Raw genomic sequence first — 55622 nt, 5'->3', positions numbered from 1 at the left:
GTGAGCTGTCCGGGCACGGAATCCGCGAGTTCTGCAACATCACCACGGTTTGGCAGGGTGCGTGAGCACTGCGCGGCTACCATCCCCTTTTGTGAACCGCGAAGTGACCCTGCCTCTGATCGTCGACGACCGCGGTACCTTGCAGGTGGCTGCGGCCGACGTGAGTAAGTTGCTGCGGACCGTGGGCGGGCGGTGGCTGCGGCTTGTCGAGGCCGGGGAGCAGGGGTTGGACGAGGACACGGTCGCTGCCCTGACCATTGAGCTGGCCAAGTTGGCCGATCGCATCGACGTGGCTTGTATCGCGCACAGCAGTGGGGCGCCCTAGTCCGACTGTCCCACCGTTTCCCAGAACATGCGCTCGTACCTCTGGAGCAGGGTTCCGTACGTGTGTGCGCTGTCCGGGTCCAAGGTGCCCGTGTCCAGGCCCGCCTGGACCGCTTCCGTCGCCTGCCGGTCCAGTTCCGGAGCCGGTGCGGCGAAGAAGTCGAAGAAGGCGCAGGACTCGTCCGTGAAACCGTAGTGCGTGCGCAGGCCCGCCGCGATGCGGGCGCAGTAGCCGCCCCAGGCCGAGAAGTTCGCCACGAGGGCCAGCCAGGAGACGTAGGCGGGGTACGCCTGGCAGCCCGCCAGGGGGACGTACGTCCGTGCGCGCTCGCCGGTGACGCCGCAGCCCCGGGCGAAGGCGGTCAGGTGCCGTGCCGCCAGTTCCTCGCCCGTCGCGAGCGTGGTGAAGAAGGCCGCCGGGGCGGGGTCGGCGCGCCGGGCCAGGTGCTCGAAGGAACGGCGGTCGGCGGGGATCACCCACCGCTGTTCCAGGGCGAGGCGGGCGAGAGCCCGCGGGGATGCCTCGCCGCTTTCCACGAGCGGCACGAAGGCGTTGGCCTCCGGGTCCGGGGCCAGGGCTCCGGTGGTCGTCCGCAGCAGGTCGCCGGCCGATGCGGTCATGGTGTGCTCCCTCGCGCGTCACGTGCGGCTTCTCGTCCGACCGTGACACGGGATCCCCGATCTGGAGTAGTTCGGCGCGAGATCGTCGCCGGACCGGGTGATCGTGGGTGGACCACCTCCTGAGGTGAACGACCATCTGACCGGCGGGCGCAGGCCTTCCGGAAGGCTGAAAGCAGGCACGGTTCATGGCGACTTTGTGCAGACCCTCGGTGTCGGTTCCGGAACACGTGATCACGATGGAGGAGACGCTGGAGCTGGCGCGCTCCCGCCACGCGGACCACCCCCAACTCCCGCTCGCGCTGCGACTGATCGAGAACACGGGTGTCAAGACCCGGCACATAGTGCAGCCCATCGAGGAGACCCTCAAGCACCCCGGCTTCGAGGAGCGCAACAAGCTCTACGAGGCCGAGGCCAAGGCTCGGGTCCCCGCGGTGATCCAGCGGGCGCTCGACGACGCCGAACTCCTGACCACCGACATCGACGTGATCATCTACGTCTCGTGCACGGGCTTCATGATGCCCTCGCTCACGGCGTGGCTGATCAACGAGATGGACTTCGACCCCACCACCCGACAGCTCCCGATAGCCCAGCTGGGCTGCGCGGCCGGCGGTGCGGCGATCAACCGCGCGCACGACTTCTGCTCGGCCTACCCCAACGCCAACGCGCTGATCGTGGCCTGCGAGTTCTGCTCGCTGTGCTACCAGCCCACCGACCTCGGCGTCGGATCGCTGCTCTCCAACGGACTGTTCGGTGACGGCATAGCCGCCGCCGTGGTCCGTGGCACGGGCGGCACCGGCATCGAGCTCGAACGCAACGGCTCGTACCTGATCCCCAAGACCGAAGAGTGGATCATGTACGACGTCCGCGCGACCGGCTTCCACTTCCTGCTCGACAAGCGGGTGCCGGCCACCATGGAGCCGCTGGCCCCGGCCCTGCAGGACCTCGCGGGCATGCATGGCTGGGACGCGTCCGACCTGGACTTCTACATCGTCCATGCCGGCGGCCCCCGCATCCTCGACGACCTGAGCAAGTTCCTCCAGGTCGACCCGCACGCGTTCCGGTTCAGCCGGGCGACCCTCACCGAGTACGGCAACATCGCCTCCGGCGTCGTGCTGGACGCGCTGCGCCGCATGTTCGACGAGGGCGGCGCCCACGACCGGGCGCGCGGGCTCCTCGCCGGGTTCGGACCCGGCATCACCGCGGAAATGGCGCTGGGCCGCTGGCGCGGCTCCGACCGAGAGACGGCATGAGTGCGGCATGACCGAAGAAACGCTCACCGAGACCCTGCCCCCGATCCGGCACTGGCCGGCGCTCGACCTGACCGGGACGGACTTCGACCCGGTGCTGGCCGAGCTGATGCGCGAAGGACCGGTCACCCGTATCCAGCTGCCCAACGGCGAGGGCTGGGCCTGGCTGGTGACCCGGATGGACGACGTGCGGATGGTGACCAACGATCCGCGATTCAGCCGCGAGGCGGTCATGGAGCAGCCGGTCACCCGGCTGGCCCCGCACTTCATCCCCGACCCGGGCGCGGTCGGCTTCCTCGACCCGCCCGACCACACCCGGCTGCGCCGCTCGGTGGCGGCCGCGTTCACCGCGAAGGGTGTGGAGCGGGTGCGGGAGAAGGCGCGCGCCATGCTCGACGAACTGGTCGACGAACTCCTCCAGGACGGCCCGCCCGCGGATCTGACGGCCACGATCCTCAGCCCGTTCCCGATCGCGGTGATCTGCGAGATGATGGGCGTCCCGGCCGCCGACCGGCACACCATGCACACCTGGACCCAGCTCATCCTGTCCTCCTCGAACGGCAAGGAGATCAGCGAGAAGGCCAAGCGGGAGATGGCCGCCTACTTCTCCGACCTCATCGGGCTGCGCGAGAACAGCACGGCCGAGGACGTGACCTCCCTGCTCGGCGCCGCGGTGGGCCGGGGCGAGGTGACCCTCGGGGAGGCCGTCGGGCTCGCCGGTCTGCTGCAGATCGGCGGCGAGGCGGTCACGAACAACAGCGGGCAGATGTTCTACCTGCTGCTGACCCGCCCCGACCTGGTGGCGCGGCTGCGCGCGGAGCCGGAGATCCGCCCCAGGGCGATCGACGAGCTGCTGCGCTACATCCCGCACCGCAACGCGGTCGGCCTGTCCAGGATCGCCCTGGAGGACGTGGAGATCAGAGGCTTCCACATCCGCGCGGGCGACCCGGTCTACGTCTCCTACCTGGCCGCCAACCGCGACCCGGACGTCTTCCCCGACCCGGAGACGATCGACTTCACCCGCAATCCGAACCCGCACGTCTCCTTCGGTTTCGGCCCGCACTACTGCCCCGGCGGCCAGCTCGCCCGGCTGGAGCAGGAGCTGCTGGTGGACACCCTGCTGGACCGGATTCCGGGCCTGAAGCTGGCCGTGGCGCCGGAGCGGGTGCCGTTCAAGAAGGGCGCGCTGATCCGGGGCCCCGAGTCCCTGCCGGTGGCCTGGTGAGCGGGCCATGACCTGGACCGAGGGACTGTACGTACCGCCGGGCCACGGCCGTGTCGTCGAGACACCGGCCCAGCGGGTGACGTTCAAGGTCACCGGCGTGCACTCGCGGATGGCCTCCACCTTCGAGGTGGAGGTCCCGCCGGGCTTCGACGTGGGTGCCCATGTGCACACGCGCAGCGAGGAGTTGTTCTACGTCCTGGAGGGCGAACTGGACGTCCTCGCCTTCGAGCCGCGCATCCGCACCCCCGACAACTGGAAGGGGTGGGAGTCCAGTTCGGGCAGCCGAGTGGTGCGGGCGACGCCGGGAACGGTCATCGTCGTACCGCCGGGGTGCCCGCACGCCTTCGCGAACCCGACGGACTCGCCGGCGAAGATGTTCTTCCAGGCGAGTCCGCCACCGGACCACGAACGCTATTTCGAGGAGCTGCTGGAGATCCTCGGGAACGGGGGCCCACCGGACCAGGAGGCGATCGAGGCCCTGCGGGCCAAGTACGACATCGAGCAACTCACACCTTTGAGACACCGTTGAGCGTCCCGATCCGAAGGGGCGCGGGGAACTGCGCGACCAGCCACGCACCGCCGTGTGACCGGATCGCGCAGCACCCCCGCGGCGCTACCGAATCGGCATCCCCGCCAGCGTGCGCGCGATGACGAGCCGCTGGATCTCGCTCGTGCCCTCGAAGATCGTGTAGATCGCGCTGTCCCGGTGCATCCGCTCGACCGGGTACTCACGGGTGTACCCGTTGCCGCCGAGGATCTGAATGGCCTGAGCGGTCACCTTCTTCGCGGTCTCACTGGCGAACAGCTTGGACATCGATCCCTCGGCCGCCGTGAACGGCTTGCCGTTGACCGCCATCCAGGAGGCGCGCCAGACCAGCAGGCGGGCGGCGTCGATCTGGGTGCGCATGTCCGCGAGCTGGAAGGCCACGCCCTGGTTGTCGATGATCGGCCGCCCGAACTGCTCCCGGGTCGTGGCGTAGTCGAGGGCCACCTCGTACGCGGCCCGCGCGGTGCCGACGGCCATCGCGCCCACGGCCGGCCGCGACGCCTCGAAGGTCGCCATCGCGGCGTTCTTCACGCGCTCGCCGCCCGCCTTCGCCTTCTCCCGGGCCCGGGCGAGCCGCTCGTCCAGCTTCTCCTTGCCGCCGAGCAGGCAGGAGCCGGGGACGCGGACGTCGTCGAGGACGACCTCGGCGGTGTGCGAGGCGCGGATGCCGTGCTTCTTGAACTTCTGGCCCTGGGCGAGGCCCGGCGTGCCCGGCGGGACGATGAAGGAGGCGTGGCCCTTGGAGCCCAGCTCCGGGTCGACGCTCGCGACGACGACGTGGACGCCCGCGATGCCGCCGTTGGTCGCCCACGTCTTCGTGCCGTTGATCACCCACTCGTCCCTGGCCTCGTCGTACACGGCACGCGTGCGCAGGGAGGCGACGTCGGAGCCGGCGTCGGGCTCGGAGGAGCAGAACGCGGCGACCTTGACGTCGTTCTGGTCGCCGTACATCTGCGGGATCCAGGTGCCGATCTGTTCCTCGGTTCCGTTGGCGAGCACGCCCACGGCGGCGAGACCGGTGCCCACGATGGACAGGGCGATGCCGGCGTCGCCCCAGAACAGCTCCTCCATCGCCATCGGGATGCCGAGTCCGGTGGGGTCGAAGTACTGCTGCGCGTAGAAGTCGAGGGAGTAGATGCCGACCTTCGCGGCCTCCTGGATGACCGGCCAGGGAGTCTCCTCGCGCTCGTCCCACTCGGCCGCCGCGGGGCGCATCACGTCGGCGGCGAAGCCATGGAGCCAGTCCCGGACTTCCTTCTGTTCGTCGTTCAGCTCCATGGTGAACTCGGCCATGTCCCCTCCAGCGGCGGCAGTACGGTGTTACTAGCGGTAACAAGAGTCTGTTACCGACGGGTAGGAAAAGTCAACCGCTGATGACGGCTCGGCATCCCGTTCGATGTCAGGGGCACAGTCAGTGTTAGTTTGCGCAGGCGTCACCGAATCAGCACGGGTGGGGAGAGCACATGGACACCACACAGCGGACCGACCAGCAGCGGTCCGCCGACCGCCGACGGCGCGAGCTGCTGGAGGCCGCCGACCGGGTGGTGCTCCGCGACGGCCCTCAGGCGTCGATGAACGCGATCGCGGCGGAGGCGGGCATCACGAAGCCGATCCTCTACCGCCACTTCGGCGACAAGGGCGGCCTTTACGCGGCTTTGGCCAAGCGGCACACGGATGCGCTGCTCGATTCGTTGCGGGCGGCGCTGGACGCTCCGGCCGACCGGCGGGAGCGGGTCGAGTCGACGCTGGACACGTATCTCGCCGCGATCGAGGCACGGCCTCAGGTGTACCGGTTCCTGATGCATCCGGCCGATGGGAGCCAGGGCGGCGACCAAGGGTTCGACGTCGGCAAGCACAGCGCGCCGTTGCTCCGCAGGATGGGCGAGGAGCTGGCCCAGGTGATCGAGGAGCGAGTGGACCTCGGGCCGGACAGTCAGCAGCTCGCCCGCGTGTGGGGGCACGGGATCGTCGGCATGATGCATGCCGCCGGGGACTGGTGGCTGGGTGAACGCCCCTGCTCACGCGCCGAGTTGGTCCGTTCACTCGCCGATTTGCTGTGGGGTCGCCTCGCGGCGGCCGGGGACAGGATGGGCGGGCCGGGGTTCTGACGGCCGTTTCGCATGCACGAGTGCGTGGGGGCCGAGCTCCCGGTTCCCCGCGCCCCAACAGGTCCGCACACTTCACCGACGCCATGAGGCTCTCGAGATCTGCCTGAACAGTCTCCGCTTGCGCCACCCCGTGAGGTGATCGGCGTACACCCGACCCGCCAAGTGGTCGCACTCGTGCTGCAGGCACCGCGCGAAGAAACCCGTGCCGTGGATGGTGACCGGCTCCCCCGTCGCCGTGAAGCCCTCGACCACCGCGTGGTCGTGGCGCTCCGTCCCCGCCTCCAGGCCCGGCAGGGACAGGCAGCCCTCGGGTCCCCGGACCACCACCCCGTCGGCCGTCACCAGCCGCGGGTTCACCACGTGCCCCAGATGCCGCATATCGTCGTCATCCGGACAGTCGTAGACGAAAACACTCAGCGGCACCCCGATCTGATTCGCCGCCAGCCCCACCCCCTGCGCCGCGTACATGGTCGCGAACAAGTCCTCAACGAGGTCGGCGACTTCGGGACCGAAGTCGGTGACCTCGCCGCAGGGCTCGTGCAAAGCGCGGTGTCCGAGCAGGGAAAGAGGCCGGACGCGCCCGCGGGCGCCCGGGATCGTGCCGTGTCGCATAGCGGCAAGGGTACGGTTCCTTCAGCTCATGCCCGCCGCACAGGCGTGGGCCGGGATTCGGGTGTGCGAATGGATCTCGATAGGCTGAGGACCACACCACGCTGCCGGATGGCCCCAGGCGCGGCGCGTACGCAAGGAGGATCGAGAACTGATGGCAGGCAACTCGGACCCGCTCACGCCGCGGGCCAAGCTGGCCGTGACCGCGGGCAAGGCGGTCGCTGCGGCATCGCGCGCCGCGGGGCGCGGCAGCGGGTCGGTGATCGGTGGCCGGGTCGCACTGAGACTCGACCCCGACCTGCTCGCCCGGCTCGCGCAGAACCTGGACGTCGTCCTGGTGTCGGCGACCAACGGCAAGACGACGACCACCCGGCTGATCGCCGAGGCGCTGCGCGCCGCGGGCCCGGTCGTGTCGAACGCGCTCGGTGCCAACATGCCGGCCGGTATCACCTCCGCGCTCGCGGGCGGCTCGGACGCGAAGTTCGGCGTCATCGAGGTCGACGAGAAGTACCTGGCCGGTGTGGCCCGGGACACCGACCCCAAGTGCATCGCCCTGCTCAACCTCTCCCGCGACCAGCTCGACCGCGCCGCCGAGACCAGGATGCTCGCCGAGAACTGGCGCGAGGGTCTCGCCGGCTCCAAGGCCGTCGTGGTCGCCAACTGCGACGACCCGCTGGTGGTGTGGGCCGCCTCCTCGTCGCCGAACGTGATCTGGGTCGCGGCCGGGCAGATGTGGAAGGACGACGCCTGGTCCTGCCCGTCGTGCGGTGGTGTCATGCAGCGCCCCGGCGACGACTGGTTCTGCGGCGAGTGCGGGTTCCGGCGGCCGACGCCGACCTGGGCGCTGTCCGGGGACCACGTCCTCGACCCGCACGGGTCCGCCTGGCCGATCCACCTGCAGCTGCCGGGCCGCGCCAACAAGGCGAACGCCGCCTCCTCCGCCGCCGTCGCCGCCGTCTTCGGGGTGCCGCCGCAGGTCGCCCTGGAGCGGATGTACCAGGTGCAGGCCGTGGCCGGCCGGTACGACGTCGTGCAGTTCCAGAACCGCGATCTGCGGCTGCTGCTGGCCAAGAACCCGGCCGGCTGGCTGGAGACGTTCTCCCTGATCGACCCGCCGCCCGCCCCGGTGATCCTGTCCGTGAACGCCCGCGGCGCCGACGGCACCGACACCTCCTGGCTGTGGGACGTCGACTACACCCGGCTGACCGGCCACCCGATCTTCGTCATCGGCGACCGGAAGCTGGACCTCGCCGTCCGTCTGGAGGTCGCGAACCAGCACTTCCAGGTCTGCGAGAACCTCGACCAGGCCGTGCAGATGTGCCCGCCGGGCCGTATCGAGGTCATCGCGAACTACACCGCGTTCCAGGACCTGCGCCGCCGCGTCGGCAACTGATCTTCGAAGGGCGATCACCTCATGAGCGACAACCAACTGCGGCTGGTGTGGATCTATCCGGACCTGCTCAGCACCTACGGCGACCAGGGCAACGCCCTCGTCGTGGAGCGGCGGGCCCGGCAGCGCGGCCTGGACGTGGCCCGGCTCGACGTGCGCAGCGACCAGCCGATCCCGACCTCCGGCGACATCTATCTGATCGGCGGCGGCGAGGACCGTCCGCAGCGCCTCGCGGCCGAGCGGCTGCGCCGTGACGGGCATCTGCAGCGGGCGGTGCAGAACGGCGCGATCGTGTTCTCCGTCTGCGCCGGCTACCAGATCCTCGGCCACGAGTTCATCAACGACCTGGGCCAGCGCGAGCCGGGCCTCGGCCTGCTCGACGTGGTCTCGGTGCGCGGCGAGGGCGAGCGGTGCGTCGGCGACGTGCTCGCCGACATCGACCCGCAGCTCGGGCTGCCCCAGCTGACCGGCTTCGAGAACCACCAGGGCGTCACCCACCTCGGTCCGACCGCCCGCCCGTTCGCCCGGGTGAAGATCGGCAAGGGCAACGGCACCGGGGACGGCACGGAGGGCGCGTACAACGGCACCGTGTTCGGCACCTACATGCACGGCCCGGTTCTCGCCCGCAACCCGCAGATCGCCGACCTTCTGCTGAAGCTGGCGCTCGACGTCAACGCGCTGCCGCCGGTCGACGACCGCTGGTACGAGGCGCTCCGCAACGAGCGCATCGCGGCCGCGGAACAGCCCGCCTGAGCGCCGCTCCAGCGGTGTACCAGCGGGTTCCGGCAGGTCTCGTGGCGGGCCCGCCTGACACGTCGTCCGCTCACATGTGCGGGCGCGTCCAGCAGGCGGACGCCCGCTACGGCGCCACCCCCTGACGCCGGTAGGGTGGCCGGGAATCCGCCGGACAACGTGGTCCGGTCTACCCGGCCCACGTTGAGAAGGTATTTCGGGCTATGCGCATTGGTGTCCTCACGTCCGGCGGCGACTGCCCCGGCCTGAACGCCGTCATCCGGTCCGTCGTGCACCGTGCCGTCGCCGACCACGGCGACGAGGTCATCGGCTTCCGGGACGGCTGGAAGGGCCTCCTGGAGTGCGACTATCTCAAGCTCGACCTCGACGCCGTGGGCGGGATCCTGGCGCGCGGCGGCACCATCCTCGGCTCCTCCCGGGTCCGCCCGGAGCATCTGCGGGACGGTGTCGAGCGGGCCAGGGGCCATGTCGCGGAACTCGGCCTGGACGCGATCATCCCGATCGGCGGTGAGGGCACGCTGAAGGCGGCCCGCCTGCTGTCGGACAACGGGCTGCCGATCGTCGGCGTGCCCAAGACCATCGACAACGACATCGCTGTCACGGACGTCACCTTCGGCTTCGACACGGCCGTCACCGTGGCGACGGAGGCGCTGGACCGGCTGAAGACCACCGCCGAGTCGCACCAGCGAGTGCTGATCGTGGAGGTCATGGGCCGGCACACCGGCTGGATCGCGCTGCACTCCGGCATGGCGGCCGGCGCCCACGCCATCGTCGTCCCGGAACGCCCCTTCGACATCGAGGAGTTGACGACGAGGGTCGGCGCGCGGTTCGAGGCGGGCAAGCGGTTCGCCATCGTGGTCGCGGCGGAGGGCGCCAAGCCCAAGGCCGGCACGATGGACTTCGACGAGGGCGGCAAGGACGTCTACGGCCATGAGCGCTTCGCCGGGATCGCCCGGCAGCTGTCGATCGAGCTGGAGCAGCGGCTCGGCAAGGAGGCGCGGCCGGTGATCCTCGGGCACGTGCAGCGGGGCGGCACGCCGACGGCCTACGACCGGGTGCTCGCCACGCGGTTCGGGTGGCACGCGGTGGAGGCCGTGCACCGCGGTGAGTTCGGGAGGATGACGGCGCTGCGCGGGACGGACATCGTCATGGTGTCGCTGGCCGAGGCGGTCGAGACCCTGAAGACCGTGCCGGTGCAGCGGTACGACGAGGCCGAGTGCGTCCTGTAGCCCGGTAGTTCGGGTGAGAACAAACCGCCCCCGGTCACAGCCGTGGCCCGGGGCGGTTCTACTCTTGGTGCGGACACAGACAGCTGTGGACAGAAACCGCACAACCCCCACGTATCAGGAGCCGCCGGATGGATCACAGCGGACACGGCATGATGATGGATCTGCCGCCGTTCACGCTGGCGCGGGGGCTGGCGTGGTCGGCGGATCCGTTCTTCCTGGTGGCCTGCGTGGCCGGGCTCGCCCTGTACGGCTGGGGTGTCGTACGGCTGCGGCGGCGCGGGGACGCGTGGTCCGCCGGACGTACGGTGTCGTACGTCGCCGGGGTGCTGACCGTCGTCCTGGTGATGTGCACCAGGCTGAACGACTACGGCATGGTCATGTTCAGCGTGCACATGGTGCAGCACATGGTCATCAGCATGCTGTCACCGATCCTGATCCTGCTGGGTGCGCCGGTCACGCTGGCGCTGCGGGCGCTGCCGGCCGCCGGCCGGGGCCGCACGGGTCCGCGCGAGCTGCTGCTGGCGCTGCTGCACAGCCGGTACATGCGCATCATCACGCACCCGGCGTTCACCATCCCGCTGTTCATCGCGAGCCTGTACGCGCTGTACTTCTCCCCCCTCTTCGACTTCCTCATGGGGTCCAAGGCCGGGCACATCGCGATGATGGTGCACTTCCTCGCGGTCGGCGTGGTGTTCTTCTGGCCGATCATCGGCGTCGACCCGGGCCCGCACCGGCCGGGGCACCTGATGCGGATGCTGGAGCTCTTCGCGGGCATGCCGTTCCACGCGTTCTTCGGCATCGCGCTGATGATGGCCTCGACGCCGATGGTGGAGACCTTCAGGGATCCGCCGGCCTCCCTCGGCATCGACGCACTGGCCGACCAGAACGCGGCCGGCGGCATCGCCTGGGCGTTCAGCGAGATCCCGTCCGTGCTGGTGCTGATCGCGCTGCTGTTCCAGTGGTACGGCTCCGAGCAGCGGCAGGCCAAGCGCGAGGACCGGGCCGCCGACCGGGACGGCGACAAGGAGCTGGAGGCGTACAACGCCTATCTGGCCTCGCTCAACGCCCGCGAGGGCTGAGGGCACGCCGGACCGGCCGGGCACCGGGGCTGGACGGATCCGTCCCCTCCGGGCGGGAATCGGGGCACCATGGTCATGGACGGACCAAGAGGAGGGTGTCGCGATGCCCGGTACCACGAACGGTTCCACCAAGGCGATGGGGGCTCTCACGGTCGGCGGGCTCGTCGTCGTGACCGCCTACACGGTCGCGCTCGGCAGCAACGGCTGGCTGTGGTTCGGATGGGTCGTACTGGGACTGCTGACGCTCGCCATGGTCGTCACGCAGTCGTGAGGTCTGCCGTTCCGCGGGGCTGACTACAGTGCCCGCATGAACAGCAGGACACCCTCGTTCGACGAGCTCGACCGCAAGATCGTCACTGCCCTGATGGCGAACGCCCGCACCAGCTTCGCCGAGATCGGCACCGGCATCGGGTTGTCCGCGACGGCGGTGAAGCGGCGCGTGGACCGGCTGCGGGAGACCGGGGTGATCACCGGGTTCACGGCGACGGTGAGACCCTCGGCGCTCGGCTGGCGCACGGAGGCGTACGTCGAGGTGTACTGCGAGGGCGCGGCCCCGCCCCGGCGGCTGGCGGAGGTCGTCCGCAACCATCCGGAGATCGCGGCGGCCATGACGGTGACCGGCGGCGCCGACGCGCTGCTGCATGTGCGGGCCCGGGACGTGGAGCACTTCGAGGAGGTGCTGGAGCGGATCCGCGTCGAGCCGTTCATCCGGAAGACGATCAGCGTGATGGTGCTGTCCCACCTCCTCCCGGAAAGCCCGGAAGCGGGAGCGACCCACGCTGCGCCCGAATGACGCGGGCCATGCGCAGCAGTGGTGCGTGTACCGGTCGAAGAACGCAGCGATGCTGCGCCCTTGAGCAGCTTTCGTTTCTTGTCGGCCGTCTGCCTCCCTTTCTACCGTGGTGCCACCCCCAAGTGACACACAGCAAAGCGGAGGAAACCCTCTGTGTCCCCAACCCGTGTACAGCGCCCTCGGCGCTTTCTCGTCTGTGAACCCAGACATTTCGCCGTGCAGTACGCGATCAATCCGTGGATGCATCCCGACCGGCCGGTCGACGTGGACCTCGCCCAGGAGCAGTGGCAGACGCTGATCCGCTCCTACCGCGCCCACGGGCACACCGTCGAGTCGCTCGAGCCGGTCGCCGGTCTGCCCGACATGGTCTTCGCCGCCAACGCGGCGTGCGTGGTCGGCGGCCGCGTCTTCGGTTCCCTCTTCCACGCACCGGAGCGGCGCCCGGAGTCACTGCACTACGACACCTGGTTCAAGGCCGCCGGCTATGACGTGTACCGCCCCGAGTCGGTGACCGAGGGCGAGGGCGACCTGGTGTGGACGGGCCGGTACGTGCTCGCCGGCACCGGCTTCCGCACCACCCGGGAGGCGCACCGGGAGGCGCAGGAGTTCCTCGGCCATCCCGTGATCGGCCTGACCCTGGTGGACCCGTACTTCTACCACCTGGACACGGCGCTGTTCGTCCTCGACGACGACAACGTCTGCTACTACCCGGAGGCGTTCTCGGCGGGCAGCCGGGAGGTGCTGCGCCGGCTGTACCCGGACGCGGTGCTCGCCACCCGCGAGGACGCGATGGCGTTCGGCCTGAACTCGGTGTCCGACGGCCGCAACGTCTTCATCGCGCCCCACGCCGAGGCGCTCGCCGAACGTCTCGCCGGCCACGGCTATGTCCCCGTCCCCGTCGACCTCTCCGAGTTCCACAAGGCCGGCGGCGGCATCAAGTGCTGCACCCAGGAGATCCGCTGATGACCGCACCCGCGCGCACCCGCACGTCCGACGACCTGATCCGTGCCGAGGAGCCCGTCCTCGCGCACAACTACCACCCGCTGCCGGTGGTGGTCGCCCGCGCCGAGGGCACCTGGGTGGAGGACGTCGAGGGCCGCCGCTACCTCGACATGCTCGCCGGTTACTCCGCGCTGAACTTCGGCCACCGGCACCCGGCGCTGATCGAGGCCGCGCACCGTCAGCTCGACCAGCTGACGCTGACCTCCCGCGCCTTCCACAACGACCGCCTCGCCGGCTTCGCCGAACGGCTGGCGGAGCTGACCGGCCTGGACATGGTGCTGCCGATGAACACCGGCGCCGAGGCGGTGGAGAGCGGCATCAAGGTGGCCCGCAAGTGGGCGTACGACGTGAAGGGCGTCCCCGCCGACCGGGCGACGATCGTGGTCGCTGCGGAGAACTTCCACGGCCGTACGACGACCATCGTCAGCTTCTCCACGGACGAGACGGCCCGGGCCGGCTTCGGCCCCTTCACGCCCGGCTTCAAGGTCGTGCCGTACGACGACCTGACCGCGCTGGAGGAGGCCGTCGACGACACCACGGCGGCCGTGCTGATCGAGCCCGTCCAGGGCGAGGCGGGTGTGATCATCCCGCACGACGGCTATCTCGCCGGGGTGCGGGAGCTGACCCGCCGCAAGGGCTGTCTGTTCATCGCGGACGAGATCCAGTCGGGCCTCGGCCGCACCGGCCGTACCTTGGCCGTCGAGCACGAGGACGTCGTGCCGGACGTGCTGCTGCTCGGCAAGGCGCTGGGCGGCGGGATCGTGCCGGTGTCGGCGGTGGTGGCCCGGCGCGAGGTGCTGGGCGTGCTGCACCCGGGCGAGCACGGCTCCACGTTCGGCGGCAACCCGCTCGCGGCGGCGGTCGGCACGGCCGTGGTGGAGCTGCTTCAGACCGGTGAGTTCCAGCGGCGGGCCGCCGAACTGGGCGCGGTCCTGCGGGACGGGCTGACCGAGCTGGCCGGCAAGGGCGTGGTCGGCTTCCGCTCCCGTGGCCTGTGGGCGGGCGTCGACATCGACCCGGCGATCGGCACCGGCCGGGAGATCAGCGAGCGGCTGATGCGGGAAGGGGTCCTGGTGAAGGACACCCATGGTTCCACGATCCGCCTCGCGCCCCCGCTGACCATCACGGCGGAGGAACTGCGCTCGGCGCTGGGGGCACTGGAGAAGGTGCTGGGTTCGTGACGAGCGGATGGGGGGTGACCGGCCGGCCTCCCCCCATCCGCTCGTTTGCGCGCCTCCACCCGATGCCCAAGGGTGAAGATTGAGCCAAGAGGGGGTAGACCACTCTCAGCTACAGAGAGGTCGGCCGTGAGCACTCACGAGGAGCAGGACGCACGGCAGCGGTTCGACGTGGCCGACGCCGCGCCCCTGCTGCTCGACGCGCAGGGCGTGGTGACGAGCTGGACGCACGGCGCCCAGCGCCTGCTGGCGTACACGGCCGCCGAGGTGGTGGGCACCAAGGCGACCGCCCTGCTGTCCCCCGAGGACGCCTCGCGGGTGCCCGAGCTGGCCGAGCGATGCCGCAGGGACGGCGGCTGGGCGGGGTTGCTGACCGCACGGTGCAAGGGCGGCCGGCCGGTCCGGGTGATGGTGCGGATCACCCCGGCGGTGGAACCCGGCGGCGCACCGCACTGGCTGGTTCTGCTCTCCGACGTGGCGGGGGCGCGCGGCTGGGACATGACCCGCGAGGTGCTCGAGCAGATGGTCACCGACTCCCCCGTCGGCATCGCGATCGTGGACGCCGATCTGCGCTGCGTCTGGTCGAACGAGGCCCTGGAGAGGTACGGCGGCGGCTCCCCGGGGGAGCGGCTCGGGCGACGGCTGGCGGAGATCCAGCCGGGCCTCGACTCCGAGGGCATCGAGACACAGATGCGGCGCGTGCTGGAGACCGGCCGGCCGGTGGTCGGGTACGAGCACGTGGGCCAGATCAGGTCCGCGCCGCACCGGGAGACGGCGCACATGATGTCGTTCACCCGCCTCGACGACGACCAGGGCCACCCCATGGGCGTGTACTACACCGTCGTCGACATCACCGAGCGGCACCGCGCCCGGCAGCGGCTGGCCCTGCTCGACCGGGCCGGCGAGCAGATCGGCCGCAGCCTGGACATCATGCGGACCGCGCAGGAACTGGCCGACGTGGCCGTGCAGGACTTCGCCGACTTCGTCAGCGTGGATCTGCTGGAGTCCGTGCTGCGGGGCGCCGAGCCCGAGCCGCTGAGCGACACGGACCAGGTGCCGCTGCGGCGCGCCGGGCACCGGTCGGTGGAGCCGGGGACGCCGGAGGCCGTCGTCGAGATCGGCGCGGCGGCCACCTACCTCGCCGGATCACCTCCGATCCGCTGTCTGACCACGGCCCGGTCCTGGCGCGAGGAACGCCTCGACCCGCTGGCCAAGGAGTGGGCCACGGACATCCCGGACGGCAGGGCGGCGACCTTCCTCGAGCTGGGCCTGCACAGCGTGATGATCGTGCCCATCCAGGCGCGCGGCGTCACGATGGGCGTCACCACCTTCTTCCGGCGCCACCATCAGGACCCGTTCGACGAGGACGACCTCAGCCTCGCCGAGGACCTGGTGTCCCGGGCGGCCGTCTGCGTGGACAACGCCCGCCGCTACACCCGCGAGCGGGATTCGGCCCTGGTCCTGCAGCGCAGCCTGCTGCCGCAGCGGCTGCCCGAGCAGGACGCGGTGGAGGTGGCCGCCTGCTACCGGCCGGCCGACGAGCTGACCGGCCTCGGCGGCGACTGGTACGACCTCATTCCGCTGTCCGGTGCACGCGTGGCCCTGGTCGTGGGCGAGGTGCCGGGGCATGGGATCGACGCCGCGGCGGCCATGGGCCGGGTCCGCACCGCCGTCCGCACCCTCGCGGCACTCGATCTGCCGCCCGAGGAGGTCCTCGCACACCTCGACGACCTGGTGGCACGGATGGCCCGCGAGGAGGGCGAGGGCCCCCCGGCCGCGGAGGTCTCCGACGAACAGGCGATGGGCTCCGGGTGCGTGTACGTCGTCTACGACCCCGTCGACGGGCAGTGCACGATGGCCGCCGCCGGCCACCCCGCGCCCGCCGTCGTCCGCCCCGACGGCACCGTCCGCTTCGTCGACCTTCCGCAGGGACCGCCGCTCGGGGCGGGCGGTCCGCCCTTCGAGGCGGTCGAACTGAGCCTGGCCGAGGGCAGCACGCTCGCCCTGCACACCGACGGGCTGCTGGCCCACGCGCATGACGGCGGGGCACTCGCCGCGGACCGCGACCGGCTGCGCCAGGCCCTGGAACGGCGCGCCTCCTCGCTCGACGCGCGCTGCCGGGCCGTGGTCGACGCCCTGGTCCCGGCGCGGCCGTACGACGACGTGGCCCTGCTGATGGCCCACACCAGGCTGCTCGGCGCCGACCGGGTCGCCGACTGGGACCTGGCCGCCGACCCGGCCGTGGTCGCCGACACCCGCAAGGAGGCCGCCCGGCAGCTGACCGAGTGGAATCTGGAGGAGCTGGCCTTCACCACCGAACTGGTCGTGAGCGAGCTGGTCACCAACGCCATCCGCCATGCGGAGGGCCCCGTCCGGCTCCGGCTGATCAGGGGGCGTGCGCTGATCTGCGAGGTCTACGACGGCAGCGCGACCGCACCCCATCTGCGCCACCCGAGGGCCACGGACGAAGGCGGCCGCGGACTGCTGCTGGTCTCCCAGTTCACCGAGCGGTGGGGCACCCGCTTCGCGCCCGGCGGGAAGGTCATCTGGGCCGAGCAGGCCCTGACGGATCCGCCGGCCTGACCTGCCCGGCCGTCCTACGAGCACGCGCACATATCACTTGACGTGGGAAGATGACGTGACTGTGGCGGACGGGCGGTAGCCATGAACGATGCGGCCATCGACTACGCGGGGGTGTTCCAGGCGCTGCCGGGCACAGTGGCGCTGCTGACCCCCGACCTGGTCTTCGCGGACGTCAACAGGGAGTTCCTGCTGGCGGCCGGGCGCACCCGCGAGCAGGTGGTGGGCCGCTGTCTCTTCGACGTCTTCCCGGACAACCCGAACGACGACACCGCGTCGGGCATGCGCAATCTGGCGGCCTCGCTGGCACGGGTCGCGACCACGGGGGAGCGCGACGCCATGGCCCTGCAGCGCTACGACGTCGAGGACCCCGAGCGGCCCGGGGAGTGGGAGGAGCGCTACTGGAGCCCGGTCAACGCGCCGGTGTTCGGTCCGGACGGCGACGTGGTGCTGCTGGTGCACCGGGTCGAGGAGGTCACCGAGCTGATCCGGGCCCCCGGCGGCCCCACCGGCTGCCGGGCCCGGGTCCTCGAGGCCGAGCTGTACACGCGCGCCCGCGAACTGCAGGAGCTCAACGAACGGCTGCGCCGGGCCCACGCCCGCGAGCGCGAGGTGGCCCTGGCCCTGCAGAAGGCGATGCTGTCCGCCCGGCGGCAGGTCGGCCACCATGACGCCGCGGTGCGCTACCGGCCCGCGGTCGGCGCACTGAACGTGTGCGGGGACTGGTACGACCTCGTCGACCTGGTGGGCGGCCACCGTATCGCCGTGGCCGTGGGCGACGTGGTCGGACACGGACTGGAGGCCGCCGGGGTGATGGGTCAGCTGCGCAGCGCTGAGCGCCGCCTCCCGGGTCGCCGCGGGGCCGGCCGAGGCCCTGAACGTCCTGGGGAGGTACGCGGGCGTCGTCGAGGGCGCCGAATCGGCCACCGTCGTCACGACGTTCATCGACTTCGACGAGCACACGATCACCTACAGCAGCGCCGGGCATCCGCCGCCCGTCCTCGTCCATCACGACGGCCGTCTGGAGTTCCTCGACCGGGCCACCGACCCACCGCTCGACGCCCGACCCGACCCGGTCCCCCGGCCCCAGGCCCGCAAGGCCTACGACGAGGGCGCCACCCTCGTCCTCTACACCGACGGCCTGGTCGAGCGCCGCGGCGAGGACATCGACACCGGTCTGGCCCGGCTCGCCGAGTCGCTCGAACGCCATCGTGCGGAGGACCCCGAGAGCCTCGCGGACGCCGTGCTGCTGGAACTGCTGCCCTCCGGGGGCGCCACCGACGACACGGCGCTGTTATCGTGCGGCTGTGACCCGTCGCCGGGCGGTGTGCGCCGCACATGGCGACCGTGGTCCCGGTCACGGCCCGGCACGCCGGGAACGGCGCAGAAGCCCTCGTTCCGCGCCGGCCAGGGCTTGGCCGGCGTCGCCGTACCGTGGCCGCCGGCGCGTGGCCCGAACCCCGGACCCCGGGCGGCAGACTGCCCGGCACCGGGCCCCCTCGCCTCACCAGGACCGGCCCAAGGCACTGGTGGCCGTGCCGGTGACGGTCGCCGACAGCGACGAGGGGGCCTGGCGGGCCGCGGCCCTGTATCCGCTCGTCGACCGGCGGCCGGGACAGGCGCGGGAGAAGCCCGCCCGGTCCGTGGCCGGCACAGGGCGCCGGCGAGGCGCCCGCGCCGACCGCCGTACCGGCCCAGAGGTGCGGCCCCGCCGTAGTGGAGCCGGACGCGGGCCAGTGGCCCCTGCCGCCGCAGCCGGTGTCCGGGGACCGGACGAAGGGGTTCTGTACGCCCGGTCAGCATGGCGTCGGTCCGAAGAGGTTACTGGCCCCCCGCTCGGCGCCGGTGTCGCGGTGTGCGGGGCAGGGCACGGGGCGCCAGACGGGCGCGGAGCCGGCCGGGCGGACGGTGGCGTCCGACCGGGCAGGACCACCTCGTCGAGCTCGTACAGGTGTTTGCCCACAGGTGGTGGGGCTACTCGCGCGTGGAAGCCTGCGTCGCAAGGGACAGGCGCCGACAAGACCGCGCAAGTGGCAGATGGCAAGGGGTTGGTCGCGATGACCGTGGCGACGCAGCAGGGTGGCGGAGGCGGTTCCAGTGGCCTCTACGACGTTCTGGAACTCATTCTCGACCGCGGGCTGGTGATCGACGCGTACATACGGGTCTCCCTTGTCGGTATCGAGATACTGAAGATCGACGTACGCATCGTGGTCGCCAGCGTCGACACGTACCTTCGCTTTGCCGAGGCGTGCAATCGCCTCGATCTGGAAGCGGGGCCGCGCAAGCCGGCCGGGCTTACCGAGCTCACGGGGCAGCTCACGCAGTCCGGTGCCCGCGGCAAGGCCAAGGGAGCCCTGTCCGGCGCCGCGGAGGCGATCTCTGACTCCTTCCAGCAGGCACGTGGCGAGGGCCGGGAGCGTCCGGGCGACCGGGCCTCGCGCAGGAGAGGGGAGTGAGAGATGGCGATCTGCCTGACGGGGCCTGATCGATGCCGGTGGCGATCCGGGGCGTGAGTTACGCGCAGGGTGGCGGGTTGACCGCTGCGGAGAGGGCCCGGCCTCGCCTGGACGGCCCGAGCTCAGTGCGGCCGGCCGGGACGCGGGAGTGGGCCGCCGCGAACGTGCACTGACCCACCGTCAGATCCGGTACCGCCGGGACATAGTCGACAGCTGCCTGGCCGGCACCGGCCCTGCCATCCGCGGGTAACGAATCCCACGACACCCTCCCCCCGTCGACTGCGGCGACGACCTGGGAACGCATCGGCCGCCCGCACTGCCGTGCCTCCACCGACACGGCTTCGCCACGGAAGTCTCGCGACCGCCGTCCTGGCCTCATTGCGTGGGACTCGGGCGCACCTTCGCCCTGCACGGCAAGGTCACATCGTCTGTTCCAGGGTCTGCCCGGCGATCGAGATCGGCTCGGCTTCGATCATCGAGGCGATCCACCGGCACGGGGTGTCCGGGCTCGGGTTGCGCCAGAGGTGGAGGGTGCCCCGCTGGACGAGGATGTCGCCCGCGCACAGCCGGGTGACGCTCCCGCCGTCCAGTTCGAGTTCGAGTTCGCCCGACAGCACGGCGATGTAGTCGATCGACCGGGTTCGGTGCATGGGCGCGACGAAGCCGGGACCGAACTCCATGACCCGTAGCACGGAGCCACGGGTGAACGCCGTTCCGGTCGGGCGTTCGCTCCCGGCCACGTCCGTGGCGTTGTCCGCCGGGACCGCACCGGTCGTCCACAGGACGGCGCTTCCGCCGGCGACACCGGGGAAGTCGGCCATCGGGATCTCTTCGTCGGAGAGCACGACGGCGTGTCCGGCGGTGTCGTGCCCGGTCACGACGCGTCGAATCCTGTTGCTCATCAACACTCCCCCAGCGCTACAGCTGTGGACAAATTTAGTTACGGTACGTGCCGTAACGAAATGTGGGCGATGAAACACGTACTGCCGGCCCGGCGATGGGTGGAAGCCAGCAGCGGGGCCGACCGCGCAAGATCGAGACCGATCAGGTGATCCTGGCCGCGGCCTGCGAACTCCTGCTGGCCAACGGCTACCGAAAGCTCTCCATGGAAGCGGTCGTGGCCAACCTGGCCATCGACGCGCCCGCGGAGGCGCTGGAACCCTCCGACGACGGTGAGATCGGCGATGACCTGCACGCGTGGCTCGACGCCTTCGCCGGAGTGGCCAGCTACCCGCGCAATGCGGCCCTGGCCCTGGCGTTGATCGCCGCGGCCGCCGAGAACCCGGCCGACGCCCAGTCCCTGTACGGGCTGCTCACCGGCCCCAGTCACCAGGCCCTGACCACGCGCCTGCGAGCCGCCGCGGCCGGACGGATTCGACCCGATGCCGACCTCGACTCGGTCGGCGACGCGCTGATCGGGTCGATCGTCATCCAACTGCTCACCGGCCGGACCGCGACGACCCGACAGCACGCACACGACCTCCTCGAGATCGTCCTGCGCGGCCTGCGCCCGGACACACAACCGAACTGACTGGGTCCGAAGTGGACACAGAGGGCATCTTCATGCCCAAGATCGGCATGCACATGACCGAAGGCACCGTCTCCGAGTGGCTCGTCGCCGACGGCTCCCACTGCGACGAGGGCGCGATCGTGGTGGAGATCGACACGGGTCGTACGCGGCCCGGTCCAGGATCCCGACCCCGGCCGGGCGGCACCACTGTCCCTGACCGTCGCCGGCGGCAGATTTCGAACCGGTGGCCAAGGGGCGCACGAACCATTCGAGGCGATCAGCCTGGCCCGCGAGGCGGGGCTGGTCTGAGCCGCGGTCACGTCGGCGGGGTGAGGCCGCGGCGCCTGATCTTGCCGCTGGCCGTGGTGGGCAGGGCCGCCATCACGTGGACCGCCTTGGGAACCTTGTACGGGGCGAGTTGGGTGCGGGCGAAGGCAAGGATGGCGTCCGGATCCGGCTCACGGCCCTGGGCCGGTACGACGTAGGCGTGCGCGACCTCGCCCAGCCTGGGGTCCGGCACCCGGCCCACCCCGACCACGGCGACGTCCGGGTGCCCGGCGAGCACTCGCTCGATCTCCGCCGGGTACACGTTGTACCCACCGCTGAGGATCATGTCCTTGAGCCGGTCGACGATGTAGAAATGGGCGCCCCGCCGGCGCGCGATGTCGCCGGTGTGCAGCCACCCGTCCGGTTCGATGGTCTCGCGGGTCGCGGTTTCGTTGCCGTAGTACCCGAGGGTGACCAGTGGCCCACGCACCATCAGCTCGCCGTCCGCGCCCTCGGGCGCGTCCACGGTGACGTCGTCGAGAGACGCCACCCGGACCTCCGTACCGGGAAAGGCCACCCCGATCGAGCCCCTGGCCGACGGCGCATGCGCGGCGTGCGTCGTGGCCAGGCCGGACAGTTCGGTCATGCCCCACAGTTCGAGCAGCGGCGCGCCCGTCGCCTGCTCCCACGCCTGCACGACCGCATCGGAGATGGTCTGGCCGCCGACGGTGCAACGCGTCACCGTGGTGAAGTCGGTGGCCGTCGTGGCCAGCGCGTCCAGCATCATCGAGTACATGGCCGGCACGCCCTCGATCATGGTGACACCGTGCTCCGCCACCAGCCCCAGCATCCGGGTCGCGTCGAAACGCGGCTCGATGACCACCGTCGCCCCGGTCAGCAGCGCCGAGTTGACCGCACAGTTGCCGTAGACGTGCGGCAGCGGCAGCGCGGTCAGGACCACGTCCACACTGGACCGGGCGTGCATCGCCGCGGTGTAGACCCAGTTCAACAGCAGCGCCTCACGGGCCTGCATGGCGCCCTTGGGATGGCCTGTCGTGCCCGACGTGTAGGAGATGCCGCACAGGTCTCGGGGCCGGGCGGCGCAGGAGTCCCAGTCGGCCGGGCCGTCGCCGAACAGATCGGCGAACCGCAGGACGCCTGTCGGGGCGTCGTCAAAGGACACCACGAGCCGGACGCCGCCCGGGAGCACGGCGCCGACCCGCTCGATGCAGGTCCCCGAGGCCAGCAGCACCGCCGATCCGCAGTCCTCGACGACCACCGCCAACTCCGGCGCGGTGAGCATCGCGTTGACCGGGTTGACCACACAGCCCGCCCGCAGGATGCCGTGGTAGGCCGCGACCCACTCCCAGCGGTTCTCCGAGAACAGGCTCACCCGCTCACCCGGCCGCACGCCGTGCTCGCTCAGGCCGGCCGCCACCCGGCCGACGGCCGCGTCGAGCTCGGCGTAGGTCAGGGTCCGGTCCCGGCCGACGAGTGCGGTCCGGCCGCCGTGCCGCGCCGCGGCGGCGCCGATCATGTCGGCGGGGTCCAGGACGCGCACGTCAGCTGCCCAGGGCGACAGTGACGTCCGCGGGGACCTCCGCATCGGTCAACGGGTGGACGCCGATGACCGCCGAGTAGGTTTCCTCACCGACGAGCAGGCCGCTCTCGTCGAACGGCCAGGAGATGAGCATCCGCATCCGGATCTCGTGGATCGCGTCGGGCTCGCTGGCCGGCAGGTCGATCCCCGCCAGGAACGCGCCGGAGACCAGGGACGTCGACACTCCGTCGGTGATGATGATGTCGTCGGCGACCGTGAGCCGGTCGATGTCGTACTGGAAGTAGAGCTGCCCCTGCGCCTTGCGCTGGAGGTAGAACTCCCGGATCTCCTCGCGCGAGGAAGGAGACAGCTCCTCCGGGGCGCCCCAGGTGCGATACCGCTGGTGCAGCGGCGAGATCGTCGCCAGGAGTGCGTCGACGTCCTCGTTGACCTCGCCGGCCATGTGTGCGCGCAGCACCTTCAACTGCTCGACGTGCTTGGGATTGTCGGTCGCTGCGATGCGGGCGTCGACGTAGTCGATCATCGCGGTGCGGTTGATGGTCATCTCGATCTCCAGATCAGGTCTTCCGGACCGTCCCTATTGGATGCGCGAGCGCGTTCGTTGCCCATCTCCGAACGGAGACCCTGTTGTCTCCGGAGCCTCGGCCGCGGATGATCGGTGCGGCGCGGCCGGGTGCGAGCTCTCGTCCCGCCTGCGGCACGCGCAGGACGGCTGCCGCGCCCGGTACACCCGGCGCTGCCGGCGTCAGGTACTGCGCCGGGTACCGCCGAGGGCGAGCAGCGCGCGGCAAAGGGAGCCAGCGACTGGGGCGGCGCGAGGTCGCTGGTACGGCTCGATCTTGTTCTGCCGGGCCCGGGCACGGATCCGGGTTGCGGCAGTGGGCGGAGAGGTCGTCCAGGATGATGTGGATCGGGGCGCCGTCCGGGCGGGCGGCCCGGACCGGCTTCAGCGCCGCGAGGGTGCGGTCCGCCTGCGAAGCGCCGTGCCACGGCCCGGTCGGCGGAACCGCGCCCCCAGATTCTGACTCACATCAGTCCTACCCATTGGCCATGAGCCGGCCTGGGGAAACGCCGGTTCCAAGGGGAGCCGGCCACGTGAGGAGCGAGCCGTGTTCTACTCCTTGGCCAGTAACACGATCATCGCGTTTGAGCGCAGCGGCCAACACAGTCGTCCGTCGGTGAACGAGCTGGTCAGATGCTCCGGCCCCGCACCCGTCCTCTCTTCCAAGTGCCTGCTCCAGAGCGAGAGCGCCTCCGAAAAGGCGTGTCGCTCAGCTCTGCTGAAAGTGGCTCGGCCTGCCCTCGCGCTCGACCAGACGGCCGCGCTGGGCCGCTCCGGCCCGGGGCACAAGGGTCCAGGTACCGTCGGTGCGGCGCAGAGCAGCGGAGTGCCAGGGGGTCGTCCAGGCGTCCGGCGCGTCAAGGAGGCGGACACCGAATTTGGGGGCGCCGATCGGCTGGGGATGGATGGAGAGGCGTACGGCACGCGCGTGATGTTCGACGATCAGGGCACCCCAAGCGCGGCTGCGTTGGATGACGCCGTAGGCGCGCTGCCGACATGCGCGTTGGAGGGCGGAGCGGGTACCCGTCCAGCCGGCGGTGTCCTCGACGAGGAAGCGGGTGATGCCCCGGTAGAGGGCGAGGGCCTGGTCGTCGGCTCGGATCTCGGCGCGGAGTGCCTCCAGGGTGGGGGCGTAGCGCTCGTGGATGTGGGTGCGTTTCGTGTCGTGCGGAAGATCACCGAGGGCGTCTCGCAGGTCGAAGACGGACAGTCTGTCCAGACCCATCCGGTCTATCTGTATGCCTAGGTCGTCGGCGTAGGCGTCGATGTGCTCGTCGGGAACGCCGATGAGGTCGCCGAAGACATGGCCGTCGGAGCAGATGATCACGTGGGCACCGGGTGGGTAGATCCGCTCGATCTCGGTGCACAGGGTGTTCAGGAAGGTCAGGGAGAGGCGTTCGCCCTGGTCGGGGAGGTGGCCGAGGACCTTGGCGGGGTTGGGGGACTTGCAGGGGAAGCCAGGCAGGGTGAAGACGATGGGGGCGCCGTCGCGTACGAAGGCGGAGATGCGTCGCAGCTGGTGCGGGAACGCTTGCGCGGGAACGGGGACTCGGTCGGTCGTGCGGCGGTGGGGCAGGAGCAGGTTCAGGATCTCGGTGGCGATGCTCGTGGGGAGGGTCGTCAGTTGCATGTCATTCCTCCTGGGGTACGCGGGCGTACGAGGGCACGTCGACATGGCGCCGTGGCGGGCGGGGAAGCCAGGCGCCTGGGGGTCAGTGGGCGTGGGTCAGCCGGGGCCGGGTCGGCTGATGTGGCCTGACCCGACCAGCTCTACGTCGGTGTCAGAGGCGTCGGTCGTAGTCGACGGGGAGGTGGTTGGTGCCGCGGCCGAGGACGGCCGGGATCCATTCGATGTCCTCGTCCCTGATGGCCAGATGGAGGCCGGGCAGGCGGGCGAGGAGGGTGCCGAGGGCGATCCCGAGTTCGGCGCGGGCGAGGGCGGCACCCGGGCAGAAGTGGATGCCGTGGCCGAAGGCGAGATGGGGGTTGGGCGAGCGGTCCAGGTCCAGGGTGTCCGGAGCGGGGAAGCGGCGCGGGTCGCGGTTGGCCGCGCACAGGGAGACGATCACCGAGTCACCGCCGGGGACGCGCGCGCCGTACAGATCGCTGTCCTTGCCGAAGAAGCGCCAGGTGGTGAGCTCGAAGGCGCTGTCGTAGCGAAGGAGTTCCTCGACGGCGCGGGGCAGCAGGCCCGGGTCGTCGCGCAGGCGGGCGAGCTGGTCCGGGTTACGGAAGAGGGCGATCAGGGCAGTGGTGATCTGGTTGGTGACCGGCTCCTGGCCCGCGACGAGGAGCTGGAAGATCATCGAGTCCAGTTCCTCCTGCGACAGTTCGCGGCGGTCACGGGCCACGACGAGGCGGCTGAGCAGGTCGTCGTCCCCGTGCTCTCGCTTGTGGGCCACGACATCCGCGATGTAACGCTGCAGGCCGTGCAGGCGGGACTCGTAGCGGGGACGTGCGGGGTCGGTGGGGCCGACCGGCTGGACGACCTTGCCCCAGTCGCGGTCGAAGCGGGCCGCGAGTTCCTGCGGGAGGCCGATGACTTCGGCGAGGACCTGGAAGGGGAAGAGGGCGGCGAAGCCGGTGACGAGGTCCGCGGGACCGTTCTGCGGCAGCGCGTCGACGACAGCGTCGGCCAGTTCCTGGAAGCGCGGGCGGAGCTGCTCGATGCGGCGCGGGGTGAAGGCGTCCGTCACGAAGCGGCGCATCCAGGTGTGCTTGGGCGGGTCCTGGTGGAGCAGGTGGACCTGGAGCTGGGAGTGCTGTGGCTCGGGCATGATCGAGGCTCGGGCGCGCCAGCGGTCGTTGCCGCGGTCGTGGTTCTTGCCGAGGCGGTCGTCGTTCAGCGCGGCGTGGGCGGCGTCGTAGCCGGTGACGAGCCAGGCTTGGACGCCGCTGGGGAAGAGGACCCGGTGGACGGGCCCGGCCTCGCGCATCTGCTCGTACAGGGGGTAGGGGTCGCTCTTGTAGGGGCAGCCCATCAGCGGCACCGGGTCGGGCAAGGTGTCCGGCTCTGCGACCGGCTGCTGTTCCTGGAGGGTCATGGGGAGGCTCCTCAGAGGGCGAGTTCGGGCCGGTGGTGGTCCAGCCAGAGGGCGAGGTCGACGACGCGTTCGAGGCGCAGGCGGTGGCCCCACTCCAGCCGGTCGGGCGGGGTGTCGAGGCAGGGCTTGATGCGGGTCTCGTCGGCGAGGGCGCGGACCTGTTCGGTGGCGAGCGCGTCGCGGGCCAGGTTCTGCAGGCCGCGGTTGTAGTCGGGGTGGTGGGTGGCCGGGTAGTGGTTCTTGGGACGGTGCAGCACCGAGTCCGGAGCCAGGCCGGCACCCATCGCGCGCAGCAGGCTCTTCTCCCGTCCGTCGAAGCTCTTCAGCGCCCACGGGGTGGTGAAGGCGTACTCGACGAGCCGGTGGTCGCAGTACGGGACGCGGACCTCCAGGCCCTGGGCCATGCTGAGGCGGTCCTTGCGGTGGAGGAGTTGGCGCAGCCAGCGGGTCAGGGACAGGTGCTGCATCTCGCGTTGGCGGTGTTCGGCGGGACTCTCGCCGTCGGTGTGCGGTACGGCGGCCAGGGCGGCGCGGTAGGTGTCGTCGCGGAACTCACCGATGCACAGGTCCAGTTCGGGGTTCAGGGGCATGGCCGCCTCGTCGCCCGTCACCAGCAGCCACGGGAAGGCTTCCGCTGCCAGGGCCTTCGGGTTGTGGAACCAGGGGTAGCCGCCGAAGACCTCGTCGGCCGCCTCGCCGGAGAGGGCGACGGTGGAGTGCTCGCGGATCTTGCCGAACAGCAGGTACAGCGACGTATCCATGTCGCCGACACCGATGGGTGAGTCGCGGGCCACGACGACGGCCTTGCGGTGCTCGGGGTCGAGCAGGGCGTGCGGGTCGAGGACGACCGTGCTGTGGTCGGTGCCGATGAAGGCGCCGGCCTCGATGGCGTAGGGCGTGTCGTGGCCGGTGCGCAGGACGTCGCCGGTGAACTGTTCGACCTGGTCGCTGTAGTCGACGGCGTAGGAGCGGATCCGGGCGTCCGGGCCTTCGCGCAGGCGGAGTTCTTGGGCGAGCAGGGCGGTCAGGACGGAGGAGTCGATGCCACCGGAGAGCAGGCTGCACAGCGGGACGTCCGCTTCGAGCTGGCTGCGCGCCGCGTCACCGACCAGGGCGCGGATCCGCTCGATGGCCGTGTCCTGGTCGTCGGTGTGGTCGACGGCCTCCAGTTGCCAGTAGCGGCGTTCACGGGTGCCGCCCCGGTCCAGGACGAGCACGCCACCCGGCTCGACCTCCCTGACTCCGGACCAGACGGTCGGGCCGGTGTTGAACAGCAGGCTGTACGCCTCCCGCAGCCCGTCCGCGTCCACCCGCGGCCGTATCTCCGGATGGGCGAACAGCGCCTTCGGTTCGGAGGCGAAGGCCAGGCCGCCATCGACGGCCGCCCAGAACAAGGGCTTCACCCCGAGCCGGTCCCGGACCAGCACAAGCCGCTGAGCGCGCTCGTCCCAGACGGCGAAGGCGAACATGCCCTCCAGGTGCTCGGCCACCGCCTCCCCCCACTCGGCGTACCCGCGCAGCACCACCTCGGTGTCACTGCACGTGCGGAACACATGCCCCCGGCCGCGCAGTTCGGTCCGCAGCACCTGGTGGTTGTAGACCTCGCCGCTGTAACTGAGCACGATGGCCGGCTCGTCGGGCCGGTCGCTCATCGGCTGCACGCCGCCTTCGAGGTCGACAACGGCCAGGCGCCGGTGGCCGATCGCGGCCCGCTCGCCGAGCCAGACGCCTCCGGCGTCGGGGCCACGCGGGGTGAGGGTGGCGGTCATGGCCTCGATGACCGGGGCCTGGGTGCGGGCGTCCTGGTGGAAGGACACCCAGCCGGTGATTCCGCACATGGGAAGGACTCCTCGGTCAGGGGTGGTGGGCGGCGGGAGCCGCGTCGGTGGACATCTCTTGCACGAGCGCCGGCCTGCGTCCTCGCAGCGCGAGCAGGGGTACGGCGATACAGGCGGCGACTGCCGCCAGGGTCAGCCCAGCCGTCACGCCGTCATCGCCTCCGGCCAGGCCGCAGACAGCGGTGGCCAGAGCCGGGCCGAGAGTGAAGCCGAGGCTGCGGGCCAGCTGTACGGAGGAGCCCACGGTCGCCGCGCGGTCCGCTGGGGCGGCGCCCATGACAAGGGCCTGGGTCGGGCCGCCGTTCAGGCCCATGCCGAGGCCGGCCAGCGCCAGCCGCCAGGCCACACCCGCCGGTGACCAGTCACCCCCCAGCGGAACGAGGAGGAGCAGACCGGCGGCGGTGAGGGCGGCACCGATGACCGCCACCGGCCGAGCCCCGCACCGGTCGGCGAGACGACCGCCGAGCGGTCCGGCCAGCCCCATGCCGAGCGGGAAGGCCGGCACGGTCAGACCGGTCGTGGTGGCGCTGACGCCGTCGTCGCGCTGAAGGTGCAGGGCGACGACGTAGTGCATCGCCGCGAACCCGGCCGCCAGCGCGAGCACCGCCGTATGCGCCCGGAACAGCCCCGTCGCCCGCAGTACGCCGGCCACCGGGCGGCCGCCCGGTCCCCACAGCCACCACCACAACGGCGGTACGGCGGCAAGCGCGAGCACCAGCCACGCCGGGCTTCCCGGCGCCAGGGTCAGCGCCAGCAGCAGGGCGGCCACCCCGGAACCCACCAGCACGGCGTCCGCCGCCGACCGCCGGTCGGGCAGGCGCAGGTCCCCGTCCCTCGGCATCGCCCTCCACGCCACGACCAGAGCAAGCAGACAGAAGGGGATCTTGACCAGGAAGACGGCGCGCCAGCCCAGGTGGTCCAGTAGCAGTCCGCCCACCGCCGGGCCGGTCACGGCGCCCAGCGGGCCAAGCGTCGCGGGCACGCTCGTGGCCCGCCCGCGCAGTTCCGGCCGTACCGAACGCAGGGCGAGAACCGGCATCAGCACGAAGAGCACGGCCCCGAACGCGCCCTGGGCGAGACGGGCGGCGATCAGCCAGGACGCCCAGGGCGCGGCGGCCGCCAGCGCGCAGCACAGAGCGAAGCCGGCGGTCGCGACCAGCAGAGCGGAGCGCATCCCGGCCCCGTCCAGCCACCGGCCGACAGGCAACAGCAGGGCCACCACGGGCAGTTGATAACCCAGCGCCGCCCACTGGGCGGTCGCGGCGGATACGTGCAGACCTTCGGCGATGTCCGCCAGGGCCACGTTGACGATGTTCATGTCGAGCATCGCCACGAACGACAGCAGGCCGGCCACCGCAACGAGCAGCCAGCGGTCCTCGCCGCCGACGGGTATGTGGCCGGGCTGTTCCGAACCGGGACTGTGGCCTGCCACCGTTGCCGCCCCTCACGGTCGTGGGTGGGCTGCCGGACGGCAGCCTCGTCCCACAAGTCGGGAGGGATCGCACACGAGTTCCCGGGCGCGTCCAAAAATCATGAGGGGCAGCACAGCCGACAGCCACGCCGAACGCTCCGTCGACAACGGATCCCAGCCCGCTGCCCGGTGCATGCCGCGGAGGGTTCCTTCCCTCCCCTCGGACATCGAATCGGCATGGCTACGGCGGAACTCCGGGCTCCGCTCAGCCGACTACTGAGGCGACGGCGTCGGGAATGAGCTGCGAGCACTGCGCGGCGAGCATCAGGGAAGAGGTCTTCGAAGTACCCGTGGTGAGCGAGGTCGTGGTCGACCTCGCCGCCAACGCCGTCACCGTGCACGGCACAGACCTTGACGACGAGCGGCTGCGCGCCGCGTCGTCGAGGCCGGGTACGGCATCGCCGACCCCATCGCCGCCTGCTCCCGGCAGACGACCGAGTGGGCAGGACGCGACCGTCGGCCTGCCCGAGCCCGTTCATCCCCGGGTGGGTGTCTCCATCGGCACTGCCGTCGGTACCTCGTCCGCCGGCGCCCTATGGTCGAAGGCGATGAGCGGGTCACCAGTCAGGGGATGGTCGACCACCGCCGCTCGCACTCCGAAGACCTCCGCCATCAGCGGGGGCGTGAGGACTTCCCGCGGCGGGCCGGAGGCGACGACCGCTCCATCGTGCAGGACGTGGAGGCGGTCGCAGACGGAGGCCGCGGCGTTCAGGTCGTGCAGCGACACCAGGGTCGTACGGCGCTGGGCACGCAGGAGCGCGAGCAGGTCGACCTGGTGGCGGATGTCGAGGTGGTTGGTCGGTTCGTCCAGCACCAGGATGTCCGGGTTTTGTGCGAACGCCCTCGCCAGCAGGACGCGTTGGCGTTCACCGCCGGACAGGACTGTGAAGCGGCGTCCGGCCTGTTCCGCCATGCCGACGTCGGTGAGCGCCTGGGCGACGATGTCCCGGTCGGCGGCGTCCTCCCCGGCGAAGGCCCGCTTGTAGGGCGTACGGCCCATCGCGACGACCTCGCGCACGGTCAGCTCGAAGTCGCTCCCGCGCTCCTGCGGCAGGGCGGCCACGTGCCGCGCCGACTGGAGCGGGGTCATCTCGCGCAGGTCGTTGCCGGCGAGCAGGACCCGCCCGGCGGTGGGTTTCAGGTGCCGGTAGACGGTGCGCAGGAGCGTGGACTTGCCGCTGCCGTTGGGGCCGACCAAGCCGGTGATCTCGCCCTCGGCCGCGACGAGATGGGCGCCCGCGACCACCGTCCGACCGGCATAGGCGGCGTGCAGGTCCTCGATGTCGATCCTCAACTGCCGCTCCCCAGGCGCCGGTCCAGCAGGTAGAGCAGGGCCGGAGCCCCGAGGAGCGAGGTGACCACGCCCACCGGCAGCTCCTGCGTGTCCATCGCCGTACGGCACACGATGTCGACCGCCACCAGGAGCAGAGCGCCGAACAGGGCGGAGACCGGCAGGAGCCGACGGTGGTCGCCGCCGACGACCAGGCGGCAGGCGTGCGGCACCATGAGCGCCACGAAGGCGATCGCACCGGAGACGGCCACCAGGACGCCGGTCAGCACGCTGGTGACGGTGAACAGTTCACGGCGCAGGCGGGTGACGCCGATGCCGAGTCCGGCGGCCGTCTCGTCGCCCATGAGCAGGGCGTTCAGGCCCCGGGCGCGCGCCTGCAGCCACAGCAGGGCGGCGGGTACGGCGACGGCGGGCACCGCGAGCAGTTCCCAGGTCGCTCCGCTGAGGCTGCCCATGAGCCAGAACAGGACGCTGTGGGTCTGCTGCTCGTCCGCGGCACGCAACACCAGGTAGCTGGTGAACCCGGACAGGAACTGGCCGATCGCGACCCCGGCCAGCACCAGCCGCAGCGGCGCGAACCCTCCGCCTCGCCGGGCCACCGCCCACACCAGCGCGAACGTCGCCAGTGCGCCGGCAAAAGCCGCCCCGGACAATCCCAGTCCCAGTGCCCCGCCCGCGCCGAGGCCGAGGACGATCGCGGCGACCGCGCCGAGGGAGGCGCCGTTGGAGATGCCCAGCAGGTAGGGGTCGGCCAGTGGGTTGCGCACCAGCGCCTGGACGGCCGTACCGACGACTCCGAGGCCGGCGCCGACGAGGGCGGCGAGCAAGGCACGAGGAAATCGGAGCTGCCAGACGATGAGGTCGTCCGTGCCGGGGCGCGGAGCCTCGCCGGAGAGCCGCCGCCACACCACGCTCCACACCTCGCCGGGAGGGACGGAGGTCGAGCCCCAGGCCACGGCAGCCGTCAGCGCGGCCAGCAGCGCCACGGCCAGAACCACCGCCAGCGGGCCGGCGGGCAGGCTGCCGCGCTCCTGCGCAGCCGCGGCTTTCCGGCGCACCAGTGTGAAGGCCACGATCAGGCGACCTTGCCCGGGTAGAGGATCTTGGCGATGGCCTCGACCGTGTCGGCGTTCTCGACTCCCGCGATGGTGGTCCGCTCGGAGCCGATGCGCAGGAAGTGGCCCTCCTTGACCGCCTTCAGCCCCTTGGTGGCCGGGTTGGACTTCAGCCACTGCTCGGCCTCGTCGAACGCCTTCTTGTTCGCCGCCTCGCTGCCCCGGTTGCGTACCCCGAGCTGGATCCAGTCCGGGTTCCTGGCGATGACGTCCTCCCAGCCGACCTGCTGGTAGTCGCCATCGCAGTCGGCGAAGACGTTGCGGGCGCCGGACAGGGTGATCACGGCGTTGGCGAGCTGGCGGTTGCACGTGACGGAGGGCTGCTTCGTACCGGCGTCGTAGTCGAAGAAGAAGTAGGTCGGCCGATTGCTCTGCGCCGTACCGCCGACCGCCTTCTGGACGGCGGCCACCTTCTCCTTCATCCCGGCGACGAGTTTCTGTGCCTGAGCGCTCGTGCCGGTGACCGCGCCGAGGGAGGTGATGTCGGCCTCGACAGCGGACAGGTCGGTCACCGGGGTCTTGTTCTGGGCAGCGCAGGCGGTCGACTTCAGGTAGATGTGCTTGATCCCGGCGGCCTTGAACTCCTCCGCCGTCGGCGCGTCTCCCATCCCTCCGCCGCCCATGCTTCCCATGGAGGCGAAGGTGTCGATGTAGAGGTCGGCGCCGGAGCCGAGCAGCTTCTCCTTCGGGATCACGGTCCGGCTGAGCACCTTGACCTTCCGCGCCTGTGCGTCGAGCGTGCCGGGCAACGTGCCCTTGCCAGGCGGGAAGCCCGTGCCGATCACGTGGTCGCCGGCGCCGAGGCGCAGCAGCAGCTCCAGACCGGAGGCGTTGCTGGTGACGATCCTCTTCGGCGCGCTGGAGAAGGTGGCCCTGGCGCCCGTGCAGTCCGCGACGGACACCGGGTAGCCGCCGGAAGCCGCCTTTCCGGCCTGCCCCGCGCTCGCGTCCGCCGTGTCCTTCCCCCCGCTGCCACAGCCCGCCGCCAGCAGGCCGCCGAGCACGACGGCCGCGGTACCGCCCCACACACGAGAACGCATCGAACAACTCCCGGATCCACTCGGTACACGGGCGAGCCTCCGCCACCCGCTCCAGTAGTCGGAGCGAAGGTGCCTTGAGTTCCCGGCCAGTTGGCGATCCGGCTCAGGTGAATCGCTCCCGGTGCTCCAGCGGCGAGGGTGCCGGTGCCGTTCTTCCAGCCGGCACCGGCACCCTCCTGGCGCTCAGGCCACCAAGGCGGCGGGCTCATCCGCCTCGTCCAGCAGGTTCATCAGCGTTGCGCGGGCGCGGGCCACGCGGGAGCGGACCGTGCCGATCGGGCAGTGGCTCACCTCGGCGGCCTCCGCATAGGGCAGGCCGAGCAGCTGCGTGAGGATGAACGCCTCCCGGCGGTCATCGGGCAGCGCGGCCAGCAGATCCAGCAGGGCGATGCCGTCGTCGAAGCCGGGCAGGTCGCACGGCTGAGCCAGCTCGGCGGCCAGCTGCCAGTCGGGGACGTCGGCCAGGCGCGGGCGCGCGGCGGTGTACCGGTAGCCGTCGATCACCGCGCGGCGGGCGATGGACAGCAGCCAGGCCCGGGCCGAGGAACGCCCCTCGAAGCGGTGCAGGCTGCCGAGCGCCCGCAGGAACGTGTCCTGCGCCAGATCGTCCACGGCCTGGGGGTCGCCGCACAGATGGGCGACGTAGCGCTGGACGTCCCGGTGCAGGGCGCCCACGAACTGCTCGACCGCGTCCGCGTCACCGCCGCGGGCGGCCAGCGCCCATGCGGTGATCGATTCGTCGAGCGCGGCCGGCGTGTCACTCCGGGAGCGCGAGGTGGGCAGGGCAGAGGTATTCACCTGGTGTCCTTCTCGGGTCAGCCGTGATCCGGACCAGGGCGCGCCACAGCGCGCGGTCCGGTGAAAGGGGGAGAGACGGCCCTACGGCGTCGCTGTGGCGCTACCGCGCCTGTGCGGTCGTACGGCCGTGGCCCGAGGCACACGGGCAGCCCGGCAGCCTCGGGAAACCAGCTGTCTTCAGACGACAGCCGTTCCCACGGGCGGACCCCGAGAGGTGATCGCGTGGACGATGAGGAGGAGACGCGGCGCCCCGTCCGAGAGACGGCGCCGCAGGTGGACGCGGGGGCGATCGGGGGTATCGGGCAGGGCGAGCAGCAACCGCAGCGGCGCCGCCAGCCATCCGGCCGCCGCCCGCAGGATCCGGAAGGCGGCCTTCTCGCCGTACGCCAGCCACAGGCCGCACAGCACCGCTGCGAGCACGTGGGCGGCGAGCATGCCGAACGACGACGAACCGCCGTCCATGGAGTGCCCGATGTGATCCACGGCGCTCATGCCCGTGTGGTCCATGCGCATGGCGCCCATGTCCATGGCGTCCATGTGCATGGAGCCCATGCCGCTCATTCCCGTGGAGGCGGAGCCGTCGGACGTGCCGGACGTCGACTGGGCGTAGGAGAACGCCTCGTGGAGCACCGTCTGGGCGGCGACCACGACCGTCACGATCAACGGCAGCCCGCGCTCACGCCCCGCCAGACACCAGCCCACGGCACCGGTCACGGCCCCGCCGGCGGCCAGCGCCCACGCCGGCACGTCGCTGCCGGACATCAGGACGTGGCCCAGGGCAGCGAGCAGCACGCACATGGCCGCGAACACCGCGGCCCGTATCGCGCGAGCACACCACCCTGCTGTCATGGCGCCTCATCCTCGCATCCGGGCTTCGGTCGTCATGCGTGGGTACGGACATCCACGAGGGACCGTACTCAACCCGCGGGATGTGATCCAGCCCACGACAACCGGCTGGAACTCGAGGACACTCCGCCCCGACGTCTGGTGCGGTGACCGCATGGGTACACCGGGCTCGGCCTTGTCCTAGGATCCTCTGGCTATGGGGGGATCTGTTCGTGGCCGGTGGCGCCTGACTCGTGCCGTTGCTGTGGCGCTGGCCGCACTGGCCGTGAGCGTGTTACTGGGCTTCGCACTCCTGGTTCTTCCGGGGCTGATCGTCGACCACGACCTCGCAGGTGGACACCTCGCTGCAGCGGACCGGTTGAACGCGGTGAACAACGTGCGCACCACGCTTCTGCAGGCGGTCGGCGGTGCGGTCGTCCTGTTCGGCGCCTATGCCACATGGCGGCAGCTGCGCGTCAGCCAGGACGGGCTCAACGCAACCCGAGAGGGGAACATCACCGATCGCTTCAGCAGGGCCGTGGACCAGCTCGGCAGTGACAAACTGGACGTGCGGATCGGGGGCATCTACGCACTGTGGCGGATTGCGGATCACTCCGACCGCGACCGCGAGGCGGTCGTCTCCATCATGGCGGCGTATCTGCGGACACACCTTCCCTGGCCTCCGCAGGAACCCGCAGTACCGGCGGCGGACGTGTCCATCAACTCGGTGCCCCCGTTGGAGACCCGCGTCGCGGACGCGCAGACGGCGCTGACCTGCCTCGGGGTCCTGTACCAGGAACGCCGTCCGGAGTGGCTCAACGTCAGCCTGACCGACCTGCGCCGCGCTGACTGTGACGGACTGTGGCTGCACGGAGTCAACTTCGACGGCGCATGCCTGGAAGCGGCGAGCATCTACCAGGTCAACCTGAGCAACGCGTCACTGATCGCCGCCAACCTGCGGCATGCCGAACTCGGCACTTCCATTCTCCACCAGGTCCGCTGTCTGCAAGCCGATCTGCGCGGCGCCCGCCTGGTCAAAGCCGACTTGAGGTCGGCGGACTTCTCCCGTGCGGACCTGCGGGAGGCGAACCTGCGCAAGGCCCGCGCCCAGGGCGCCGTGTTCGCCGCAGCGGACCTGCGATCGGCCGACCTCCGGGGCTGCGACCTCACCGACACCGACCTGCGAGAGGCGAGGCTGGAAGGCGCGCTGGCGAGCCACCTTACGCTCTGGCCGACCGGCTTCGACGTTCACACAGCCGGCGTCGTGGTCATCGCGGACCCTGGCGTCGAACCGGACAATCTGCTTCCGGCTGCCGCGCTCACGAGGCGAGTCCCGCTGCTGCAATCGGAGCCGATGCGAGGTCCGTCGGCGTCGGCGAACTGAACAATCGGGCAGCGCAGTCGAGGGGCCGTCCGCCCCAGCGGATGCCCTTCTCGCCGCGGACGCGGACGCGTTCCTCGCGCTGGGCTGCGAGTACGTCGGGGTGGGCGGCGAGTGCCTCGGGGTGGCGGGCGTTGGCGTTGCGCCGGCGCAGACCTCGACCCCTCCAACGGTCGGAACGAACCTCACCACCCATCCAGCTTCCAACCGCTACCCCGGCGAACCCATGCGGTCACAGCACCTGGGCGAGGGCTCCTCCGACCTCGGGGCGGGCGATCACCGACCGCCGTTGCTCGGGCGGACCACGACCGCGATCGCCTCGACCGGCGCGCTGCGCTCGAAGTGCAGCGTGAACGGCACGAGGTCACCCGCGCGCCAGCCGGCCCCGGCCCGCAGCGTCACGTCCACACCGCGCGGCGACATGGACAGCACGCCGCCCGCGGGTACGCCGGCCGAGGTCATGTCCGCCTTGTAGGCGGCCCGGTCGCCCAGCATGCGGTGCCCACTGAGGGTGATCCGGCCGTGCGTGGCGGGGGACGTCACGTTCTCCAGCCGGTCGTCCGCGCCACCGACGTTGGCGACGTCGAAGAGCGCCGCGGTGTCCGTGCTGTCGCCGTACGGCTGGAGGACCCGTCCGTTCGAGACGGTGATCCGGGCCGGGCTGCCCGCCTTCCCGGCCCCGGCCCAGGTCGTCAGCCCGCCCAGGGCGAGGCTGCACGCGGCCACGGGCGCGAGCGCGGCGAGGAGGGTGTCGGTCATTCGGCGGCGAGTGGGTCGCCAGAGGTTGTGCTCGGTCATCGGGTACGCCTCCGGGCGGGAGCGGGCGCGGGCTGCCAGGCGCGCAGCCGCAGGCTGTTGCCCACGACGAGAAGGGAACTCACCGACATCGCCGCCGCGGCGAGCACCGGATTGAGTAGGCCCACCATGGCCAGTGGCACGGTCACGACGTTGTAGCCGAAGGCCCAGACGAGGTTGGCCCGGATCGTGCCGAGCGTGCGCCGGGCGAGCCGGACCGCGTCCGCCAACGCCTCGATGTCCCCGCGTACCAACGTCACGTCGGCGGCCCCGATGGCCACGTCCGTGCCGCTGCCCATGGCGATGCCCAGGTCGGCGCCGGCCAGGGCCGCGGCGTCGTTCACTCCGTCGCCGATGACCGCGACGCGGTGGCCCTGCTCCTGCAGGCCCCGTACGAGGCCGGCCTTGGCCTCGGGAGTGCAGCGGGCGTGCACCTCGTCGATGCCCAGTGCCGCGGCCACGGCCTGCGCGGGTGCCTCACGGTCACCGGTGGCGAGCACCGGCCGCACCCCGAGGCGCCGCAGCCGGTCCACGGCCCGGTAACCGCCGGGCCGTACGACGTCCCCGACCTCGATCAGGGCCTCGGCCACACCGTCCACCCGCACCACGACGGGCGTGTGGGCGGCAGCCTCGGCCACCGGCAGCGCGTCTGCCAGTGCGGTGGGCAACTCGCCCTCCAGGGCGAGGACTTCCACCAGCCGGCCCTCGACCAGGCCCCGCACGCCCCGCCCCGGCACGGCGGCGAACTCACTCACGTCCGGCAGCGGCCCCTCGGGGAGTTCCCGCCGGGCGTAGGAAGCGATCGCCCGGCCCAGGGGGTGCTCCGAGCCGTGCTCGACGGCACCGGCCAGTCGCAGCAGTGCCTCCTTGCCCAGTCCGTCGGGTACGACCGTGACCCGGGCGACGGTCATGTGACCGGAGGTGAGCGTGCCGGTCTTGTCCAGGACGACCGCATCGATGTGCTGGAGCCCCTCCAGAGCCTGGGGTCCGCTGACCAGGACGCCCAGTTGGGCACCGCGGCCGGTCGCGGCCATCAGCGCGGTCGGCGTGGCCAGGCCGAGCGCGCACGGGCAGGCCACGACGAGGACGGCCACGCACGCGGTGACGGCGGCCTGCGGGTCGGCCCCGGCACCGAGCCAGAATCCGAGGCAGGTGACGGCCAGCGTCAGCACGACGGGGACGAAGACGCCTGCCACCGTGTCGGCCAGCCGCTGCGCCCGCGCCTTACCGGCCTGTGCCTCGGTCACCAGCCGGGTGATCCGGGCGAGCTGGGTGTCGGCACCGACGGCCGTGGCTTCCACCAACAGCAGCCCGCCGGCGTTGACAGCGCCGCCGACCGCCGCCGAACCCGGCCCGACCTCGACCGGCTCGCTCTCCCCGGTGACCAGGGACAGATCCACTGCAGAACTGCCCTCCACCACCTGCCCGTCGGTGGCCACCCGCTCCCCCGGCCGCACGACGAAGACCTGCCCCGCCCTCAACCACTCGATGGGAAGAAGCCGTTCGTCGTTGCCATCGCGGATCGTCACCTCTTTGGCGGCGAGTTGGGCCAGTGACCTGAGCGCGGCCCCGGTCCCGCGCCGGGCCCGCGCCTCCAGGAACCGGCCCGCCAGGACGAACAGCGGTACGCCGACGGCCGCTTCGAGATAGAGGTGCGCCGCGCCGTCGGAAGCCGAGGGCACCAAAGTGAAGGGCATCCGCATGCCGGGCTCTCCGGCACCGCTGAGGAAGAGCGCGTAGGCGGACCAGGAGAAGGACGCCACCACACCGAGCGACACCAGGGTGTCCATGGTTGCCGCCGCATGCCGAAGGCCACGCGCGGCACGCACATGGAAGGGCAACGCGCCCCAGACGGCGACCGGGGCGGCCAGCGCGAAGCACAGCCACTGCCAGTCACGGAACTGCAGCGCGGGAACCATCGACAGCACGAGCACGGGCACCGCGAGCAGCGCGGTGATCAGCAGCCGACCCCGCTCCTGGCGAGTTTCCCCGGACTCGCCCGCGTCCTTGCCCTCGCGTGTCTCGGGCTGCTTGGGCGGTTCCGGCAGGGCAGCCGTGTAGCCGGCCTTCTCGACGGCGGCGGCGAGTTCCTCGGGGCTGATCCGCGGCGGGTGGCTCACACGCGCCCGTCCGGTGGCCGGATTGACGGTCGCCGTGACCCCGTCCAGCTTGCCGAGCTTCTTCTCGACGCGCCTCACACAGGCCGCGCAGGTCATGCCACCAATGGTCAGGTCGGTCGTCACCAGGTCGACGGTGACCGGCTCCCCGCCCATCAGTGGTCACCCCCGTTCATGTCCCCCATGTCGTCCGTGCCGCCGCCCCCGCCGGGACCGCCGACACCCCGGCTCGTGCCGGTGCCGTGCATGCCGGGTGCGACGGGCCCTGCGGCGGCACCGACGGCGTACGACACCGCGAACATCACCGCCAGCAGGAGAAGGAACCCGCACAGGGCGGGCGGAAGCACCAGCTTCCGCGACACCGCACCCGCGCCGGAGGAAGAGGATTGCCGGGACTCGTCCATCAACCGCGTCTCCAGATCACGTCGTACGGCGTCGGTCGGATCGCGCCGTACTGCATCAGGAGTCGGGGCCGCCGAGGGTCGAGTTCCGAAGCGACGTTGTGGTCCGCGTCACGGCAGAGACGACTGGGCCGGGGGTTCACGGCGGCGGACCGCTGCCCTGCCGACGACCACCGTCGGCAGGGCGGGTGCGCTACTCCGCCCGGGATCCGGCGGAACGGCCGCGCACGACGGCAAAGCCCGCCGCGGCCAGGCCCAGTACGCCGACGACCAGCCCGGCGACGCCGAGACCGCGGGCGGTCGAGTCGCCGGCCGAGGCGGTCGCCTTCGCGCTCTCGGAGCTCTTCGAACCCGCCGCCGAGGCGGTCGCAGTGCCGGCGCCGTCCTCCGCGCCCTTGGCGGTGAGCTTGAGCACGGGCGCGGGGTTCTCCGGCTCCTGGCCGCCCTGCGCCTCCTCGATCCAGCGGACGATCTTGCCGTCGGAGTACGTCTGCAGGGTCTTGAAGGTCAGCTGGTCGCTGTCGTCGGGCAGTTGGCCGAAAGCGACGTCGAAGTCCTCGTACTGGCCCGGCGCGATCTTCCCGCCGGTGAAGGTGATCTCGGAGGCGGCGTCGGTGATGGTGCTGTCGTCGGTCTTGACGGGCGTCTTGAGCTTGGTGTCGGTGACCCGGGCGGTCCAGCCGTCCTGCGGGTGGACCAGGACGCCGAGGACGGGGTGATCGGTGGGCAGGAAGACCTGGACCTTGGTGGTGGACGCGCCGTCCTGCTCGTCGGGGACACGGAAGGTCAGCACGCCGTCGGTGGCGCCCTTGGCGTAGCTGTCGGGGTGGACGGTGACGTGCGCCGAGGCCACGCCCGCGGCAGCGAGAAGTCCGGCGGCGGTGAGGGTGGTGACGGCGCAGGCGCGGCGCAGGGTGGTGCGGGTCCTGGACATGAGGTGAGGGATCTCCGTGCGGAAGAAGGGATGTCGGGGGTCAGGGCGCGTACGACATCCCCATCGGCGGCCCCCGTCGGTGAACGGCGTACCTCAGCCGTACCTGCCTGGGCGCCCACGGCTCACCGGCAGCCCGACGCGCAAGCCCTGGCCCGGCCGGCGCGGGCCACGCCCCGTCGGCCACGTGCCACCAGGCGGCAAGTCCCGGCACGAACGCGACCGCCCACCGCAGCAGCGACCACAGTGCCGCCTCGCCGCGCCGCAGCCACCAGGTCAGCAGCAGGGCCGCCCCGACGTGGGCGGCGGTGGCGTGCGGTGTCGGTGCGTGCGGCGCTTGGACCATCCGCATGCCGTGCATGACCATCGCGGTGTGGTGGGGCTCGGCGACGTGGAAGGCAAGGTGCAACCCGCCCTGGGCGGCCGGAGTCCCCGTGCCGATGGCGACCAGCGACCGCTCGCGGCCACCCAGCCGAACCGTTCCGCTCAGCCGACAGCTGACGTGACACCCATACGCCGCAGGAGCAGGCCCATGTCCGCCGAACCGCCCACCACCGCCCCACCACACACGGCCGGCGATGCCGGCGCGCCGAAAAAGGGCCCTGCTTCCGCGGCGGCGCCCTCGGCCCTGCGCACGCTGGTGCTGCGCCTGCACTTCTACGCGGGCGTGTTCGTCGCGCCGTTCCTGCTCGTCGCGGCGGTCACCGGCTGGTGCCCTGCATCACGGTGGTCGCCGTCGTCGGCTACTACGTCCCGCTGCTCGGGATCCCGCTCGCCGGCTTCCTCGCGGTGGACAGTCCGCGGCTGGGTCGCACGCCGTCGTACGGGGCACGCACACGCCTGAACCGAGCGGCCGCGCCGACGCGGGAGCGTTGCGCGACGCTCGCCGCGATCGCGTGCGGCCGCGGATCTCGTCATGCGTCTCGGGACAGGCAGTGTTCGAGCAGCGCGGCCATCGGGCCCTCGACGACCCGGTAGCGCACGATTCGGCCGTCCTTCTCGCCGTGGACGACACCCGCTGTCCGGAGCAGCCGCAGGGCCTGGGACACGGCGGTGTCCCTCATGCCGGTGGCGACGGCGAGGTCGGAGACAGCGATGGGGCCAGCCTCGTGAAGGGCGAGCAGCAGGGACAGGCGCCCGGGATCCGAGAGCAGGGAGAAGCGGTCGGCCCAGGCGCGTACCCGCTCGGGTTCGCCGACGGCGGCGATGGCGTCGCAGACGCGATGGCCGTCGATGGTGCGCTGCCCGGCGCGTTCCGCGGGGACGAGATGCATGGGCCCATCATCGCAGTCCGCGAAATCCCGCCTCAATACCTGCTCGGTTATGCAGCCTTGCAGCCTCAACCTCCGGCCTTCTAGGGTGAGCGGGCCGTGGTGTTCGGGAAGACCGGTGAAAGTCCCTCAGGGGGCTCAGTCCGGAGCGGCCCTCGCCACTGTGATCGGGGAGTTCCCGCCCCATGCATTGCCACTGGCCTCGCGGCCGGGAAGGCAGGGGCGGGCGCGTTGACCCGTCAGCCAGGAGACCGGCCACGGCAGCACGAAGCTGATCCACGAGGTGCTGGAGCGTGACCGTATGACCATGCCCGAAGGCGTGCCCGAAACCGCCGCCTCCCCTTCCTTCCGCTGGCGGCGCGAGGACACGGTCCGAACCGCGGGCCTCCTGGCCGTGATCGTCGCCTTGCACGTGGTCGCCTTCGGGATCCTCTTCCTGCTCGTGGTCCCGCGCCACTACGAGGTCGGCGCCAAGGCGTTCGGCGTCGGCCTGGGTATCACCGCCTACACCCTCGGCATGCGGCACGCCTTCGACGCCGACCACATCGCCGCGATCGACAACACCACCCGCAAGCTGATGGCCGACGGCAAGCGGCCGGTGTCGGTGGGCTTCTGGTTCGCGCTCGGCCACTCCAGCGTGGTGGTCGTCATGGCGGCGCTGGTCGCCGGCGGCGCAAAGCTCGCCGGCGCCCTGATGAACGACGGTTCCCGCACCCACCAGGTACTCGGCACCGTCGGCACCACGGTCTCCGGCGGCTTCCTGTACCTGATCGCCGCGCTCAACCTGGTGGCCCTGTTCGGCATCACGCGTGTCTTCAGGGCCTTGCGCGCCGGACGCTACGACGAAGCGGAACTGGAGGCCCATCTCGACTCGCGCGGCTTCATGAACCGCATCCTGGGCCGGCTCACCAAGTCCATCCACCGGCCTGGCCAGATGTTCCCCCTGGGCTTCCTGTTCGGCATCGGCTTCGACACCACGACCGAGGTCCTGCTCCTCGCCCTGGCCGGCAACGGCGCCGCCGCAGGTCTCCCCTGGTACGCGATCACGTGCCTGCCGCTGCTCTTCGCCGCCGGCATGAGCCTGTTCGACACCCTCGACGGCACGTTCATGAACTTCGCCTACCAGTGGGCGTTCTCGAACCCCGTACGCAAGGTGTTCTACAACCTCACGATCACCGGCCTGTCCATCGCGGTGGCCTTCTTCGTCGGCACGATCGAGCTGGTCGGCGTTCTGCACGACAAGCTCGGCCTGAGCGATGACGTCACCGGCTGGATCGCCGGACTGAACCTGGACAACGTCGGCTACGTCATCGTCGGCCTGTTCGTGGTCGTCTGGGCCGTGGCCATCGCCTACTGGCGCCTGGCCAGGATAGAGGAACGCTGGGGGTCCCACACCGCCGACGCCGGCTGACGACGCCGGTCTCGCCGCAGCCCGACTCATTCCACAGGTGGCGCAGGAGTTTGCGTGGCCACGGAGCGAGCACTACCGCGCACACGCCGGCGCCACCGGCGGTTCACTCTCTCACCGCGGCAGCCCCACAACACCTGCATTGACATGGCCTTGACCGGCGGAAGACGGCGGCCGCATGGTGAAACCACCCGGCCCTCAGCTGCCCTGACATGCCGTCCGTCAAGGCTGCTTTTCGTCATGTGGCCCTTCCGAACCGCCCGAAACCGCACGGAGGCTTGATGCACCGACGCGAAATACCCTCCGGATCCCCGGTGATCCACCACCGCCGACCGAGACGCCGGGTGCGGCGGATGGCAGCTGCCCTCACCGCGATGCTCACATTCACCGTCACTGGCCTCACCATCGGCCTGGCCACCGGTGTCCAGGCCGCCGCTCTCTCGTCCGCCCCGCGCCCGTCCGCCTCCGCGGGGACGACGGGCTTCGGCTGCTTCCGTCCCTTGCAAGCGGGACAGGCCCGCTGTTTCGGCGTCATGAAGGCCCACCGCACTGCCTCGGGCCGCATGTCCCCGTTCACCACCGGATCCCCGACCACGATGGGGTACGTGCCGTCCGATCTGCGTTCCGCCTACCACCTGGGCGGTACCTCGGGATCCGGTCGAACGGTGGCGATCGTCGACGCCATGGACGACCCGAACGCCGAGTCCGACCTGGCCGCTTACCGCAGCGCCTACGGTCTGCCGTCGTGCACCCGCGCCAACGGCTGTTTTCGCAAGGTGAATCAGAGCGGGCAGGCATCGCCGCTGCCCTCGGGCGACTACGGATGGGCCGAGGAGATCAGCCTCGACCTCGACATGGTCTCGGCGACATGCCCGGGCTGCCACATCCTCCTGGTCGAGGCAAAATCGACGAACGTCGCGGATCTCGTGAAGGCCGAGGACACCGCCACCACCTCGGGCGTCGCCTCCGTCTCCAACAGCTGGGGCGGGTCCGAGGACAACACCATCACCTCCTTCGACTCGCACTTCAAGCACTCTGGCGTCGCGATCACAGCGAGCTCGGGTGACTCCGGTTACGGCGTCTCCTGGCCGGCCTCCTCCCCGTACGTCACCGCCGTGGGCGGCACCTCGCTGAGCAAGGCGGCCAACTCGCGCGGCTGGACCGAGACGGCGTGGAGCGGGGCGGGCTCGGGCTGCTCGGCGTACGAGGCCAAGCCGTCCTGGCAGCGTGACTCCGGATGCGCCAAGCGCACCGTCGCCGATGTGTCGGCGGTCGCCGACCCCGACACCGGGGTGGCGGTCTACGACACGTACAACAACTGCGGTGGCGGAATGCTGTGCGACACCGAGCTTCAGCTCGGCCTCGCCCAGGGTGCAGACGGATGGGTCGAGGTCGGAGGCACCAGCGTCTCGTCGCCGATCATCGCGAGCGTCTACGCCCTGGCCGGAAACACCTCTCAGGTCGTCAACGGCTCGTACCCGTACAGCCACACGTCGGCGCTCAACGACGTCACTTCGGGCAGCAACGGCTCCTGCGGCGGCAGTTACCTGTGCACCGCGAGGACCGGATACGACGGGCCGACCGGCCTCGGCACACCCAACGGCACCGGCGCCTTCTGACGGCGGCGCCGCCGACAAGGGCTGGGCGGGCGTCGCACTACTGCGACGCGCGCCCAGCCCTTGTCTCGTCTCAGTCCCCCCAGCCGATCGAAAACCACACGTCCTGCGGCAGTGCAGCACCCTCGCGAGGCAACCGGTGGAGACCATCACCCCGTGCGGGCACTCCCGCACCGCGCGGCGCAGGGCGTCCATCACCCGCTGCCTCGCGGTGGCACGGCATGAGCCGCAGACCACGAGGGTCAAAGGGCTGCTCCGACGACCGCCTGCGGTATCGCTCATCTCTGAGTCTCCTCCGTATGGGTGAAAAGGACCCCCTGTGTGCCGCTGCGTGGTCCCCAACCCGCTGTGGGAATCAGCCAGTTGCAGCTCCGGTGGTTTGACAGCACCCGACCGCACCACCAGCCTATGCGCATGACATCCATTTTCAATATGGGGAGTGGCTAACCATGCGCGTTGCCTTCGTCGGCAAGGGCGGCAGCGGCAAGACGACCCTGTCGGCCCTCTTCTCCCGTCACCTGGCGCACTCGGGAGCGCCGGTCGTCGCGATCGACGGCGACATCAACCAGCACCTGGCGTACGCCCTCGGCCTCGCCGAGGACGAGGTCTTCGCCGCGCCACCGCTCAGCGCGCGCACCGGTGAGATCAAGGAATACCTGCGCGGCACGAATCCGCGGATCCCTTCCATCGAAGCCATGGTGAAGACGACCCCGCCCGGACGCGGCTCCCGGCTGCTGCGGCTGCTCGGCGACGACGAGGTCCACAGCCACCACGTGCAGGAGGTCGGCGGCGTACCGCTCATGGTCACCGGCGCCTTCGAGGAGAGCGACCTGGGAGTGGCCTGCTACCACTCCAAGCTGGGCGCGGTCGAGCTGTACCTCAACCACGTCGTGGACGGACCCGGCGAGTACGTAGTCGTCGACATGACCGCCGGCGCCGACGCCTTCGCCTCCGGCCTGTTCACCCGCTTCGACATGACGTTCCTGATCGTCGAGCCGACCCGCAAGAGCGTCTCGGTGTACCGCCAGTACCGCGACCATGCGGCCGAGTTCAGCGTCCCCGTCGCCGTCGTCGGCAACAAGGTGACCGGGGAGGACGACCTACTCTTCCTCAAGGAGCACGTCGGCGACGATCTGCTCGCGCACTTCGCGCAGTCCTCCTACGTACGCGCCCAGGAACAGGACCGCGGCCACGGCGAGCTGGAGCCGCACAACACCCGCACCCTGGACCTGCTGCGCGCGGCCGTGGACGCCCGCCCCAAGGACTGGGCGGCCTTCCAGAAGCACGCCGTGGAGTTCCACCTGCGCAACGCCGCCGCCTGGGCCGACGAGGCCACCGGCCAGGACCTCGCCGCCCAGGTCGACCCGGACTTCCGGCACGGCCCCGCAGCCCTGACCGTCTTCGCCTGACCCCATCCCCTCCAGCAAGAGAACCACAGAACAGGACAGCCCTTCATGTCGCTCGACGTCTCCCCGCAGCTGCTCGCCGACGCCGAGAACGGCGAGATAGGAGAGCGGGACTTCGTGGAAACGGTGCGCACCTCCCTGCCGTACGCCTACGACCTCATCGCCCGCCTCGCCGAGGAACTGCGTTCCGGCACAGCGGAGTTCGCCATCAACCAGACCCCGCCGCCCTCCGAGAGGGAGCGCGGCCAGCTCCTGCGCGCCCTGTCCAGCGACGCCATCCGAGGCAGCCTGGAACGCCACTTCGGCATCGCCCTCGCCTTCCAGAACTGCCACCGTGTCGCGGCCTTCCACTCCGAGGCGCGCGGCGGCGCCACCCACATCCGCTTCACCTCGCTCCGGGCGCAGATCCTCAACCGGTCACCGGAGTTCCGCGACTGCTGAACCACTGGCGGTCGCGAGTGCCGACTGCCGGACCCGGCGTTCGGCAGTCAGGCCGCCCACTTCGGCCCCCTCGGCAGCCGTCGCCCACCAGGACACCCCGACCTTGTGAGCGACGCCAACGTTTGTCCCGGCGGCATCCGCCGCACCCCCTACCTGCGCAGCTCCGGGCAGTCGTACGCACGGTCAAAAGATGGCAACGGTTTTCATCTAACATTGATCTGAAAATCATTTCCACCTAGCGTCGAAGCGTCGCCACACGGTCGACGCGTGTCCGCCGCGCGCCCGGCAACGCCCGAAGGAGCTTCCCGCATGTCCACCGCCCCCGCCTCCCGTTCCGCCCGACCGACCGCGAGGATCGCACTGGTCACCGCGACGGCCGCCTTGACGGCCGTGACGGCGACCGCCTGCTCGACCTCCTCCTCGCACACCAGCAACACGGCCGCGACCGGCAGCGGCTCCGGCAAGACGATCCAGGTGGTGGCGGCGGAGAACTTCTGGGGCAGCATCGCCTCGCAGCTCGGCGGCAGCCACGTGAAGGTGACCAGCGTCATCAACAACCCGGACACCGACCCGCACGACTACGAGCCGACGGCTGCCGATGCCCGGACCGTGGCCGGCGCCCAGTACACGATCGTCAACGGCGTCGGCTACGACGCCTGGGCCGACAAGCTGCTCGCCTCCAACCCCGGCAGCGACCGGACCCAGCTCAAGGTCGGCGACCTGGTCGGGATCAAGCCGGGCGGCAACCCGCACCGCTGGTACTCCCCGGACGACGTCCACCAGGTGATCGAGAAGATCACCGCCGACTACAAGAAGATCGACCCGGCCGATGCCGCCTACTTCGACCAGCAGAAGACGACCTTCGAGACCAATACGCTCGGCGATTACTACAAGCTCATCACCGACATCAAGGCGAAGTACGCGGGCACCCCGATCGGTGCTTCCGAGTCCATCGTCACTCCGCTCGCCGATGGCTTGGGGCTGAAGATGCTCACGCCGGAGACGTTCCTGGACGCGATGAGCGAGGGGTCCGACCCCACGGCCAAGGACAAGGCCACCATCGACCAGCAGATCAAGAACAAGAAGATCAAGATCTACGTCTACAACTCGCAGAACTCCACGCCGGACGTGCAAGCGCAGGTCAAGGAGGCCAAGGCGCAGGGCATCCCGGTCGCCACGGTGACCGAGACCCTCACGCCCGCCGGGGCCTCCTTCCAGCAGTGGCAGACCACCCAGCTGCAGGGCATCGAGCAGGCCCTGGCCAAGGCCACCGGGAAGTGAACTGAAGCCATGAACCCGATAGCGAAGGCCCGCGAAGCCGTCACACACACCAGCGGCCACGCCGTCCCCGGCCGCCGAAGCGGGGGGCACGACACGGCCACAGGAGCAGGAAGCGATCCGGTGGTCGCCTTGCGCGGGGCCGCCGTGCGGGTCGACGGCCGGACGTTGTGGTCGGGTGTGGACCTTCGCCTCGGGGCCGGCGAGTTCACCGCCGTGCTCGGCCCCAACGGCGTCGGCAAGTCGACCATGATCAAGGTGCTGCTGGGCGCTCTGCCGGCGGCGGCCGGCGAGGTCCGGGTGCTCGGCGCCCGCCCCGGGCAGGCCAACGACCGCATCGGCTACCTGCCGCAGCGGCGCAGCTTCGACGCCAACCTGCGCATCCGCGGTGTGGACGTGGTGCGCATGGGCCTGGACGGTGACCGGTGGGGGGTGCCGCTCCCGCTCCCGAGCGCGCGTCGGCGGGCCGCCCGCGCGCGGATGGACGAGGTGATCGAGCTGGTCGGAGCGTCGGCGTACGCACACCGGCCGATCGGGCAATGTTCCGGCGGGGAGCAGCAGCGGCTGCTGATCGCCCAGGCGCTGGTCCGCCGACCGGAACTGCTGCTGCTGGACGAGCCGTTGGACAGCCTCGACCTACCCAACCAGAGCGCGGTCGCGGCGCTGATCGGGCGCATCTGCCATCACGAGGGCGTGTCGGTGGTCATGGTCGCCCATGACGTGAACCCGATACTCCACCACCTGGACCGGGTGGTGTACCTGGCCGAGGGCGGAGCCGCCACCGGCACACCGACCGAGGTCATCACCTCCGAGACACTGACCCGACTGTACGGCACACCGGTCGAGGTCCTGCGGACCTCGGACGGCCGGCTGGTCGTGGTGGGCCAGCCGGAGGCACCGGCCGTGCACACCGACCGGCACGACACCCCGGGGAGCGGTCATGCTGCCGGCTGAGACAGGGGCGCCAACCTGGTCGTGGAACCTCCTGACCGACTTCCAGGACATGTGGTCCTACCCCTTCATGGTCAACGCGTTCCGCGCCGGCGCGGTCGTGGCCGTGGTCTCCGCGGTCGTGGGGTGGTTCGTGGTGCTGCGGCGGCAGACGTTCGCCGCGCACACCGTCTCCGCCGTCGCCTTCCCCGGCGCCGCCGGGGCGCTCCTGCTCGGGTTCAGCGCGGTCTACGGCTACTTCGCCCTGTGCGTGGCCTCTGCACTGGTCATCGCTGCCCTGCGGGGCGGCGGTGAGCACGAGGAGTCGGCGCTGACGGGGACCGTGCAGGCGTTCCTGCTCGCGGCCGGGTTCCTGTTCACCGCCCTGTACAGAGGGCTGCTGGAGGGGCCGCAGACCATCCTCTTCGGCACCTTTCTGGGGATCACCTCCTCCCAGGTGACCGTGCTGACGGTGGTCGGTGCGGTGGTGCTCGCGGTGCTGACGCTGATCGGGCGGCCGCTGCTGTTCGCATCCGTCGACCCGCAGGTCGCCGACGGGCGCGGGGTACCGGTCCGCGCCCTGTCGGTGGTCTTCCTCGTCCTGCTCGGTGCGGCCACCGCCGAGGCGAGCCAGATCACCGGGACCCTCCTGGTCTTCGCCCTCATGGTGATCCCGGCCGCCACCGCGCAAGTCCTCACCGTCCGCCCGGCGTTGAGCCTGGCCCTGGCCGTCCTGCTGGCCTTCGCCGCGACCTGGCTGGGGCTGACCGCCGCCTACTACTCGCCCTACCCCCTGGGCTTCTTCGTGACGACCATCGCCTTCGCGGGCTACCTGCTCGCCCTGGGCCGGCGCTCACTGCGCGAGGCACTCGCCCGCACCCGGGCCGGCGCCGCGCCCACTGCCAAGGAGGTGGTCGCATGACCGTCCTGCTCGCCGCCTCCCCGTTGTCCCACCCGTTCTTCCTGCACGCCTTCCTCGCGGGTACCGCCATCGCCGCGGCCTGCGGACTGGTCGGCTACTTCCTGGTGCTGCGGGCCCAGGTCTTCACCGGCGACGCGCTCAGCCATGTCGCCTTCACCGGTGCGATGGCGGCTCTCGCCTTCGGTGCCGACCTTCGCCTCGGGCTGTTCGCCGCCACCATCGCCATGGCGCTGCTCTTCGGCACCCTCGGCCGCAAGGCCCGACCCGACGACGTGGTCATCGGGAGCGTCTTCTCCTGGATCCTTGGCCTGGGCGCCTTCTTCATCACCCTCTACACGACCTCGCGCAGCACCACCAACGGCACCGCCGGCGTCAGCGTCCTGTTCGGCTCCGTCTTCGGCATCTCCGCCGGCAGCGCAGTCGTCGCCGCCCTGGTGGCCACCGCGGTCGGCCTGCTGGTCGTCCTCATCGCCCGGCCGCTGATGTTCGCCACGCTCGACGAGGCCGTGGCCGCAGCCCGCGGGGTACCGGTCCGGCTGCTCGGGTACGGCTTCCTCGCCCTGGCCGGGGTCAGCGCCGGCGAGGCCACCCAGGCGGTCGGTTCCCTGCTCCTGCTCGGCCTGCTCGCCGCCCCCGCCGGTGCCGCGATCCGGCTCACCGACCGCCCCTACCGTGCGCTCGCCCTCTCCGCCGGCCTGGCGGTGCTGGAGATGTGGGCGGGGCTGTTCGCCTCGTACTCGGTGCCGAAGATGCCGCCGAGCTTCGCCATCATGGCCGCCGCCACAGCTGTCTACGCCTCGACGTTCCTGATACGACGGCCCGCCTCCGATCCTCCTACGGCTGGTACGCACACCGCCGTCCCCACCGGCACATGAGCGAAGGCACCCGATGGCATCCGACCGCCAGCGCACCCCCACCCCGTCGCACGACGTCACGCTGATCGGCCGCCTCACCCAGCAACGCACCATCGTGGTCGAGGCGCTCATCCGGGCCGACGGCTTCGTCGGCGCCCAGGCCCTCCATAACCGGCTCGCCGGCGCCGGCTCACCGGTCGGCCTCTCCACGGTCTACCGCACGCTGACCGCCCTGGCCTCCGTCGGCCGGGCCGACATGGTGCGCGACACCAGCGGCGAACGCCTCTTCCGCTACCGCCCGGGACACGAACACCGCCACTACCTCATCTGCACCGACTGCGGCCTGAGCCGGGCCGTCGACTCCGGCCCGGTGGAGGAATGGGCGGACACCGTCGCGCAGACCTCCGGGTTCGCGAACGTCCGGCACACGGTGGAGTTGTCCGGGGTGTGCCCGGACTGCGGCCGACGGCAGGCTGCGGACGAGCGCCGGTGAATGCCGGCGCCCTCCCTTTCCCGGAGTCTCCGTCAAGGGCAGCAGTCGCACCCCGGAGCACAGCCGCAGGCATCCGACTCCCTTTGGCCGGCGCCCGGCTCGACGGCCGACGGCGTTGCGCAGCATCCCTCCCCACGCCACGCGTCACGCCCCTCCTTCACCGCGACCGCGGCGATGACCAGGGCAGCGAGCGGATCGGCCCACGACCAGCCGAACACGGCGTTGACGAGGAGGCCCACCAGCAGGACCGCCGACAAATAGGTGCACAGCAGGGTCTGCTTGGAGTCGGCCGAGGTCTCCTCCGCCGCCACCGTCGCCCGGCAGTTCTCCGCCCGTGAGCACGCGGTGCGCGAGGCCCGCGAGAAGACCGCGTTGCGAATCATCGCGCTGTCGTACTTCGCGCTCGCCGCCTACGATGACGGAGTCGAGACCGAAACCGATCAGCGCGGTGGGCGAAGCCAGGGTCCCGGCCGTGAGGGCGACGGCCGCCTCGACGGCGTTGTAGGTGATGGTCGCGGCGACCAGAGCCCCGAGTGCCAGGAACTGGTCTTCATCGGCGCGCACCTGCACCCGGATGCGCTGCACGCGGCCCTGGCCGACTGCCTCATGGCCGACCGCGAGAGCCCGCCGCCCACGGACCCGTTCCCCACCTGGGACACCTACGGCATCGACGACGCCTGCGAGGATGAGCATCCCGGACTCGTGGCGGCGGGGCCCTGAGGACCCCGGGCCGGGCGGCGAACACAGCCGCGGCGCCGCCCGGCCCGGTATGGACACCAAGAGCTCCGGACAAATGCGTTGGGCTGACCGGCCCCGGCTGATAGCGTCTGGGCAGCCGTGAGAGAACGCGAGGAGGTGAGACCCATGAAGGCTGTATCCATGTGGGTGCTCCCCCATGTCGTCACGGTGGGCGATTGACGTAGGTGTCGCCGGGAGCGCCTCCAACAAGGCACTCATGAGAGGCAACACCTATGAACTTTGTGCATTCCACTCCGGGCACGGACCACCATCCGGTTGTGGTCACGCGGGTCTCGGAAACGCAGTGGCACGCTGTGGAGGACGACTTGACGGTCGGCCGCGGCGTCGCTTCGCGTCGGCCCGACGGGCGGCTTTTCGTATGCATCGACGCGTGGCACGGCGCGGTCTTCGACCGCATCGCCGACGCGATGCTGGCGGACCTGCCGACACCGCTGTACACGGTCGTCGACGAGGCCGACCACGACTCGAGGTCCGCCTGGGAGCGGGCCGGCTTCGCCACCGCACGCCGCGAGTGGGGCTATTTCGTGCCCACCGATCCGCAGGTCACCGGGCTCGGCTCGGCGCGGCCGCCGTCGGGCGTGGCGATCGTGCCCGCCGGTGAGGCGGAGGAGGGCCCGCTGCGCGCCCTGGACCGCCTCATCCGCGACGAGGTCGAGGCCACCGTCGGATGGCGGACGATGCCGGCCGAGGTGCTGCCCCGCCCTGCGGGGGCCACCGTGCTCGATCCGTCGAAATACGCGGTGGCAAGGCACTTGGACCAGTACGTGGGACTGGTGAGGGTGGCCCCGCTGACCCGGCAGCCACGGATCGGGCTGGTCGCCGTCCGGACCGACAGACACCGCCGCGGCATCGCCCGGGCGCTGCTGGCCCACGCGCTGGGTTCGCTGCACCACTCCGGGACCGCTTCGGCATGGGCCGAGGTGAATGAGTTTAACGCGGCGGCCACCGCCCTGTTCGAGAGCATCGGTGCCCGGCGCGCGGCCAGCACCCTGGAACTCGTCCGCCACTGACGCGCCGCCGCATCGTACCGAGCGACCGTTTCGTACCGAATTCGCCGTCACAGAACGGGAGAAGTGAGAGACCATGACAAAGGCAGCAGGGGGCGTAGAAGCCGAAGGCACCGTCGTCGAGTGCCTGCGCAATGCCACCTTCAAGGTGGAGCTCCAGAACGGGCACAGGGTGCTCGCCCACATCAGCGGGAAGATCCGGAAGAACCGCATCAAGATCCTCCCGTACGACCGAGTGCTTGTGGAACTCAGCCCCTACGACCTCACCCGCGGCCGGATCCGCTACCGGTACAGGGCGTAACGGATGGAGCCAGCGTCTTCGGGACCACCCGGTAGGGCAAGTAGCCGCGGTGGTTCCGCTGCCTCCCGCACCTGGCCGTCGTCCTATCGGCAGCCGTAGGGCAGGAGCGCCATCTCGCGTGCGTTCTTGATGGCCTGCGCTATCCGCCGCTGCTGCTGACGCGACACGTGGGTCACCCGACGACTGCGGATCTTTCCACGGTCGGAGATGAACTTCCGCAGCAAATCGGTGTCCTTGTAGTCGATGTAGGTGATGCCGGCGGCGTCCAGCGGGTTGGTGCGCTGACGCTTGGCAGTCTGACGCCGGATACTTGTGCGTCGGGTCATGGGGAGGTCGGTCCTCTCTTTCAGGTCACGGGGTCGAGCAAGCCGTCAAAGGCGTGCGGGAGTTGCTTCCAGCGGTCCCTGCCCGCCGCGTACTCGTCGTCGGTGAGCAGGCAGGAGTCGAGCAGGGCCGACAGGCCGTCGCGGTCCAGGCCGGGCGAGGTGAAGGTGAGGTACTGGCAGCGGTCACCGTGTTCCGGGTGCCAGTCCACGGAGGCGGCGAGGCGGCGCTCGGCGGGCACCATCTCCCAGGCGGCGTCGGGCAGAGCTGCCAGCCAGGGCCCGGCCGACTCCACGCACAGCGCGCCGCCGGCGGCGTCCCAGGACAGCAGGGTGTCGGGGCGGTCCGCCAGCCAGAACCGCCCCCGGCTGCGCGCGGCGGCGCAGGTGAGGTCCTCAAGCGCCGCGTACAGGCGCTGCGGATGGAAGGGCCGTTCGCGCCGCCAGACGAAGGTGCTCACCCCGTGCTCGTCGCGCGACTGCGGCAGCAGCGCGCACGCGGGATGCACACGGGCGGCGGCCGCTGCCACGTTGAAGCCCGCCAACAACGCTGCCACCAGGGCGCCGTCGCTCTCCACCCGTACGCTTCGTGCGCCTGGTGTGAGCTGGGCGAGCAGCGCGTGGTCGGTGTCGTCGGCGACCTCGTCACATGACTCGTCCTCGCCGAGGGCGATCACCGTGGGGTACTCCAGCTGCCGGGCGAAGGTGTCGGCGACCGTGCGCCGGTCGGTCGGCGCGGCGGCGAGGCCGACGTCGGCCAGGTCGTCGCCGTTGGACAGGTAGGGCAGGACGAGTGCGGGGTCGACCGCGGTGGAGACCCCGGTCAGGGCCAGCGGTGCGCCCACGGCGGCGATGACCCCGGCCATGGCCTGGGGCTCGACGGAGTCCCACAGTTCCACGACGGCCAGCCGGTACGTTCCCTCCGCCGCGAGCCGCAGCAGTTCGGGGGCGAGATCCTCGCGAAGTGCGCAGCACGCGCAGTCATTCACCAGGGGTGCGTCGCCACTGCCCAGCAGACCGTCCGCGTCGCGCACCGTCCGGTGCACCGCGCTGTCGACGGCGGACGTCAGGTCGTGGTGAAGCGCGACCGAGCCGGGGACCGTACGCAGGATCTCCTCGACGGCAGCCCGGCGGGCGTCCGTGTGCAACCCGCCGACGATCGCCACCGGCAGCCGCGCCTCGTCCCTGTTCACGGCTCGCTCCGTCCGCGTCCGTACCGCCGTTCGAAGCGCTCGACCCGCCCCGCGGTGTCCAGGACCCGCTGGGTGCCGGTGTAGAAGGGGTGGCTCGCCGAGGAGATCTCGACGTCGATGACCGGGTAGGTGTTGCCGTCCTCCCATTCGACGGTCTTGTCGCTCGTGGCCGTGGACCGGGTGAGGAAGGCGTAGTCGGCGGCCCGGTCGCGGAAGACGACCGGGCGGTACTCGGGGTGGATTCCGGGCTTCACGGCTCTCAGCGCTCCTCACGGAAGTCGACGTGGCGGCCGGCGACCGGGTCGTACTTGCGCAGGGTGAGCCGGTCGGGGTTGTTACGGCGGTTCTTGCGGGTCACGTAGGTGTAGCCGGTACCGGCGGTGGACCTCAGCTTGATGATCGGGCGCAGTTCGTTACGGGCCATGAACAGCACTATACAAGAGATTGGTTTTCATTTTCATCTGGCGCTAGTGTGCTGCTGCATCCACCCCAAGGAGGAACAGCCATGTCCGCCCACTGCCAACTCACCGGCCGGCAGCCTGGCTTCGGCCATCACATCTCCCGCTCGCACCGGCGGAGCAAGCGCCGCTTCGACCCCAACGTCCAGAGCAAGCGCTACTGGCTGCCGAGCGAGGGCCGGCACGTCCGGCTCGCGCTTTCCGCCAAGGGCATCAAGACGGTCGACACGATCGGCATCGAGGCCGCGGTGGCCCGCATCCGCGCCCGTGGAGGAAAGGTCTGATGGCGAAGAAGAGCAAGATCGCGAAGAACGAGCAGCGGCGCCTCACCGTGGCCCGATACGCCGCGCGCCGCGCCGCATTGAAGGCGATCATCGCGCTCCCCGGAAGCTCCGACGAGGACCGCGCCGCCGCCCAGCGGGAACTACGCCGGCATCCCCGCGACGCCAGCTCCACCCGCCTGCGCAATCGCGATTCCGTGGACGGCCGCCCCCGCGGCTACCTGCGTGCCTTCGGCCTGACCCGCATCCGCGTACGCGAGATGGCCCACGCGGGCGAGCTCCCTGGCGTGACCAACAGCAGTTGGTGACCCGGCACGCCAGTGGCTCACCACGGGCGCGCCGGCCACGCAGCCCGAATCTGTACCCGGTTTCGAACACGCCTTCCGCCACTCTGAACGGCGGGCGGGCGGCGGCACCGGCTCGTGGCGTTCTGCAACGAGCCGGTGGGTACGGCCTACCCCGCACGCGGACGGCTTCCGCGTGCGGGGTAGGCCGTACTCGTACGCGGTGCTGGTGGTGGTCTCGGCGGTGTCGACGTGCAGGTAGAAGGTGAGCGTGGCCTTGCAGCCGGCCGGGATCGTCACCGACTGGGA

56 protein-coding genes, 6 pseudogenes and 1 riboswitch (1 of these 63 running past the window's edge) are annotated in these 55622 nt (G+C 71.0%); of the genes and pseudogenes, 35 read left to right on the top strand and 27 right to left on the bottom strand.

The genetic code is table 11. From position 1 onward, the window contains the following. Together AB0L59_RS14995 and AB0L59_RS14990 are read left to right on the top strand one after the other, a co-directional pair. A protein-coding gene (locus tag AB0L59_RS14995; protein WP_365582883.1) for an NADP-dependent succinic semialdehyde dehydrogenase crosses the window boundary here: on the top strand, positions 1–65 show its final stretch. 1321 nt of this gene lie to the left of the window's left edge; only the last 65 of its 1386 coding nucleotides appear in the window; its start codon lies off the left edge, out of view; it ends in the stop codon at positions 63–65. A 26-nt stretch (positions 66–91) separates the two neighbouring features. Then, positions 92–325 carry a DUF6213 family protein gene (locus tag AB0L59_RS14990; RefSeq protein ID WP_079048970.1) on the top strand — a complete coding sequence of 78 codons (234 nt, stop codon included), beginning with the start codon at positions 92–94 and terminating at the stop codon, positions 323–325. Here AB0L59_RS14990 and AB0L59_RS14985 read toward each other — a convergent pair. Further along, positions 322–945 (bottom strand): transcriptional regulator, encoded by a 624-nt coding sequence (locus AB0L59_RS14985; protein ID WP_365582879.1) that lies wholly within the window; start codon positions 943–945, stop codon positions 322–324. The genes AB0L59_RS14990 and AB0L59_RS14985 overlap by 4 nt on opposite strands. A 185-nt stretch (positions 946–1130) precedes the next feature. Here AB0L59_RS14985 and AB0L59_RS14980 point away from each other — a divergent pair, with 185 nt between their 5' ends. Genes AB0L59_RS14980 through AB0L59_RS14970 form a run of 3 tightly spaced genes read left to right on the top strand, consistent with a single transcriptional unit; the run spans position 1131 to position 3946 of the window. After that, positions 1131–2195, top strand: a complete 1065-nt coding sequence (locus AB0L59_RS14980) for a type III polyketide synthase (protein WP_365582877.1) — start codon at positions 1131–1133, stop codon at positions 2193–2195. Between the two features lie 7 nt (positions 2196–2202). Beyond that, a complete protein-coding gene (locus AB0L59_RS14975; RefSeq protein ID WP_365582874.1) occupies positions 2203–3417 on the top strand; it encodes a cytochrome P450 in 1215 nt (404 codons plus the stop codon). 7 nt (positions 3418–3424) lie between these two features. Further along, positions 3425–3946, top strand: a complete 522-nt coding sequence (locus tag AB0L59_RS14970) for a cupin domain-containing protein (RefSeq protein WP_365582871.1) — start codon at positions 3425–3427, stop codon at positions 3944–3946. A gap of 84 nt (positions 3947–4030) precedes the next feature. Here AB0L59_RS14970 and AB0L59_RS14965 read toward each other — a convergent pair whose 3' ends face one another. After that, a complete protein-coding gene (locus AB0L59_RS14965) occupies positions 4031–5257 on the bottom strand; it encodes an acyl-CoA dehydrogenase family protein (RefSeq protein ID WP_365582869.1) in 1227 nt (408 codons plus the stop codon). A gap of 170 nt (positions 5258–5427) precedes the next feature. Between AB0L59_RS14965 and AB0L59_RS14960 the strand changes: the two genes are divergently transcribed. Beyond that, positions 5428–6072 carry a TetR family transcriptional regulator gene (locus tag AB0L59_RS14960; protein WP_365582866.1) on the top strand — a complete coding sequence of 215 codons (645 nt, stop codon included), beginning with the start codon at positions 5428–5430 and terminating at the stop codon, positions 6070–6072. A 72-nt stretch (positions 6073–6144) separates the two neighbouring features. On the opposite strand, the gene def is transcribed toward AB0L59_RS14960, so the two are convergent. Next, positions 6145–6684, bottom strand: coding sequence for a peptide deformylase (gene def, locus AB0L59_RS14955; RefSeq protein ID WP_365582864.1), 540 nt, complete (start codon positions 6682–6684; stop codon positions 6145–6147). A gap of 151 nt (positions 6685–6835) precedes the next feature. On the opposite strand from def, the gene AB0L59_RS14950 reads away from it, so the two are divergent. The 11 genes and pseudogenes from AB0L59_RS14950 to AB0L59_RS14900 all read left to right on the top strand — a co-directional run bounded on the left by AB0L59_RS14950 (position 6836) and on the right by AB0L59_RS14900 (position 19141). Continuing rightward, positions 6836–8074 carry a MurT ligase domain-containing protein gene (locus AB0L59_RS14950; protein ID WP_362122277.1) on the top strand — a complete coding sequence of 413 codons (1239 nt, stop codon included), beginning with the start codon at positions 6836–6838 and terminating at the stop codon, positions 8072–8074. A gap of 21 nt (positions 8075–8095) precedes the next feature. Next, positions 8096–8824 carry a glutamine amidotransferase gene (locus AB0L59_RS14945; RefSeq protein WP_365582861.1) on the top strand — a complete coding sequence of 243 codons (729 nt, stop codon included), beginning with the start codon at positions 8096–8098 and terminating at the stop codon, positions 8822–8824. Positions 8825–9027: 203 nt separating this feature from the next. Further along, entirely contained in the window at positions 9028–10053 is a 1026-nt protein-coding gene (locus AB0L59_RS14940; RefSeq protein ID WP_365582859.1) for a 6-phosphofructokinase, read from the top strand. A gap of 128 nt (positions 10054–10181) precedes the next feature. Further along, positions 10182–11132, top strand: coding sequence for a cytochrome c oxidase assembly protein (locus AB0L59_RS14935; protein ID WP_365582857.1), 951 nt, complete (start codon positions 10182–10184; stop codon positions 11130–11132). A 103-nt stretch (positions 11133–11235) separates the two neighbouring features. Continuing rightward, positions 11236–11403, top strand: coding sequence for a hypothetical protein (locus tag AB0L59_RS14930; RefSeq protein ID WP_365582854.1), 168 nt, complete (start codon positions 11236–11238; stop codon positions 11401–11403). A gap of 36 nt (positions 11404–11439) precedes the next feature. Then, complete coding sequence (locus AB0L59_RS14925; protein WP_365582851.1) at positions 11440–11925, top strand: Lrp/AsnC family transcriptional regulator; 486 nt, start codon at positions 11440–11442, stop codon at positions 11923–11925. 153 nt (positions 11926–12078) lie between these two features. Then, complete coding sequence (ddaH, locus tag AB0L59_RS14920) at positions 12079–12888, top strand: dimethylargininase (protein WP_365582848.1); 810 nt, start codon at positions 12079–12081, stop codon at positions 12886–12888. Continuing rightward, positions 12888–14108 (top strand): ornithine--oxo-acid transaminase, encoded by a 1221-nt coding sequence (rocD, locus tag AB0L59_RS14915; RefSeq protein WP_365582845.1) that lies wholly within the window; start codon positions 12888–12890, stop codon positions 14106–14108. The genes ddaH and rocD overlap by 1 nt, the downstream gene beginning before the upstream one ends. A gap of 126 nt (positions 14109–14234) precedes the next feature. Next, a complete protein-coding gene (locus tag AB0L59_RS14910) occupies positions 14235–16688 on the top strand; it encodes a SpoIIE family protein phosphatase (RefSeq protein WP_365582842.1) in 2454 nt (817 codons plus the stop codon). 81 nt (positions 16689–16769) lie between these two features. Then, positions 16770–18402, top strand: a pseudogene (locus tag AB0L59_RS14905) (SpoIIE family protein phosphatase). A 340-nt stretch (positions 18403–18742) separates the two neighbouring features. Further along, entirely contained in the window at positions 18743–19141 is a 399-nt protein-coding gene (locus AB0L59_RS14900; RefSeq protein WP_365582840.1) for a gas vesicle structural protein GvpA, read from the top strand. A gap of 419 nt (positions 19142–19560) precedes the next feature. On the opposite strand, the gene AB0L59_RS14895 is transcribed toward AB0L59_RS14900, so the two are convergent. Next, positions 19561–20043, bottom strand: coding sequence for a cupin domain-containing protein (locus AB0L59_RS14895; protein ID WP_365582837.1), 483 nt, complete (start codon positions 20041–20043; stop codon positions 19561–19563). Positions 20044–20138: 95 nt separating this feature from the next. On the opposite strand from AB0L59_RS14895, the gene AB0L59_RS14890 reads away from it, so the two are divergent. Next, positions 20139–20672 carry a TetR-like C-terminal domain-containing protein gene (locus AB0L59_RS14890; protein ID WP_365582834.1) on the top strand — a complete coding sequence of 178 codons (534 nt, stop codon included), beginning with the start codon at positions 20139–20141 and terminating at the stop codon, positions 20670–20672. 295 nt (positions 20673–20967) lie between these two features. Here AB0L59_RS14890 and AB0L59_RS14885 read toward each other — a convergent pair whose 3' ends face one another. The 7 genes and pseudogenes from AB0L59_RS14885 to AB0L59_RS14855 all read right to left on the bottom strand — a co-directional run bounded on the left by AB0L59_RS14885 (position 20968) and on the right by AB0L59_RS14855 (position 29355). Next, positions 20968–22479, bottom strand: a complete 1512-nt coding sequence (locus AB0L59_RS14885) for an AMP-binding protein (protein ID WP_365582831.1) — start codon at positions 22477–22479, stop codon at positions 20968–20970. A gap of 1 nt (position 22480) precedes the next feature. Then, on the bottom strand, positions 22481–23023 hold the full coding sequence (locus tag AB0L59_RS14880) for a hypothetical protein (RefSeq protein ID WP_365582828.1): 543 nt from the start codon (positions 23021–23023) through the stop codon (positions 22481–22483). A gap of 288 nt (positions 23024–23311) precedes the next feature. Further along, positions 23312–23447: pseudogene (locus tag AB0L59_RS14875) on the bottom strand (IS630 family transposase); the annotation flags it as partial. Between the two features lie 303 nt (positions 23448–23750). Next, positions 23751–24671: an isocyanide synthase family protein gene (locus AB0L59_RS14870; RefSeq protein WP_365582825.1), complete on the bottom strand. Its 921-nt coding sequence runs from the start codon at positions 24669–24671 to the stop codon at positions 23751–23753. Positions 24672–24822: 151 nt separating this feature from the next. After that, positions 24823–26085: a cytochrome P450 gene (locus AB0L59_RS14865; RefSeq protein ID WP_365582822.1), complete on the bottom strand. Its 1263-nt coding sequence runs from the start codon at positions 26083–26085 to the stop codon at positions 24823–24825. A gap of 11 nt (positions 26086–26096) precedes the next feature. Next, a complete protein-coding gene (gene asnB / locus AB0L59_RS14860) occupies positions 26097–27923 on the bottom strand; it encodes an asparagine synthase (glutamine-hydrolyzing) (protein WP_365582819.1) in 1827 nt (608 codons plus the stop codon). Positions 27924–27939: 16 nt separating this feature from the next. Next, a complete protein-coding gene (locus AB0L59_RS14855; RefSeq protein WP_365582816.1) occupies positions 27940–29355 on the bottom strand; it encodes an MFS transporter in 1416 nt (471 codons plus the stop codon). 275 nt (positions 29356–29630) lie between these two features. On the opposite strand from AB0L59_RS14855, the pseudogene AB0L59_RS14850 reads away from it, so the two are divergent. Beyond that, a pseudogene (locus AB0L59_RS14850) lies at positions 29631–29812 on the top strand (cation transporter); the annotation flags it as partial. Between the two features lie 57 nt (positions 29813–29869). On the opposite strand, the gene AB0L59_RS14845 reads toward AB0L59_RS14850, so the two are convergent. From AB0L59_RS14845 to AB0L59_RS14825, 5 genes are all read right to left on the bottom strand, one after another. Beyond that, complete coding sequence (locus tag AB0L59_RS14845; protein WP_365582813.1) at positions 29870–30688, bottom strand: ABC transporter ATP-binding protein; 819 nt, start codon at positions 30686–30688, stop codon at positions 29870–29872. Beyond that, positions 30685–31758 carry an iron ABC transporter permease gene (locus AB0L59_RS14840; RefSeq protein ID WP_365582810.1) on the bottom strand — a complete coding sequence of 358 codons (1074 nt, stop codon included), beginning with the start codon at positions 31756–31758 and terminating at the stop codon, positions 30685–30687. The genes AB0L59_RS14845 and AB0L59_RS14840 overlap by 4 nt, the downstream gene beginning before the upstream one ends. A gap of 2 nt (positions 31759–31760) precedes the next feature. Then, positions 31761–32840 (bottom strand): ABC transporter substrate-binding protein, encoded by a 1080-nt coding sequence (locus AB0L59_RS14835; protein ID WP_365582807.1) that lies wholly within the window; start codon positions 32838–32840, stop codon positions 31761–31763. Between the two features lie 183 nt (positions 32841–33023). Next, a complete protein-coding gene (locus tag AB0L59_RS14830; RefSeq protein WP_365582804.1) occupies positions 33024–33638 on the bottom strand; it encodes a sigma-70 family RNA polymerase sigma factor in 615 nt (204 codons plus the stop codon). 177 nt (positions 33639–33815) lie between these two features. After that, positions 33816–34487: a hypothetical protein gene (locus tag AB0L59_RS14825; RefSeq protein WP_365582801.1), complete on the bottom strand. Its 672-nt coding sequence runs from the start codon at positions 34485–34487 to the stop codon at positions 33816–33818. Positions 34488–34728: 241 nt separating this feature from the next. Between AB0L59_RS14825 and AB0L59_RS14820 the strand changes: the two genes are divergently transcribed. Beyond that, a complete protein-coding gene (locus AB0L59_RS14820; protein ID WP_365582799.1) occupies positions 34729–35847 on the top strand; it encodes a pentapeptide repeat-containing protein in 1119 nt (372 codons plus the stop codon). 273 nt (positions 35848–36120) lie between these two features. On the opposite strand, the gene AB0L59_RS14815 is transcribed toward AB0L59_RS14820, so the two are convergent. The 5 genes from AB0L59_RS14815 to AB0L59_RS14795 form a co-directional block, all read right to left on the bottom strand. Continuing rightward, positions 36121–36603 (bottom strand): copper chaperone PCu(A)C, encoded by a 483-nt coding sequence (locus AB0L59_RS14815; protein WP_365582797.1) that lies wholly within the window; start codon positions 36601–36603, stop codon positions 36121–36123. A gap of 35 nt (positions 36604–36638) precedes the next feature. Further along, the gene (locus AB0L59_RS14810; protein WP_365582795.1) at positions 36639–38912 is read right to left on the bottom strand and encodes a heavy metal translocating P-type ATPase; all 2274 of its coding nucleotides are present in this window, start codon (positions 38910–38912) and stop codon (positions 36639–36641) included. Further along, positions 38912–39160, bottom strand: a complete 249-nt coding sequence (locus tag AB0L59_RS14805; protein ID WP_365582793.1) for a hypothetical protein — start codon at positions 39158–39160, stop codon at positions 38912–38914. The genes AB0L59_RS14810 and AB0L59_RS14805 overlap by 1 nt, the downstream gene beginning before the upstream one ends. Positions 39161–39350: 190 nt before the next feature. Continuing rightward, positions 39351–40091, bottom strand: coding sequence for a YcnI family protein (locus tag AB0L59_RS14800; RefSeq protein ID WP_365582791.1), 741 nt, complete (start codon positions 40089–40091; stop codon positions 39351–39353). 40 nt (positions 40092–40131) lie between these two features. Continuing rightward, on the bottom strand, positions 40132–40497 hold the full coding sequence (locus AB0L59_RS14795; protein ID WP_365582789.1) for a hypothetical protein: 366 nt from the start codon (positions 40495–40497) through the stop codon (positions 40132–40134). A gap of 123 nt (positions 40498–40620) precedes the next feature. On the opposite strand from AB0L59_RS14795, the pseudogene AB0L59_RS14790 reads away from it, so the two are divergent. Next, positions 40621–40797: pseudogene (locus AB0L59_RS14790) on the top strand (PepSY domain-containing protein); the annotation flags it as partial. A gap of 205 nt (positions 40798–41002) precedes the next feature. Here the strand turns inward: AB0L59_RS14790 and AB0L59_RS14785 are convergent. Beyond that, on the bottom strand, positions 41003–41362 hold the full coding sequence (locus tag AB0L59_RS14785; protein WP_365582787.1) for a metalloregulator ArsR/SmtB family transcription factor: 360 nt from the start codon (positions 41360–41362) through the stop codon (positions 41003–41005). A gap of 80 nt (positions 41363–41442) precedes the next feature. Continuing rightward, a riboswitch (cobalamin riboswitch) is annotated at positions 41443–41634 on the top strand. Positions 41635–41660: 26 nt separating this feature from the next. Here AB0L59_RS14785 and AB0L59_RS14780 point away from each other — a divergent pair. The 9 genes from AB0L59_RS14780 to AB0L59_RS14740 all read left to right on the top strand — a co-directional run bounded on the left by AB0L59_RS14780 (position 41661) and on the right by AB0L59_RS14740 (position 50707). Then, a complete protein-coding gene (locus AB0L59_RS14780; protein ID WP_365582785.1) occupies positions 41661–42770 on the top strand; it encodes a HoxN/HupN/NixA family nickel/cobalt transporter in 1110 nt (369 codons plus the stop codon). A gap of 371 nt (positions 42771–43141) precedes the next feature. Next, a complete protein-coding gene (locus AB0L59_RS14775; RefSeq protein ID WP_365582783.1) occupies positions 43142–44386 on the top strand; it encodes a S53 family peptidase in 1245 nt (414 codons plus the stop codon). 446 nt (positions 44387–44832) lie between these two features. Continuing rightward, positions 44833–45792 (top strand): ATP-binding protein, encoded by a 960-nt coding sequence (locus AB0L59_RS14770; protein WP_365582781.1) that lies wholly within the window; start codon positions 44833–44835, stop codon positions 45790–45792. A gap of 45 nt (positions 45793–45837) precedes the next feature. Beyond that, on the top strand, positions 45838–46230 hold the full coding sequence (locus AB0L59_RS14765) for an SCO5389 family protein (RefSeq protein ID WP_365582779.1): 393 nt from the start codon (positions 45838–45840) through the stop codon (positions 46228–46230). A gap of 309 nt (positions 46231–46539) precedes the next feature. Then, on the top strand, positions 46540–47511 hold the full coding sequence (locus AB0L59_RS14760) for a zinc ABC transporter substrate-binding protein (protein ID WP_365582777.1): 972 nt from the start codon (positions 46540–46542) through the stop codon (positions 47509–47511). 9 nt (positions 47512–47520) lie between these two features. Then, the gene (locus AB0L59_RS14755) at positions 47521–48462 is read left to right on the top strand and encodes a metal ABC transporter ATP-binding protein (protein WP_365582775.1); all 942 of its coding nucleotides are present in this window, start codon (positions 47521–47523) and stop codon (positions 48460–48462) included. Continuing rightward, positions 48449–49360, top strand: coding sequence for a metal ABC transporter permease (locus AB0L59_RS14750; RefSeq protein ID WP_365582773.1), 912 nt, complete (start codon positions 48449–48451; stop codon positions 49358–49360). Before AB0L59_RS14755 ends, AB0L59_RS14750 begins: the two co-directional genes overlap by 14 nt. Continuing rightward, the gene (locus tag AB0L59_RS14745) at positions 49357–50235 is read left to right on the top strand and encodes a metal ABC transporter permease (protein WP_365582771.1); all 879 of its coding nucleotides are present in this window, start codon (positions 49357–49359) and stop codon (positions 50233–50235) included. The genes AB0L59_RS14750 and AB0L59_RS14745 overlap by 4 nt, the downstream gene beginning before the upstream one ends. 13 nt (positions 50236–50248) lie before the next feature. Further along, on the top strand, positions 50249–50707 hold the full coding sequence (locus tag AB0L59_RS14740) for a Fur family transcriptional regulator (protein WP_365582769.1): 459 nt from the start codon (positions 50249–50251) through the stop codon (positions 50705–50707). A 32-nt stretch (positions 50708–50739) separates the two neighbouring features. On the opposite strand, the pseudogene AB0L59_RS14735 reads toward AB0L59_RS14740, so the two are convergent. After that, positions 50740–51232 (bottom strand): annotated as a pseudogene (locus AB0L59_RS14735) (cation transporter); the annotation flags it as partial. Between the two features lie 3 nt (positions 51233–51235). On the opposite strand from AB0L59_RS14735, the pseudogene AB0L59_RS14730 reads away from it, so the two are divergent. The 3 genes and pseudogenes from AB0L59_RS14730 to infA all read left to right on the top strand — a co-directional run. After that, a pseudogene (locus AB0L59_RS14730) lies at positions 51236–51427 on the top strand (GTP-binding protein); the annotation flags it as partial. 251 nt (positions 51428–51678) lie between these two features. Beyond that, positions 51679–52476 carry a GNAT family N-acetyltransferase gene (locus AB0L59_RS14725; RefSeq protein ID WP_365582767.1) on the top strand — a complete coding sequence of 266 codons (798 nt, stop codon included), beginning with the start codon at positions 51679–51681 and terminating at the stop codon, positions 52474–52476. Between the two features lie 73 nt (positions 52477–52549). Further along, positions 52550–52774: a translation initiation factor IF-1 gene (infA, locus tag AB0L59_RS14720; protein WP_365582765.1), complete on the top strand. Its 225-nt coding sequence runs from the start codon at positions 52550–52552 to the stop codon at positions 52772–52774. Between the two features lie 83 nt (positions 52775–52857). On the opposite strand, the gene rpsR is transcribed toward infA, so the two are convergent. The 4 genes from rpsR to rpmG are packed head-to-tail and all read right to left on the bottom strand — an operon-like array spanning position 52858 to position 54714. Then, positions 52858–53100, bottom strand: coding sequence for a 30S ribosomal protein S18 (gene rpsR, locus AB0L59_RS14715; protein WP_365582763.1), 243 nt, complete (start codon positions 53098–53100; stop codon positions 52858–52860). Between the two features lie 20 nt (positions 53101–53120). Then, complete coding sequence (locus AB0L59_RS14710) at positions 53121–54290, bottom strand: GTP-binding protein (protein ID WP_365582761.1); 1170 nt, start codon at positions 54288–54290, stop codon at positions 53121–53123. Continuing rightward, positions 54287–54544 (bottom strand): type B 50S ribosomal protein L31, encoded by a 258-nt coding sequence (locus AB0L59_RS14705; RefSeq protein WP_053667035.1) that lies wholly within the window; start codon positions 54542–54544, stop codon positions 54287–54289. Before AB0L59_RS14705 ends, AB0L59_RS14710 begins: the two co-directional genes overlap by 4 nt. 5 nt (positions 54545–54549) lie before the next feature. Beyond that, complete coding sequence (rpmG, locus tag AB0L59_RS14700) at positions 54550–54714, bottom strand: 50S ribosomal protein L33 (protein ID WP_014150502.1); 165 nt, start codon at positions 54712–54714, stop codon at positions 54550–54552. Between the two features lie 81 nt (positions 54715–54795). Between rpmG and rpmB the strand changes: the two genes are divergently transcribed. Together rpmB and rpsN are read left to right on the top strand one after the other, a co-directional pair. Continuing rightward, complete coding sequence (rpmB, locus tag AB0L59_RS14695; RefSeq protein ID WP_055709030.1) at positions 54796–55032, top strand: 50S ribosomal protein L28; 237 nt, start codon at positions 54796–54798, stop codon at positions 55030–55032. Next, positions 55032–55337 carry a 30S ribosomal protein S14 gene (rpsN, locus tag AB0L59_RS14690; protein ID WP_365582758.1) on the top strand — a complete coding sequence of 102 codons (306 nt, stop codon included), beginning with the start codon at positions 55032–55034 and terminating at the stop codon, positions 55335–55337. The genes rpmB and rpsN overlap by 1 nt, the downstream gene beginning before the upstream one ends. The last annotated feature ends 285 nt before the right edge of the window (positions 55338–55622 follow it).

Source organism: Streptomyces sp. NPDC052109, assembly GCF_040680195.1.
Lineage (GTDB): Bacteria > Actinomycetota > Actinomycetes > Streptomycetales > Streptomycetaceae > Streptomyces.
The sequence above is the reverse complement of the archived record's forward strand: the minus strand, read 5'-3'. Positions and strand labels throughout refer to the sequence as shown.

Coding starts and splice junctions, on each gene's coding strand:
- AB0L59_RS14985 (WP_365582879.1), bottom strand. CDS start 945: ATGACCGCATCGGCCGGCGACCTGCTGCGGACGACCACCGGAGCCCTG.
- AB0L59_RS14980 (WP_365582877.1), top strand. CDS start 1,131: ATGGCGACTTTGTGCAGACCCTCGGTGTCGGTTCCGGAACACGTGATC.
- AB0L59_RS14975 (WP_365582874.1), top strand. CDS start 2,203: ATGACCGAAGAAACGCTCACCGAGACCCTGCCCCCGATCCGGCACTGG.
- AB0L59_RS14970 (WP_365582871.1), top strand. CDS start 3,425: ATGACCTGGACCGAGGGACTGTACGTACCGCCGGGCCACGGCCGTGTC.
- AB0L59_RS14965 (WP_365582869.1), bottom strand. CDS start 5,257: ATGGCCGAGTTCACCATGGAGCTGAACGACGAACAGAAGGAAGTCCGG.
- AB0L59_RS14960 (WP_365582866.1), top strand. CDS start 5,428: ATGGACACCACACAGCGGACCGACCAGCAGCGGTCCGCCGACCGCCGA.
- def (WP_365582864.1), bottom strand. CDS start 6,684: ATGCGACACGGCACGATCCCGGGCGCCCGCGGGCGCGTCCGGCCTCTT.
- AB0L59_RS14950 (WP_362122277.1), top strand. CDS start 6,836: ATGGCAGGCAACTCGGACCCGCTCACGCCGCGGGCCAAGCTGGCCGTG.
- AB0L59_RS14945 (WP_365582861.1), top strand. CDS start 8,096: ATGAGCGACAACCAACTGCGGCTGGTGTGGATCTATCCGGACCTGCTC.
- AB0L59_RS14940 (WP_365582859.1), top strand. CDS start 9,028: ATGCGCATTGGTGTCCTCACGTCCGGCGGCGACTGCCCCGGCCTGAAC.
- AB0L59_RS14935 (WP_365582857.1), top strand. CDS start 10,182: ATGGATCACAGCGGACACGGCATGATGATGGATCTGCCGCCGTTCACG.
- AB0L59_RS14930 (WP_365582854.1), top strand. CDS start 11,236: ATGCCCGGTACCACGAACGGTTCCACCAAGGCGATGGGGGCTCTCACG.
- AB0L59_RS14925 (WP_365582851.1), top strand. CDS start 11,440: ATGAACAGCAGGACACCCTCGTTCGACGAGCTCGACCGCAAGATCGTC.
- rocD (WP_365582845.1), top strand. CDS start 12,888: ATGACCGCACCCGCGCGCACCCGCACGTCCGACGACCTGATCCGTGCC.
- AB0L59_RS14900 (WP_365582840.1), top strand. CDS start 18,743: ATGACCGTGGCGACGCAGCAGGGTGGCGGAGGCGGTTCCAGTGGCCTC.
- AB0L59_RS14895 (WP_365582837.1), bottom strand. CDS start 20,043: ATGAGCAACAGGATTCGACGCGTCGTGACCGGGCACGACACCGCCGGA.
- AB0L59_RS14890 (WP_365582834.1), top strand. CDS start 20,139: ATGGGTGGAAGCCAGCAGCGGGGCCGACCGCGCAAGATCGAGACCGAT.
- AB0L59_RS14880 (WP_365582828.1), bottom strand. CDS start 23,023: ATGACCATCAACCGCACCGCGATGATCGACTACGTCGACGCCCGCATC.
- AB0L59_RS14870 (WP_365582825.1), bottom strand. CDS start 24,671: ATGCAACTGACGACCCTCCCCACGAGCATCGCCACCGAGATCCTGAAC.
- AB0L59_RS14865 (WP_365582822.1), bottom strand. CDS start 26,085: ATGACCCTCCAGGAACAGCAGCCGGTCGCAGAGCCGGACACCTTGCCC.
- asnB (WP_365582819.1), bottom strand. CDS start 27,923: ATGTGCGGAATCACCGGCTGGGTGTCCTTCCACCAGGACGCCCGCACC.
- AB0L59_RS14835 (WP_365582807.1), bottom strand. CDS start 32,840: ATGCGTTCTCGTGTGTGGGGCGGTACCGCGGCCGTCGTGCTCGGCGGC.
- AB0L59_RS14825 (WP_365582801.1), bottom strand. CDS start 34,487: ATGACAGCAGGGTGGTGTGCTCGCGCGATACGGGCCGCGGTGTTCGCG.
- AB0L59_RS14815 (WP_365582797.1), bottom strand. CDS start 36,603: ATGACCGACACCCTCCTCGCCGCGCTCGCGCCCGTGGCCGCGTGCAGC.
- AB0L59_RS14810 (WP_365582795.1), bottom strand. CDS start 38,912: ATGGGCGGGGAGCCGGTCACCGTCGACCTGGTGACGACCGACCTGACC.
- AB0L59_RS14805 (WP_365582793.1), bottom strand. CDS start 39,160: ATGGACGAGTCCCGGCAATCCTCTTCCTCCGGCGCGGGTGCGGTGTCG.
- AB0L59_RS14800 (WP_365582791.1), bottom strand. CDS start 40,091: ATGTCCAGGACCCGCACCACCCTGCGCCGCGCCTGCGCCGTCACCACC.
- AB0L59_RS14785 (WP_365582787.1), bottom strand. CDS start 41,362: ATGCATCTCGTCCCCGCGGAACGCGCCGGGCAGCGCACCATCGACGGC.
- AB0L59_RS14780 (WP_365582785.1), top strand. CDS start 41,661: ATGACCATGCCCGAAGGCGTGCCCGAAACCGCCGCCTCCCCTTCCTTC.
- AB0L59_RS14775 (WP_365582783.1), top strand. CDS start 43,142: ATGCTCACATTCACCGTCACTGGCCTCACCATCGGCCTGGCCACCGGT.
- AB0L59_RS14770 (WP_365582781.1), top strand. CDS start 44,833: ATGCGCGTTGCCTTCGTCGGCAAGGGCGGCAGCGGCAAGACGACCCTG.
- AB0L59_RS14765 (WP_365582779.1), top strand. CDS start 45,838: ATGTCGCTCGACGTCTCCCCGCAGCTGCTCGCCGACGCCGAGAACGGC.
- AB0L59_RS14760 (WP_365582777.1), top strand. CDS start 46,540: ATGTCCACCGCCCCCGCCTCCCGTTCCGCCCGACCGACCGCGAGGATC.
- AB0L59_RS14755 (WP_365582775.1), top strand. CDS start 47,521: ATGAACCCGATAGCGAAGGCCCGCGAAGCCGTCACACACACCAGCGGC.
- AB0L59_RS14750 (WP_365582773.1), top strand. CDS start 48,449: ATGCTGCCGGCTGAGACAGGGGCGCCAACCTGGTCGTGGAACCTCCTG.
- AB0L59_RS14745 (WP_365582771.1), top strand. CDS start 49,357: ATGACCGTCCTGCTCGCCGCCTCCCCGTTGTCCCACCCGTTCTTCCTG.
- AB0L59_RS14740 (WP_365582769.1), top strand. CDS start 50,249: ATGGCATCCGACCGCCAGCGCACCCCCACCCCGTCGCACGACGTCACG.
- AB0L59_RS14725 (WP_365582767.1), top strand. CDS start 51,679: ATGAACTTTGTGCATTCCACTCCGGGCACGGACCACCATCCGGTTGTG.
- infA (WP_365582765.1), top strand. CDS start 52,550: ATGACAAAGGCAGCAGGGGGCGTAGAAGCCGAAGGCACCGTCGTCGAG.
- rpsR (WP_365582763.1), bottom strand. CDS start 53,100: ATGACCCGACGCACAAGTATCCGGCGTCAGACTGCCAAGCGTCAGCGC.
- rpmG (WP_014150502.1), bottom strand. CDS start 54,714: ATGGCCCGTAACGAACTGCGCCCGATCATCAAGCTGAGGTCCACCGCC.
- rpmB (WP_055709030.1), top strand. CDS start 54,796: ATGTCCGCCCACTGCCAACTCACCGGCCGGCAGCCTGGCTTCGGCCAT.
- rpsN (WP_365582758.1), top strand. CDS start 55,032: ATGGCGAAGAAGAGCAAGATCGCGAAGAACGAGCAGCGGCGCCTCACC.